This window comes from Parabacteroides sp. AF48-14, from assembly GCF_003477465.1.
In the GTDB taxonomy this organism is placed as follows: Bacteria; Bacteroidota; Bacteroidia; order Bacteroidales; family Tannerellaceae; genus Parabacteroides; species Parabacteroides acidifaciens.
In genome coordinates this window covers 1-47,000 of record NZ_QUDI01000041.1, presented here as the reverse complement: position 1 = coordinate 47,000, position 47,000 = coordinate 1, and the positions used below count along the sequence as shown (strand labels likewise).

At 45.4% G+C, this 47,000-nt stretch carries 45 protein-coding genes; 16 read left to right on the top strand and 29 right to left on the bottom strand.

The genetic code is table 11. The features are described 5' to 3' along the window. Nucleotides 1–117 precede the first annotated feature (117 nt). From DW083_RS17305 to DW083_RS17235, 13 genes are all read right to left on the bottom strand, one after another. On the bottom strand, nt 118–363 hold the full coding sequence (locus DW083_RS17305; RefSeq protein ID WP_122333247.1) for a hypothetical protein: 246 nt from the start codon (nt 361–363) through the stop codon (nt 118–120). Between the two features lie 165 nt (nt 364–528). Beyond that, on the bottom strand, nt 529–801 hold the full coding sequence (locus DW083_RS17300; RefSeq protein ID WP_122333246.1) for a hypothetical protein: 273 nt from the start codon (nt 799–801) through the stop codon (nt 529–531). A 16-nt stretch (nt 802–817) separates the two neighbouring features. Beyond that, the gene (locus tag DW083_RS17295; protein WP_122333245.1) at nt 818–1,090 is read right to left on the bottom strand and encodes a hypothetical protein; all 273 of its coding nucleotides are present in this window, start codon (nt 1,088–1,090) and stop codon (nt 818–820) included. A gap of 285 nt (nt 1,091–1,375) precedes the next feature. Continuing rightward, nucleotides 1,376–2,761: an ATP-dependent RecD-like DNA helicase gene (locus DW083_RS17285; protein WP_122333243.1), complete on the bottom strand. Its 1,386-nt coding sequence runs from the start codon at nt 2,759–2,761 to the stop codon at nt 1,376–1,378. Between the two features lie 3 nt (nt 2,762–2,764). Continuing rightward, entirely contained in the window at nt 2,765–5,857 is a 3,093-nt protein-coding gene (locus tag DW083_RS17280) for a DNA polymerase (protein ID WP_199659190.1), read from the bottom strand. 173 nt (nt 5,858–6,030) lie between these two features. Then, nucleotides 6,031–6,621 carry a DUF2815 family protein gene (locus DW083_RS17275; RefSeq protein ID WP_122333242.1) on the bottom strand — a complete coding sequence of 197 codons (591 nt, stop codon included), beginning with the start codon at nt 6,619–6,621 and terminating at the stop codon, nt 6,031–6,033. A gap of 15 nt (nt 6,622–6,636) precedes the next feature. Further along, a complete protein-coding gene (locus DW083_RS17270) occupies nt 6,637–7,797 on the bottom strand; it encodes a DUF2800 domain-containing protein (RefSeq protein WP_122333241.1) in 1,161 nt (386 codons plus the stop codon). Further along, a complete protein-coding gene (locus DW083_RS17265; RefSeq protein WP_122333240.1) occupies nt 7,794–8,039 on the bottom strand; it encodes a hypothetical protein in 246 nt (81 codons plus the stop codon). The genes DW083_RS17270 and DW083_RS17265 overlap by 4 nt, the downstream gene beginning before the upstream one ends. Nucleotides 8,040–8,056: 17 nt before the next feature. Continuing rightward, nucleotides 8,057–8,251: a hypothetical protein gene (locus DW083_RS17260; protein WP_122333239.1), complete on the bottom strand. Its 195-nt coding sequence runs from the start codon at nt 8,249–8,251 to the stop codon at nt 8,057–8,059. 775 nt (nt 8,252–9,026) lie between these two features. Beyond that, nucleotides 9,027–9,260, bottom strand: a complete 234-nt coding sequence (locus DW083_RS17250) for a hypothetical protein (protein WP_147382154.1) — start codon at nt 9,258–9,260, stop codon at nt 9,027–9,029. Between the two features lie 12 nt (nt 9,261–9,272). Continuing rightward, nucleotides 9,273–9,491 (bottom strand): hypothetical protein, encoded by a 219-nt coding sequence (locus DW083_RS17245; protein ID WP_122333236.1) that lies wholly within the window; start codon nt 9,489–9,491, stop codon nt 9,273–9,275. A 46-nt stretch (nt 9,492–9,537) separates the two neighbouring features. After that, complete coding sequence (locus DW083_RS17240; RefSeq protein ID WP_122333235.1) at nt 9,538–9,930, bottom strand: hypothetical protein; 393 nt, start codon at nt 9,928–9,930, stop codon at nt 9,538–9,540. A gap of 9 nt (nt 9,931–9,939) precedes the next feature. Further along, nucleotides 9,940–10,677 (bottom strand): antA/AntB antirepressor family protein, encoded by a 738-nt coding sequence (locus DW083_RS17235; protein WP_122333234.1) that lies wholly within the window; start codon nt 10,675–10,677, stop codon nt 9,940–9,942. 344 nt (nt 10,678–11,021) lie between these two features. Between DW083_RS17235 and DW083_RS17230 the strand changes: the two genes are divergently transcribed. From DW083_RS17230 to DW083_RS17215, 4 genes are all read left to right on the top strand, one after another. Beyond that, nucleotides 11,022–11,744 (top strand): hypothetical protein, encoded by a 723-nt coding sequence (locus DW083_RS17230; RefSeq protein ID WP_122333233.1) that lies wholly within the window; start codon nt 11,022–11,024, stop codon nt 11,742–11,744. Nucleotides 11,745–11,762: 18 nt separating this feature from the next. Then, nucleotides 11,763–12,170, top strand: coding sequence for a hypothetical protein (locus tag DW083_RS17225; protein WP_122333232.1), 408 nt, complete (start codon nt 11,763–11,765; stop codon nt 12,168–12,170). A gap of 247 nt (nt 12,171–12,417) precedes the next feature. Next, nucleotides 12,418–13,395 carry an AbiH family protein gene (locus DW083_RS17220; RefSeq protein WP_122333231.1) on the top strand — a complete coding sequence of 326 codons (978 nt, stop codon included), beginning with the start codon at nt 12,418–12,420 and terminating at the stop codon, nt 13,393–13,395. A gap of 400 nt (nt 13,396–13,795) precedes the next feature. Beyond that, nucleotides 13,796–14,773 (top strand): hypothetical protein, encoded by a 978-nt coding sequence (locus DW083_RS17215; protein WP_122333230.1) that lies wholly within the window; start codon nt 13,796–13,798, stop codon nt 14,771–14,773. A gap of 670 nt (nt 14,774–15,443) precedes the next feature. Here the strand turns inward: DW083_RS17215 and DW083_RS17205 are convergent. Continuing rightward, complete coding sequence (locus DW083_RS17205) at nt 15,444–16,700, bottom strand: phage integrase SAM-like domain-containing protein (protein WP_122333228.1); 1,257 nt, start codon at nt 16,698–16,700, stop codon at nt 15,444–15,446. A gap of 241 nt (nt 16,701–16,941) precedes the next feature. On the opposite strand from DW083_RS17205, the gene DW083_RS22320 reads away from it, so the two are divergent. From DW083_RS22320 to cls, 3 genes are read left to right on the top strand one after another with little or no spacing between them, the layout of a single operon-like run. Further along, nucleotides 16,942–17,097, top strand: a complete 156-nt coding sequence (locus DW083_RS22320) for a hypothetical protein (RefSeq protein WP_199659189.1) — start codon at nt 16,942–16,944, stop codon at nt 17,095–17,097. Further along, nucleotides 17,094–17,600 carry a DUF6169 family protein gene (locus DW083_RS17200; protein ID WP_233547733.1) on the top strand — a complete coding sequence of 169 codons (507 nt, stop codon included), beginning with the start codon at nt 17,094–17,096 and terminating at the stop codon, nt 17,598–17,600. Before DW083_RS22320 ends, DW083_RS17200 begins: the two co-directional genes overlap by 4 nt. Nucleotides 17,601–17,637: 37 nt before the next feature. Further along, on the top strand, nt 17,638–19,083 hold the full coding sequence (gene cls, locus DW083_RS17195) for a cardiolipin synthase (RefSeq protein ID WP_122333227.1): 1,446 nt from the start codon (nt 17,638–17,640) through the stop codon (nt 19,081–19,083). Here the strand turns inward: cls and DW083_RS17190 are convergent. Genes DW083_RS17190 through DW083_RS17180 form a run of 3 tightly spaced genes read right to left on the bottom strand, consistent with a single transcriptional unit; the run spans nt 19,055 to nt 21,066 of the window. After that, on the bottom strand, nt 19,055–19,612 hold the full coding sequence (locus DW083_RS17190; RefSeq protein WP_122333226.1) for an RsmD family RNA methyltransferase: 558 nt from the start codon (nt 19,610–19,612) through the stop codon (nt 19,055–19,057). The genes cls and DW083_RS17190 overlap by 29 nt on opposite strands. Beyond that, nucleotides 19,600–20,427: a DUF3822 family protein gene (locus DW083_RS17185; protein WP_122333225.1), complete on the bottom strand. Its 828-nt coding sequence runs from the start codon at nt 20,425–20,427 to the stop codon at nt 19,600–19,602. The genes DW083_RS17190 and DW083_RS17185 overlap by 13 nt, the downstream gene beginning before the upstream one ends. Before the next feature lie 9 nt (nt 20,428–20,436). Then, nucleotides 20,437–21,066 carry a hypothetical protein gene (locus DW083_RS17180; protein ID WP_115499659.1) on the bottom strand — a complete coding sequence of 210 codons (630 nt, stop codon included), beginning with the start codon at nt 21,064–21,066 and terminating at the stop codon, nt 20,437–20,439. Between the two features lie 93 nt (nt 21,067–21,159). Between DW083_RS17180 and DW083_RS17175 the strand changes: the two genes are divergently transcribed. The 5 genes from DW083_RS17175 (at nt 21,160) to DW083_RS17155 (ending at nt 26,217) form a co-directional block, all read left to right on the top strand. After that, entirely contained in the window at nt 21,160–22,575 is a 1,416-nt protein-coding gene (locus DW083_RS17175; RefSeq protein WP_122333224.1) for an ATP-dependent RecD-like DNA helicase, read from the top strand. A 582-nt stretch (nt 22,576–23,157) separates the two neighbouring features. Further along, nucleotides 23,158–23,916, top strand: a complete 759-nt coding sequence (locus tag DW083_RS17170; RefSeq protein ID WP_122333223.1) for a hypothetical protein — start codon at nt 23,158–23,160, stop codon at nt 23,914–23,916. A 13-nt stretch (nt 23,917–23,929) separates the two neighbouring features. Beyond that, on the top strand, nt 23,930–24,634 hold the full coding sequence (rsmI, locus tag DW083_RS17165; RefSeq protein WP_115499656.1) for a 16S rRNA (cytidine(1402)-2'-O)-methyltransferase: 705 nt from the start codon (nt 23,930–23,932) through the stop codon (nt 24,632–24,634). Between the two features lie 18 nt (nt 24,635–24,652). Continuing rightward, entirely contained in the window at nt 24,653–25,525 is an 873-nt protein-coding gene (locus DW083_RS17160) for a hypothetical protein (RefSeq protein WP_122333222.1), read from the top strand. Beyond that, a complete protein-coding gene (locus tag DW083_RS17155; RefSeq protein WP_122333221.1) occupies nt 25,522–26,217 on the top strand; it encodes a YjjG family noncanonical pyrimidine nucleotidase in 696 nt (231 codons plus the stop codon). Before DW083_RS17160 ends, DW083_RS17155 begins: the two co-directional genes overlap by 4 nt. A 14-nt stretch (nt 26,218–26,231) precedes the next feature. Here the strand turns inward: DW083_RS17155 and DW083_RS17150 are convergent, their stop codons facing one another. From DW083_RS17150 to DW083_RS17130, 5 genes are all read right to left on the bottom strand, one after another. Further along, nucleotides 26,232–27,374, bottom strand: a complete 1,143-nt coding sequence (locus DW083_RS17150) for a 6-bladed beta-propeller (RefSeq protein WP_122333248.1) — start codon at nt 27,372–27,374, stop codon at nt 26,232–26,234. Between the two features lie 135 nt (nt 27,375–27,509). Continuing rightward, the gene (locus tag DW083_RS17145; RefSeq protein ID WP_122333220.1) at nt 27,510–29,090 is read right to left on the bottom strand and encodes a peptide chain release factor 3; all 1,581 of its coding nucleotides are present in this window, start codon (nt 29,088–29,090) and stop codon (nt 27,510–27,512) included. A gap of 28 nt (nt 29,091–29,118) precedes the next feature. Further along, nucleotides 29,119–29,985 (bottom strand): dTDP-4-dehydrorhamnose reductase, encoded by an 867-nt coding sequence (gene rfbD / locus DW083_RS17140; RefSeq protein WP_122333219.1) that lies wholly within the window; start codon nt 29,983–29,985, stop codon nt 29,119–29,121. A 7-nt stretch (nt 29,986–29,992) separates the two neighbouring features. Beyond that, nucleotides 29,993–30,541, bottom strand: coding sequence for a DUF4924 family protein (locus DW083_RS17135; RefSeq protein WP_122333218.1), 549 nt, complete (start codon nt 30,539–30,541; stop codon nt 29,993–29,995). After that, nucleotides 30,538–31,464 (bottom strand): Mur ligase family protein, encoded by a 927-nt coding sequence (locus tag DW083_RS17130; protein ID WP_122333217.1) that lies wholly within the window; start codon nt 31,462–31,464, stop codon nt 30,538–30,540. The genes DW083_RS17135 and DW083_RS17130 overlap by 4 nt, the downstream gene beginning before the upstream one ends. A gap of 98 nt (nt 31,465–31,562) precedes the next feature. On the opposite strand from DW083_RS17130, the gene DW083_RS17125 reads away from it, so the two are divergent. Further along, nucleotides 31,563–32,390 (top strand): MBL fold metallo-hydrolase, encoded by an 828-nt coding sequence (locus DW083_RS17125; protein WP_122333216.1) that lies wholly within the window; start codon nt 31,563–31,565, stop codon nt 32,388–32,390. A 24-nt stretch (nt 32,391–32,414) separates the two neighbouring features. On the opposite strand, the gene DW083_RS17120 is transcribed toward DW083_RS17125, so the two are convergent. Continuing rightward, the gene (locus tag DW083_RS17120; RefSeq protein WP_122333215.1) at nt 32,415–34,148 is read right to left on the bottom strand and encodes a helix-turn-helix domain-containing protein; all 1,734 of its coding nucleotides are present in this window, start codon (nt 34,146–34,148) and stop codon (nt 32,415–32,417) included. Between the two features lie 196 nt (nt 34,149–34,344). Between DW083_RS17120 and DW083_RS17115 the strand changes: the two genes are divergently transcribed. Together DW083_RS17115 and DW083_RS17110 are read left to right on the top strand one after the other, a co-directional pair. After that, nucleotides 34,345–36,663: a glycoside hydrolase family 20 protein gene (locus DW083_RS17115; protein WP_122333214.1), complete on the top strand. Its 2,319-nt coding sequence runs from the start codon at nt 34,345–34,347 to the stop codon at nt 36,661–36,663. Nucleotides 36,664–36,676: 13 nt separating this feature from the next. After that, nucleotides 36,677–39,145, top strand: a complete 2,469-nt coding sequence (locus DW083_RS17110; RefSeq protein WP_122333213.1) for a prolyl oligopeptidase family serine peptidase — start codon at nt 36,677–36,679, stop codon at nt 39,143–39,145. Between the two features lie 97 nt (nt 39,146–39,242). On the opposite strand, the gene ahpF is transcribed toward DW083_RS17110, so the two are convergent. The 5 genes from ahpF to pflB all read right to left on the bottom strand — a co-directional run bounded on the left by ahpF (nt 39,243) and on the right by pflB (nt 45,606). Beyond that, a complete protein-coding gene (gene ahpF / locus DW083_RS17105; RefSeq protein ID WP_122333212.1) occupies nt 39,243–40,829 on the bottom strand; it encodes an alkyl hydroperoxide reductase subunit F in 1,587 nt (528 codons plus the stop codon). A gap of 4 nt (nt 40,830–40,833) precedes the next feature. Next, complete coding sequence (gene ahpC, locus DW083_RS17100) at nt 40,834–41,400, bottom strand: alkyl hydroperoxide reductase subunit C (protein WP_115499644.1); 567 nt, start codon at nt 41,398–41,400, stop codon at nt 40,834–40,836. A 232-nt stretch (nt 41,401–41,632) separates the two neighbouring features. Then, nucleotides 41,633–42,538, bottom strand: a complete 906-nt coding sequence (locus DW083_RS17095) for a cation diffusion facilitator family transporter (RefSeq protein WP_122333211.1) — start codon at nt 42,536–42,538, stop codon at nt 41,633–41,635. 90 nt (nt 42,539–42,628) lie between these two features. After that, the gene (gene pflA, locus DW083_RS17090) at nt 42,629–43,369 is read right to left on the bottom strand and encodes a pyruvate formate-lyase-activating protein (RefSeq protein WP_233552264.1); all 741 of its coding nucleotides are present in this window, start codon (nt 43,367–43,369) and stop codon (nt 42,629–42,631) included. Next, complete coding sequence (pflB, locus tag DW083_RS17085) at nt 43,366–45,606, bottom strand: formate C-acetyltransferase (protein ID WP_122333209.1); 2,241 nt, start codon at nt 45,604–45,606, stop codon at nt 43,366–43,368. The genes pflA and pflB overlap by 4 nt, the downstream gene beginning before the upstream one ends. A 321-nt stretch (nt 45,607–45,927) precedes the next feature. On the opposite strand from pflB, the gene DW083_RS17080 reads away from it, so the two are divergent. Further along, nucleotides 45,928–46,173: a hypothetical protein gene (locus DW083_RS17080; protein ID WP_122333208.1), complete on the top strand. Its 246-nt coding sequence runs from the start codon at nt 45,928–45,930 to the stop codon at nt 46,171–46,173. A gap of 276 nt (nt 46,174–46,449) precedes the next feature. Here the strand turns inward: DW083_RS17080 and DW083_RS22140 are convergent. Next, nucleotides 46,450–47,000, bottom strand: a 551-nt coding sequence (locus DW083_RS22140) for a DUF6383 domain-containing protein (protein ID WP_233552263.1), incomplete at its 5' end; no start/stop codon positions are given.

The following is a 47,000-nucleotide window of genomic DNA, read 5'->3' as shown; positions in this document are numbered from 1 at the left end:
GTTGGTAGCAAATCGCAAGACCAAGCGTCCCACCCTAATTCTGAGAAAGCATCTCTAACAACTCCGCTATATTCACATGCTACTAATATTCTCATTTGATTCAGTATTTATTAATTGTTAGTTCTTGAATTTTATGATAGATCGGTCAACAATTGCTTCCTCTCCATCTTCGTAATGTTCTCCACCGGAAAACTCTTCATAAGCTTTTTCCTCTATCTTCCAGCGGGGATCATATAGTTCATTGAAGTCCGAATCAGATTTGATTTCACCAAGTCTCTTAAACTCATCGTTTAGTTCTTTATCTTTGATATCGACAATTACGGAGACCTCTCTTTGTAAGGTATATGTGACTTTGTACTTCATTACTTTTTAAATTTGAAGTTTTCTCTCTATATAATTTATGAAATAAAATATCTGATCTTCCCCGCCATATAGAATCCATCGTATTACACCGATAATTATAGATAAGAATGAAAGCGGTACAACTAAAATTGTAAATACAAGCCTTTTTAGCATACTCGATTTTATTTATAATCTTTTTATTAATCTATAAGTCTGAACAGGGTGCTTTAACAATCCCCTGAGTAATGCACCCAATTCCTTTTTTAATATTACAATTTCTTGCATAGTGTACCATTTGTTCCAAAACTTTCGGTATTTTTTCCAAATAGCCGCGCGTTCTTCATTATCCGTCAAAATATGCCGATGAATAATTATACCCCCATGGACGAAAAAGATTTCAACTTCGTGATAATCTCCGTCATCATATTGTTGCCTAATTTGTATGTGTGCTTTAGCCATATTTAGAACTTATCCGTTATTTGTTTACCATTTTCTTTAGCTCATTGAAAGAAGGAACCCAGTTCAATGGAATAATTTCACAGCATCTAAGTTTGTTGATGCTATTCTCATATTCCAACTCCGCTTTTTGCTCAATTTCCCAAGCTACATTCTTGTTGTAATCCGGGTTATTCTTTGTTGGCCCTTCCTTGGTTTCTTTTGCGAGCTGGAGAATGCCTATAACATTTTGCAAGCCCTTGATTGCATTTACCGATACCATAAGGTTGTATTTGTAATCTGATATTTCCATGACTTTTTAAACTAAAGTTGATTCCGCTTAATAAAATTCGCTATTTCTTTTGATTTTAGAGGTTTCCTTTTACTTCCTGTATCAACTTCACAACAACGTATAAGACGTAATTTTGGAGCGAGGATAGTAAAGGAAAATGACCGTTCAGAGTTCTGTATAACTTCCGGTGTTTCTGTTCCGATCGAAAAGGTACTATCAGATAATGTTCCTACCGGAAAAAGTGTTTTACCATCACCCATAAACAGGTTTTTAATACCTATGCATAACAATTTGTCGTTCATAATCCTATTTTTCTTTTTTAGGTATAAATTGAATAGGGCCGTCAGTTACAAACGTTGCATTTTCGGCTTTACCGTAATACATAGCACCTTTATACGATCGGATAAAAGCGAGTAATTGTTCGTTTACCATAATCGTGTTAGATGTGATCGGCGAAAGCAAATGAATTTTATCCATCTGCCGGCATCGGCTAAGGGCAACATACACCTGCCCGGAAGTAAATGCCCGTCCAGCGTCGATAATGGCACCCTCAAATGTTAGCCCCTGGCTCTTATGGATCGTTATCGCCCAGGCAAGGCGCAAGGGTAATTGCATACAACTTCCTGTTTCATCGCTTCGCATCATACCTGCATCTTTATCATAGCGATATTTATTATTAGTCCATTTATGCTGAGAGACCTCAACTTCCAGCCCCTCATCAGTCTTAATAATAGCTTTATCCGGATAAACTTTTAGAACATCTCCGCGGGTACCGTTACAGTACCGTTTAGCGGTATTATCATTAACGAGGAACATAACTCGGGCACCGGGTTTCAGGGATAGGCGGTTATCGCAGGGGATAGCACTCAACGGGAAATCACCATCGATCCGGCTCTTATAAATCACGCCGTCACCATCTAAAGCGAACAAACGGTTAGCATTGATCGCCTCAGCATCGGCTTTATGCGTGCAGAGCTGTATTTCTTTTCCTGTCGGATCTTCATAATCCGGATCATAAAGGGAAAAGAGTTTATCCATATCGGCCTCCGTTGTTTTATACTCTCGAATACGATTTAGCAGTTTGGTAAACACCGGATCTTTTTGGCGAAAAACCTTATTAAGTTCAACTACCCGGAAACCGGTCAACCCGAACACTTTTGCATCAAAGAAATAGGGAGAGTCATACAAATCCTTGATAGCGTCCCAATCTTCACCTTTTGCAACGGGCGGAAGTTGGAGGAGGTCACCAAACATCACAATCTGGACACCCCCAAAGGGTTTATTTCTCCCCCGGTAATGGCATAATACGTCATTTACGGCGTCCAGCATATCACAGCGGACCATGCTTACCTCATCGATAATGAGCAAATCCAGATGCCAGAGAACTGATATCTTATCCGGTCCTAATTTATATTTATCCATAGCGTCCCGGGTTACCCCGTTTTCTATACGGGGACGGTATGGATGGAAAGGAAGACAAAACATGCTGTGCATCGTCACCCCTCCGGCATTTACCGCTGCGATCCCGGTAGGCGCCACAACCGCGCAGCGCTTTCCGGTGTGTTCGACTAAGTACTTCAGGAAAGTAGTTTTACCCGTTCCCGCCTTTCCTGTGATATACACGTTATCGCTTGTTCCTTCGATGATCCTAAATGCATCCTGCATTTCAGGAGTCAGAATTTCATTTTTCATATATCAATCCTTTTTATAATAGTTAGTTACATATCCATCACCTTTAAGGGGTAAGCCCTCAGCCCAAACAATCGGCTTTTTAAAGACCTCACAGACCTCGGCTAACGTTTTGGTACCGTCGTCCGGAACCTCCAGTATCACCTCGTCGTGCACATGAAAGACGATCGGATAAGCCATCTTTTCCAGTCGAACCATTGTCACAGCCAGGCAATCCCGGGCAATACCTTGTACAATATTCTCGACCAATTTGCCGCCATAGGTTTCCAGGTCCTCCCATTTCTTCGTTGTCTGGTTCTGGCCTTCGTATATGATTGTCTTTGATTTTCTACCGAATTTTTCTCTCGATTCGATACGGGCACGTGGGTAAAATAACTTTCGACCCGACGGAAGTTCAATTGTTAAAGCACCAAGTTCTGTCCGGAATTTCACTCCCTTTCGTATTGATGCGTCTCGGCCGGATATTGCTTGCATGGCGGCTGCCTGCACTTCATCCCATAGCCCCACGATAGCAGGATTCGCACTCCGCCAATGAGTGACAATTTCTTTCATCTCTTCTTCAGATAGCCCCATTTTCTCACCGCCCATTGTCTTCATTGCACCGACACCGCCTTGATAACCACAGTTGTGAACTAAAACGCCATTTACGGTGTATCGATGCCGGGGACCACAATTGAGGAGGTCATATACCTTCGCTGATTGGCACAATTCTGTTGATGTGTTACCCATCTCATGTTTCCCGGTTCGTAGTTTCCATTTACATCTATCCGATCTAATTCCATCGAACGATCCGGCAACCCGCAATGCTCTATCATCCAAAGACCGGCTTCCAATACGGAAGAGAAACAGAATTTTATACCTCTGGCTCCGTAATTTTGGTAATTTCCATCTTTGGGGTTTTCGCATCTTTGTTTTGCGGCCGTAAACCTTCGATCCAACCATCTGGGTATTTGTCTGGGTTTTGAACACATTTGGCAACCTTTTGATTTCCCTTGCATAAGATTGCTTAGATACGTCCATTGTATTCGACCGCAACCCAAGCACTTTGTTAGTACATATACTTGGCTCCAACCCTTTGTGTATCGACGCTCTGGACTGACGATTTCTACATTCCCATAGATCTTTCCTACTTGGGATAGATTTTTGCAGATGTGCTCTGCGATTGGCGGATTCTCCAAATTGTATTGGCCGATTTTCCCCTTTGACCCATACGATGTGGTCGGGGGTTGCTGTAAGTCCTTCATAAGTTATTACCTCCTTAATACCTTTATATATTACACCTTCATGTTTTACAAACTCTTCGCCATCCCAAACAAGCATGTCTGTTGTTACACATTCAATTGGAACATAGCCCTGGTCAGTTAATACTAATTGACCTTTAGCGATACAAGCTAATTCTGCAATCTTACCTTTTTGCCGGCGCGGATCAGTTTTCGTTATTTCTTCTTGTGGCACACGGTACATGAGTGCCGCTGTAGCCTCGTATATCTTGCCATGCGTGCGGAATACTTCTAAGCGCCAAGCCTCACCTGCCAACCAAGCAATCACACGCGCTTCGATTGCTGAAAAGTCGGATACAATAAATGTGTGTCCAGGTTTTGCAATGAAAGCTGTACGTATAAGCTGGGAAAGAGTGTCCGGGACATTCCCGTAACACAACTCCAACATGTCAAGGTCTCCTCTGAACACAAGAGAGCGTGCAAAGTCCAAATCCTCAATATGGTTTTGTGGCAGATTTTGTACCTGTACGAGCCTACCGGCCCACCTGCCCGTTCGCGAAGCTCCGTAAAATTGCAGTAATCCACGTACCCTGTCATCCTCGCATACCGCTTTACTCATCGCCTCATATTTCTTTACAGAAGTCTTTCCAAGCTCTTGCCGGATAGACAGAAGTCGTTGGACGTGTTCGGCATCAGCAGACTTTATAATGTCTGGCATATCCTTCTTATTGAGCGATTTTACCTCGTTTCCTGTTTCCTGCTCCAGCCATCCCTTTAATTGCGCGACACTGTTAGGATTATCCAGCCCGGTAAGTTCAGCCGCTTCCGCCGTTAAACGGCCACTGTAGATAAGGCTCATCCTGATCGCATTATTAACCATCTGCATGTCAAGCATCACACCCCGGTCATTGATTCGCTGATCAATGTCATACAATTCCTTCTCTGCCGGGAGGATCCTAAACGCCGCTGTTTTCTGCCGGATGGCATTCTCAACCTCGACATCACGTTTACAATATTTCTTGAATACATCCCACTTATCCGGGGCGTGCTCCGGCAAATTGCGGATCCGCATTCCGTTAGTCTTGGTCGGCTTACAGGGTACCGAGAAATAACGGATCAACGCCTTTCCCTCGTCCATCTTCTGATCCTCCAAATTAAGGACCTTCCCGACAGCCGCAAGGGATAAAGGTAGCCCCAGCATAGCGCTACGGACCATCGTGCACTCCCACTGATCGGAAGTAAGGTAAAGACCAAAATACTTCGACAGGCATATACGTTCAAATGTCGCATTGAAAGCCGTTTTTAAAATCTTTGGATCAGATAAGGCTTTGTATATGTGATCGGGAAGCTTTTCTCCGGAAGCAAGATCGATAATCTCTACAGGTCCGTAATCGCAAGAATAAGCGAAAAGTAGGATTGCAAAATCTTCTGCCTCGGCGTATTTATACACACCACAGCCAGAAATATCATTACTACTATACGTCTCTATATCAATAGACAAAATCTTAAAAGCTGTCACCGTTTCCCGGCGTTCTTTCGACGCTTCGTTTATCATGTCATTCCACATACGCGCAAAGTTTTTGTGAAACGATATCCCGTATTCCGTGAAAGGATCCAGCCTGTCCCCCCCCCCATCAAAAAACGATTTCCGGGTTCCGAAGACGTCAAAGCAATAGGAGCTTAAAGCAACCTGCCGGAGTTCTTCGTATCGATCTTCGGAGATGTCTTTCAAGATAATCCGCGCTTCTTCCTCAACCGTATCGAAGATAAATTCTGATAGGATCTCAATCCCCCGAACATATCCCGCGATAATGCGTTCGTCTTGTGGCGGAAAATACCGTATGATAAAGTCTAATGGAATTGTTTTAAACTGTTTCATGACTATGAATTTTAATTAGTGGGCGGTAAGGGAATCGAACCCTAACTATGCGGAGTACTCGGTACACATAGCAAACCGATCCGCCCGGTTGCCGGGACTTTCACCCGGCTGTTGTTTGAATTTTCGAGTTGGATTTTAATACCCTGATAACGCTTTACCAGGTGCGGGTCTGGTTAATCAAAAATGCTTGTGCTTGATTCAGCATCATCTCCTACGGGGAATGGGGCATCTGACATGTCCACATCCGCAAAGTCAGCGTCAGCCGAAGAGCGGCCGCCCAATGATTCACCGTCTTTACCCTTCATTACGTTATTAAGGCCGGCGGCAACACCGACGTTTCCTTTAGCGTTGAATGGGTAAAAGTTTACTGATACCCAACCGTAGCAACCAGAATAGAACTCATCTTGATCGGTAATCGGCTGCCGGGCCTTATCAACCACCCCGGGGCGGGTTTTACATGATGCATTCACAAAAAAGGCATTCTGATAGGCTTCATCATCCATTCGGTCCGTATCACCGTCCCGAAGCGGATTTTTCCAATTCGCGGGTTTTTTACCGTTAAACTTCGCTGTTATGCCCGCTTCGTAAGCAGCCTTAATTGCTACTTTAATAGCCTCAATAGTCTTCTTGTCAGACTTCGGGATAATGCAGGAAACACTGAATTTTTTCTCCCCATCATCACCGATGGATGATGCTTCCCAAACATGCTCATATGAGAATCTGCACGGAAATACAACTTTCGTTGATACATTTTCATTCGCCATAATCGTCAAATCGTTTTAATCGTTAATATTAATGTTTGCAAAATCATTTACTGCCGAATTATATTCCGGACGCAGATCGCTGTCTGGCACAAGGGTCGGCTTGCCTTCCGGTTTAATCACATAAGGGCCACAGAGAGCATTAAATGTCGGTTTCGAAACAAGTTTCTCCATTGCCGTTATTGTCTTTAGCTTTCGATCATATATCAAGTTCTCACCGAACCCGTTTTCGACCAATACGGAAGCGATCTTTGCCTCGTCAGAATACTTTCTATTGCTTCTACCTTCTACAAGTTTGAAGCCCGGGAATCGCTTGCCATCAAGCGCAGACTGCAGGGCGTATTCCTCTACGGATGAGATCCAGGACTTGAATTGATCAGCGCGTAAGAGAATGTCAGCGATATCCGCCTCGGCCAACAACTCCGCCTGTAGGAAATCATACTTTGCAAGCGAGAGGTTATATTCCGCCAAGGCCTTACATTGCGCTTTTGCTTTACAGAATTTGCAATGCTTCCCGGCGATAAACTCGCCATCACCTTTAAAGGCCATTGCCGCACGAGGTTTAAGTTCTTTCTCACCCCAAAGAAGCAGATCCGATATCGGCATCTCCCAATCTGAGATATTATCCAATCGCGGCTGAAAGATCGTCATTCGTACCGCACGGATATCGTACATGAAACCAAACATATCCAGAGCACCGAGGGCATACAACATCATCTGTTTGTTTTCTTCGGCTGACACCCGTACGCCTTTACCATATTTGAGGTCTATGACCTCCATCGTACCGTCGGCAATAATAACAGCATCCCCCGTTCCAAAACCTTCCGGGGCATAGGCCGTCAGGTCAATTTTCTCCTCCACTCTCAGAGCGGCAAATCGATCCGCTTTTTTTGCTGCCTGGAATTTCTCCCAGACAAAAGCCGCATAATTTTCGGCATGTGCCTGAAGCTCGTTCGTATAATACTTGCTGTCGGCCAACTCCACGAGTTTTTTAGTGTATGCACGCATTTTCAAATCTTTTAAGAAGTGGCGCAGGATCGTTTCTCCAAACTCATGGGCTAATGTACCCTCTTCTGCAAATTCGCTGGTACTCTCAGGAAATTGCGCTTCCAGCCGTGCCGATGGCGTACATGACAGCCAGCGGCTTGCTGCGGACGGAGATAATATAGCGTGACTCATAGGGCTGAAATTTGTTGGATAAACTCTCCGTATTTTTCTTCCGATAACTTGCCGATGCTCGCGGCTCCCAAAGAGAGCAGGATATCCCGCATCTTCTTTGTTACTGCTCTTTTCTCGTCATCACTTGACATTCTTTCTTGTACGTCGGCCATCACTTTACGCACTTGTATGAGGGTGTATTTTGTCCCTAAAGATTCACCCGTTTCTGCTGGCGTTTCTTCTGAGGGCACCGCTGCTTCCACTTTTTCAACGGGAGCAGCTACCGTTTGCGCGAGAGCGGACTTGACCGGCGCTTCAGCCTTGTTTCGATATGACCTGTCAGTGTTCCGGCCTCTGTAAATACGGGTTTCGTAAAATTCCGTACAGGACTGGCAGATAAAACATCTGCAATACGGTTAATCGCGGCAAGCAATGCCGGGCTTGCATCTAATAAAATGGTTCCTTTAAAATCCATATCCTTAATTATTTATAGTAAAATATTCCGTTTTGTTAAATTCGAACGATTGTCCATTTCTTTCAAACGTTGATGCTTTAAATAGAGATCAAGCAATGTTTTCGTCATGTCAACAAGGCAATAAACTTGATTTGATAATTCGAAAACCCCTTTCTTTGTAAAGCAATATTCTTCTTCGTCTGAGATCCCTAAAAAGCTGTCGACGTAGGTATAAATAGAATCGATAGACGTCTTTATCACATCCTCGCCCATACCGTCAAACAGAGACTTTACAGACTCGACAACCGCCGCTTTTATCTCTGCGATGTCTTTGTTTATGTAAGCTGCCTGAGAGTACAGATCGGGATATATCTCGCCTATTACAGCCGCGGGTTTACCCCCCCCCCCTTAAAACTATCCGGATTTACCTCTGAGTTATTACTCGGCTGCTGTTTCTTCGCAATCTTTTTCAGATATTCCTCAAAAGGAACATGCATTGCTGTTCTTGAATAATTTTCCATATCTTTGTTGTGCTTCTATGGGTGCTTTGCGTGCCGGGTATGGCCGTCAAACTATTCCGGCGCACTTAGCATCCCTGTTTATTTATCCATTTCTACAAATTTCACTGACCTTTTATCAGCCCGATTACGCCCAAAACAGAAAGCGCTAAACAAGCATTCGGACGCGCCTTGGTCGTGATCAAAATAGCATCCTACGCAACCGTTTGATGTTAGCGATATCCGCAAGGTAATCTCGCCTATTTTCACGGTATCACCTACAGGAACCTGATTCAACTTTAATCCCATATGGCCTCCAATGAATCATAATACTCCCGGTTCGTTTTATATTCACGAACGATATCGCTGTTACTACACTCCTGTCCGAGTTTTTGCACGATCTCGTAATATGCCTCATCGGGCATGGAGTCAATCACCTCCTGGTTGTAATCTTCTGCTCCCGCTATTCCGTATGCGATGAAAAGCGAGAAAAAGAGGATTCCGATAATTAGTTTTTCACTTAGCTTATTCATACTCATACATTTTTAGGATTGGAAGACGGGGTCGTTTCTTTCGATGACATCGTTATCAACAAATTCAATATCGGCTTCCTCAGTCCAATATTCTTCTGGACTTTTACAGTCTTTACTTTTAGCCGTGAGGCATACTCTCGCCGGAGCATACAAGTATTCACACCGAGCGGTTACTACACCTTCAAAACCACTTACTTTTGATTTAGCTTCTTTCCCTAATGCTTTTTCCATGATTCAATTCTTTTTTGTTTTCTATTGTTATTACATTCACCACTTTTTATTTTGTTCTTATTCTGCGTGTACCTTTCAATACATTCCCTTCTTCGATTGCTTTTTCTATTTCAATGATCCGGTAATAGACTACCCCTTTAGCTTTCTTTATCAGGGTTCCATTTTCATCATACGCTTCACGAAGATCAAACTTGTACTGTTGAAGATATCCCCTACGAACCAAAGCTGTAATGACAGATTTACCATATCGGATATGCGCTTCGTTCTGCGTAAGAAGTACTTTTGGATCAGATGCGATTCTTTCCCTTTCCTCCCTGGAGGCTTTAATTGCAGCTCGTGTTATCGCTTCATAATCCACTACTACTGGTATTCCCGCGGACTTCTCTGCGATAGACAATGCTTGTTGTAGTAATGGGGTTATTGGATTGCCTGTTTCCATGATTCAATTCTATTTATGTATGTCCAACAGATTCAATAATTCATCGAATTTGCCATCGTAATAATTAGGCTGGGTCTCACGTGGGTTCTTTGGCGATATCTGGTTATTGCCATATATGAGTCCATCACCTATCAGCACCGGCCATGTAACGGTCTCCCCTTTGCTCCGAGAATAACGGGACTCCCGTTTCATCATCCCGGCATCCACCATTTTCTGATTAAACTTCACGGCTGACAGCTTGATCCCTCTTTGCCTCAGTCGGTCGGTAGCGGAATGGATTGTATCTTTAGCAGGAACGTAAGCCGGTGTTGGTAATCCTAACGGGAAAACCACAGCCGCCGCCAATTCCAAGCGAGATACGTCATTCAAGTTCAAGAAAGAAGCAAGCCAATTAGCTGCATATATTTTGTCCTGGACAGATGCCTGCACCGGCGCAAGTCTTAATTGTTTCTCGCATTCAATAAAATACCGTCGAGCCTGTTTGCCTTTTTCATTCCCTTCCACCATTGACAACTCCTTGGCCGCGTCGATGGTCAAGGCATATTCAATTTGCGGTCTGCCACCGTTAGGGTTTTCCATATATTTGTGGAAAACCACATAATCCACATTTTCAGCCAAATCGTACTTGTCTATACGATTCTTAATCCATGTAGAGAAATCCTGTTTGCTTTCCAAAAACACGTGTAAGTCACGCGCATTAACGGCTCTCTGTCCGTTTCGATCGGTAATAGGGATAAGTTCTTCCATTTTAAACCTCCTTATAAAATTAAAGCCCCACTCTTTCACAGATACCTAAAGTGGCTGCTTGTATCTGTTACTCGAATAGAGCTTTTTTAATTTCTTGCCTCAGACAGCAGCCACGCGATCTGATAGTTTGTGTCGAAAAACATCGACTTTTAATTGCGGGATAAAATGGAAGTCACTACTTTTGCCATTGAAGGTATGTGCATTGCGGCGTTTAGTCGTGACAGCCATTTTTATACCCGTTATTGTTGTATCACGATGCAAAGATAGCGACTATATTTCGTCACTTCAAATAATTTAGACGATATTTAGTCACTATTTTGCTATTTAGAATAATTCTAAATTATATGGAAAGCTATTCAACTGTACAAGAGCGAATTAAACTAATTGCCGAAAAGTTTTTTAAAGGCAATATAACGGCAATGGCAAAGTCTACGTTCATAAGTCGTACGACAATAAACAGTATTATAGGGGAAAAAGAGGTTTCCCCAGGATATGAAGTTATACGAAAGATCGTCGATAATTCGTCACTAAATATTAATCCAGAATGGCTTTTAACCGGAAAAGGTGAAATGCTTAATCGCCCGACAGGACAAGCAAATGCGACAATTGTAGAAAATCCTCAATATATGAAGGTGCCGGTAGTCCACATACACGCCAAATGTGGGTATCTGGCTGGATACGGAGATTTAGAATACATTAAACAACTTCCTACGATGCCGGTCATCGTAGACAAAACTTATTTAGGCAAATATATGATTTTTGAAGCTGCAGGAGATAGCATGGATGACGATAGCCGCCGTTCTATCTGTGATGGCGATAAAGTACTCGGTAGAGAGGTTATGCGAGATTTATGGCGATCCAAGCTGCATATTAACGATTGGTATTTTATCATTGTACACAAAACTGACGGTATCTCTATCAAAAAGATAATTGATCACGACGTAGAGAAAGGCATTATTACTTGCCATTCCCTCAACCCTCTATTTAAAGACTACAAAATCCATTTAGATGACGTGGCCGAACTATATAACGTCATTAAAATTGTCGAACGAAGTGCAAGACTATAATATTTAAAACAACAGATCATGAAAAAATTAATCACGTCTGTCTTTCTTTTTACACTGTCCATTTTTAGTGCTAAATCACAAATGCTAACAGATGGAGAACACAGAATTGGTTTATATGCCTCTATCCATAATGGAAAAGTTATAGGCAGTGCTAAACCGGCAAGTTCTAAAAGTTACATCTATGTAAAAAACGAAAATAACGTAATCGCTATTTTCCTTGATGGCATTTTAATCGAAAGTATCACTTACGATAAGCAAAATGTAAAAAAAGATGGCGGGTCCTATACATTTCAAGCTAAAAGTATAAATGATCTAATTGATCGAAACTGCGCTATCGACACGAATGTAGAAGAGACCCCAGGATTTGCCAATTTTGCGTTAGGCAGAGGGAATGGTTCATATGATGTATATTCGATCGAAAAATAATTTATGAAAAAGGCATTAGTATATCTATCTGCAATCATCTTTGTATCCTGTTCTGCGATATTCATGACATAATGTAATATGGCTCCTTACGTAAAGTCAGTAGGATATATAGATTACGCGATGTATGACAACGGTTTTTCATTACAGAATCGAACTCTGTATATTTAAAAACATATAACCAACAGCAATATAAAGCTATCACACTCAATTTTTAAACAACTTAATAAGTCATATATTAAATACCACTATGGCAAATTCATCAGATCCTAAAAACAAAGAAATATTAATCATTATTGGTAATGGATTCGACTTAGATTTAGGATTAAAAACGAGTTATCCCCATTTTATAAACAGTAATTATTTTGATCGTGGAACGTATCTTAATCAATACCTAATTAGAAAATATCAAATAAATAATTGGATAGATTTAGAAAATGAGTTGAAAACATACACTCATTCTCTTTTAGATCAAGTAAAGAGCGGCTCCAGTAGAAAACTTCACAACTCTATGGATGAATACAAAAAATTTATACAAGATAAGACAAAGTCCATATCGACTAAGGATCATCAAATTCTATGCAATAATTTAGTTTCATATCTAAAAGAAGCATCAAACAAGGGTATAGATATTAACAGTTATGCATATCAACTTAATTCTATTATCAAAAGATTAAAAGAGAAATTAAGCCAAGTCATAATTACTTATATAAATTTCAATTATACAGAAATTCCCCAATTATCAGAAACACTTCATGTACACGGCTCAATATCTCAAAACAACATCATTTTAGGTTTCGAAGATAATGTCGAAATAAACGATATTTTCTGTTTTATGATTAAATCTCACAGTCCACATTTCCGTTCATTCAATATTCGTGAAAAATTAAGGAATGCAAATGAAGTTATATTTTTTGGTCATTCACTTGGAATAACAGATTATCATTACTTCTCGGATTTTTTTAAAGTCCAGTCAGGATTAAACGGTTCTGAAAAAATAGAGAAAAAACGAATTCGAATTTTCACTTTTGATGAAAATGCAAGACAGGATATCCTGATTCAACTACGAAATATGAATCAAAAGCGAATTAATGAATTATACGATTTGAACGATTTTGAAATCTATAGAACAAAAGATAAGATGGATGACTTAAAAATTCAAGAATACTTTGACTGCTTAAGAGATTATGAATACACTTACAAACATCCAGCAATAACTATTATTTAAGATGCTAAATGTAATCAAATTAGTTACTTCGCAATTAATTTAAACCGTTGAGTAATTTAACGATATCGACAACACTACCCGCTTTTGATTTGTTAAAAACCGAATGGTCATTCAAGTTAGAAGATATCATATCTACAATACGTATAATTGCTTTTGTTAGTCTATTTTGTATTAGACCTATTATACGTTGTCTTATTCTCTGTTAGTTCTTTTATTGATTACATACAGGGATGGCAATAAAGAAAGAATAAGAAAACCGTAAGAGATCACACAACCACCGTATAAAAATATCACGTACGCTTTGATAATTACAGCCCCTTTTCTTGTTTATGATCTTTTTATGTGCTTAATTTGTAAAGTGACTTTGATAGCTATAAATTAACAACTAAAAAACTCAATTATGCCGTTAGAACCAGTACTTGATATTTTTAATATACGTATCTCCAGAAGGAAAAACAAAAAAAATTCCTGTTTTAGAGAATTACTTAGACTTAAGTTCAATAAACCAGAAACATTTTCAGACGAAGAGCTATTTACTTTATTTACTCAAGAATTCATATATAACTTTGATACTGAAAATTGTTATCAGGTGAAAGGATCAAAAAAGGTTTTAACGATAAAACCTTGCGATATTGACGGAAATCAAAAAAAATTTGATCCACGATTTAAGCCTGAAATAAATTCATTTACTTTCTCAGGTGTATTACACGCTGGAAAATTCGGAGAAAAAACCTATATTACACCTATAAAAGACAAGGATAAGCAGGAAGAGATACCTGAAGATGTAGCTCTTACAAAGGAATTGTTCTTTTTTATCACCATACCGATGGATTCACACAAGGGCATATTAATGATACAATCGTATTCAGGAATATCGTATTATGAACATCTAACGAATTACCTAAATAGTTATTTTTTCTCTAATGCTGAATATTGCATCACTAAATACATTCCTATTTACTTAGATAGTTTACGTGATGAAATAAAAAATAAAATATCAACCAAATCAATAACATATTTATCTAAAACCGAGAAATCAAGTACAATTGGGGATAACGGAGAGAAAATCGTATTAGGAGAATATGAAATATCAATAAACATCCGTCCTATCAGAGAGACTGTCAATAGTATAGAAAGTATAGATGAACAATTTGAAACAATCGTTCAAGATAAAGACAGCAGGCCTTGGTATAGAAGAGTATCTGCGAAAAATAATGAAACAGGAAAGCGCTGTTCCTATCTTCTTGATAAGGCAGATTCCCTAAAACCAAGAATATTATTAAGTAGTGAAATTAACGTTAACGCCGATGGTACATTTAAATCAAATGACCTATATTTGTATTGTAACAAAATATTACCAGAGGTAAAAACATCATAGAAAGAACGAGATGATCTCTATACCTATAAAAGAATACATATATAAACTGATAAAGGAATCGCATAGATATCAATATACAAATATATCTACTGGACAAATTTCTTTACCGAAATATTGGTTTGGTTTATTAAAATGGATCTTTATAGGAATAAGTGTGTGTGTCTCGCTAAGCACCTCAAATTTTAAAGCTGATATTCTAAACTCTTTGATTACTGCTTTCTCTATTTTAGTAGGACTATTAGCCAATTTGTTGATGACTGTGTATTCCATGTCTGGAAAATTAAGCGAAGAGCCACAATATACAGATATACAGAAAGCTATTTTCAAAAAAAAAGTAAACTTCTTTAAACAGTTCGGATATTTAACTACATACGCTATATTATTAAGTATTATTTGCATAATACTATCTATACTGAACCAGTATCCAACTTCTGACGTAACTTCTATATTCGAATTGTTTAAATATGAGTGGTCATTTAAGCCCCAAGACGTGTTAACCACATCCTGCACCATATTTTATGGATTAACAAAAGTTCTCCTTGTATACTTTGTATTAGATTCATTATATATCGTCTTGTTTTCTGTATGCTCCTTCATTGATTATTTAAATGGGGAGATAAAAGATATTGAAGAATCATCCGAGCAATAAATCACCTCTCGGGGCCTTTTTTCAATGAAACACATAATCCAACACCTTCCGAATCACCTTATCCACCCGGCTAAAATCAGGCTTAACATAGGTATCGGTCATCCTAAAACCGGACGCATGTGTTAAACATAAAGCTATATCCTCCATGCTGACATTGCAATCGTTGCGGGCAATCGTGGCAAAGCTATGGCGCGCTGCATAGAACGTGATAGGTTCAATTTTCAGATCTTTACATAGCGACTTCATTCCAGAAGCCACAATTTGCCGGAAGCTGCATATATCAGTAAAAAGAGTATAAAGATTAAACACCCGTCTGCCAGTTGTATCTCTATACCGTTCAAAGGTATCTCGAATTTCAGGAGAAATTGGAACAGATATAAAGGCCTTATCTTTTTTCTTCCCCTTCGTCTTAGTTCTAAAATATTCAATCCGCCCTGCATTAAAAGACTCACAAGTAAACAAGTCGATTAAATTTATACCGGCCAGACAGAAAGAAAGCATAAATATATCCTTTGCTATAGCTCTGGAAAAATGCCTTTTTTGATTAGGTACATACTCTGATATTTTTCTGATGATATCCACATCAGTAGCTTTCTGTTTAAACGACACATCCTGCTTGGTTTTATAGACTTTGAAAGGATCACCGGGTATAACGATATCTCCAATTTCATAATTATTGTACTGCAACAGCATTCTACCATAAACACTTTTCAATTTTTCCATGTAGGTTTGCACTGATGAGTTTGCCATCGGCTTTCTTTTATATTCTTTATCCCCGATTTTAACCACACGTTCAGATTTCATCCAGCCCTCAAAACGTAATAAAAAAGCAGATGTGATTTTTCTCACCGGAAGATAGTCAGCTCCCAGAAAAGAACATAAATTATTTATCATACAATTCGTTATTGATTTGGATCCATTATCTTTTAATCCGCCCACATACAATCGGGCAAACTCGATAAAGTTCAGATTCTTATCAGTATTCATTTTCTTATCGATAAAATCTGCTACTGCCTTTGCATCATCGCAGTTATCTATCACGTCGTCGTGAGTGTTCAAAATGTTCCTTATCTCTTTTACCCGACTATTAAGAGCATCCACTATATTCCCATCCGTAATAGCACCCATTGATTCGCCTTTTTTAAATCTTACCAACGATGTGTATATCTGGGTTGGCAAATATACCGTAGTACCATTGTGATATACTTTGATCTTTGGATTATATGTTCCGTCCGTTTTTTTGTGGTGTTTAAAAACAACCCATGCTAATGTCGCCATACTGATTTATTTTTATAGTTTTGTCCCTACTATATGTTTTACAAGGGATTCATCTACATATATTTTGTAACAATATTGTAAAAACAAAGGTCTGAAATAAACAACATCGATTATTTCAGAAGCATATTAAAAAAACGACAAAGCATTGAGATTCAGAAAAAAGTAGTAATTTTGTATAACTTCATTTGCATAAACACGGTGTTTGTGCATTTGGAGTACAAAGGATAAAAAAAACAAGTGTATGACGAAAAGAAAGATAACAAGAGAAGAGGCCCTTGCCAAATTTCAAGCAGCAAAGGAAAAGAAACAAGAATGTCTCACCCTATTGGAGAAATCCATGAAAGAGACATATAAAGAACGCACAGGCAAAGATGCTGAAAAATTCTTTGCTCTATGATAGAGCCTTTATCGATTGAACGTATCAACGCTGATGCCCCTTATCTGGTGGAGTCGATCGGCAAAGCAGGATTCTATCAGTTCTTCACAGATGGCGGTGCGCATTATTCCATCGGCTTCATGGAGGATGATATTTTGCTTACAAGAGATTCATTCCAATTGATTATTGCCAATATCAATAATCACAAATCTCCTCGTGACCGGAAAGTCCGCGACACAATCATCTCGATCGTTGACGAGTTCTTCTATTGTAATAATTCCACACTCCTCTACATTTGTGAAACAGGAGACAACAAGCAACGTATGCGCAGCCGCCTGTTCGAATATTGGTTTTCCACCTATAATCGAAAGGCTCTTTTCACAATGTTGTCATCGTCAATAGTAGATGCTGACGGTATTGTAAACTTTGCAACAATCATTTTACGCAACAATAATCCGCATCTGTCTGAAATTATTGCGGAGTTTACCGAATCGATTCAACTACTCAGCCAAAAACCTGAATAACAGTAAGCGGCTGAAAAAAGAAACAGAAACATCCGGAATGCTGGCACTTATACACATACATATACAATGGATAGTGGGGATAATATTTATCATATTATATTGCGTCACTATTCTGGGACTGGTGCTGGTTATCATCACTGAAAACCGGAACCCGCTGAAAACGATTCCCTGGGTAGTCGTACTGTTACTTGCCCCCGGTGTCGGGATCATCTTCTATTTCTTCTTCGGACAGGACAACCGGAAACAGCGTATCATCTCGCGCCGCACCTACAAGCGCATCATGAAACGGCCGCAGGGAGGGAAACTCCCACAGGACAGCTGCTCTGTCCCCGCTCCCTACCAGCCATTAGTCACGCTATTGACAAACAGCAACCAGTCGTCCCTGCTCTACGGCAGCAACATCACGATCTATACGAACGGGACGGACAAGTTTCGCGACTTGCTGGAAGAGCTTGCCAAGGCAACACATCACATCCATATCCAATACTACATTTTCTGCGATGATGAAATCGGGAACAAAGTAAAGACGTTGTTAATGGAAAAGGCACGGGAGGGCGTCGAAGTACGTCTCCTCTACGACGATGTGGGCTGCTGGAAAGTAAAAGATAAGTTCTTCAATGAGATGAAGGATGCAGGTATCGAGGTTAACGCCTTCCTGAAAGTAGCGTTCCCGGTCCTGACCAGCAAGGTGAACTACCGGAACCACCGGAAGATTGTCGTCATAGACGGCAAAGTAGGCTTTATGGGTGGCATGAACATTGCAGACCGCTATACGAAAGGAACGGATTGGGGAACATGGCGGGACACACATTTCAAGATCACAGGAAGAGGCGTACACGGATTGCAGGCGGCTTTCCTGATCGACTGGTACGTAGTAAGCAAGAAACTTCTGAACGATAAGATATATTACCCGCTCGTCCCGGTCTATTCGGATGACAACATCATGCAGATATGCACCAGCGGCCCCGTCGGGCAATGGCGCACATTGCTACAGGCCGCCATCTTCACGATTGCCAACGCCAAGAAGTATGTATTTATCCAAACGCCCTATTTCTTGCCGACCGAAGGACTCAACCAGGCTTTGCAGATAGCAGCCTTAGGTGGTGTGGACGTACGCCTGATGCTCCCCAAACGCTCGGACACGCGCACGGCAAACATGGCAACACATTCTTTTATCGATGAAATGGTAAAGGCAGGCGTAAAGGTTTATTTCTATAAACCGGGATTCCTGCATTCAAAGTTGTTAGTGACGGACGATGCGCTCACTTGCATCGGTTCCGCCAACATGGACTTCCGCAGCTTTGAACACAATTTCGAAATCAATGCATTTGTCTACCAGCCCTCCTTTGCGCGGCAGATGAAAAAGGTATTCCTGCACGACATGCACAGTTGTGAAAGGCTGGTCCCGTCACGCTGGCTCAAACGCCCGCGCAAGCAACGTTTAGCCGAGTCGTTTATGCGTCTCTTTTCTCCTCTTCTTTGATAAATATGGAAAAGTTCACCGAACCGTAGACACGGTGCTGGTAGAAGTAAGGCAAACCGGAGAAGTCGTTTGTCTTCGGATGCTCCATCACGAAGATTCCTCCGTCACGCAACAAGTCACGTTCAAAAACCAGTCCCGGCACTTCCGGCAATTCTTTTAAAGCATAAGGTGGATCGGCAAAAATAAAATCAAAACTCTTTGCCGGGGCGGAATGCAGATAACGGAAGACATCGCCCCGAATCAGGTGCAACGATTCCGTTTTCAATTCCTTGGCTACTTTGGCGATAAAAGAGGCATGCGCATTGTTCTTCTCGACAGCCGTCACGCTGCGACATTCACGTGAAAGCAGCTCAAACGAGATACTCCCCGTTCCGGCAAACAGGTCGAGCGCATCCAACCCTTCAAAGTCGATATGGTTGGAAATAACATTGAAGATATTCTCTTTGGCAAAGTCCGTCGTCGGACGTGCACTGAACGTAGACGGGACATCAAAACGACGCCGTCCGTATATTCCACTTATAATTCGCATAATGATAAGGCAATTAGATCCAACGGAGCCTGTATCACCTCCGGCCCCATAAGATAGGCTTCGGAAGGAATCTCCAGCGGATCAATATATTGTAAATAATTCCGCAACGTATTCGTGATATTACTGCGCAAGGCTGCTTCACCGAAAAGGCGCAACTGATCTTTTTGCTGATCCATTCCGGTCTGCTTCCATACATATAATATATAATATAAAATATCGTCCGGATGTTCATACTCGAACGAGTTGACGAAAAGCAGGTTCCCTTGTGCATAGCATGCCACATCCATCCTCCGGCGATGCAACACGGCATACAACTGGCGTGGCAGGCGCGTACGGCTCTGCTTCTTCCACAAAGAAAGCAGCGGGGTGACATGATGAACGAAACGGGGATTGATCAACGAGCGGGAACAAAACTCATAGACTTCCTCATCTACTCCGAATATCAGTTCGGCCTGCTCGTCTTTCAGTTCATTACTCAGACAATACCCTTCCGGCGAGGAAAAAGTAAACGCCAACAACTCCGCTTTCTGCTTTTCCTGAAAGACTTCTTTCGGAACAAGTGTATATTGGGGAGATGCACAAAGCACATTGACCTGCTTATAAGACCAGGTCAGGAAATCATTCTCGAAGAAACATTCCTTCAGGGAAGAGAAATACGGTTTAGCCCGGTCAAACTCCATATCCCTATACAGGAAACTTTCGCTCACCGAAGGACTGTATGCGGAAAAAGAAAGTCCACCCGACCGAAGCCGGATGGACATTATATAACTTTCCGAATAATCTGCTGTTAACTTATCAGATACGTCGATAGCCATAGGCTGTCATTAATCTTCCCAGTTACCTGCGTTGTTATTGATTTCTTCAATAGAACCGACACGCAGACCCGGATATTTGTTCATCTTTTCGGCTTTATCCTTCAAGTTGTAAACCAACTGTTTGTCCAGATCGCCCAGATAGTCGTCATACAGAACACCGCACTGGAATACTTTCACTGTATATCCGGAACCGGAAGTCAGTGTAGCCGTATCCATTGAGAACTGCACGCTTGTTCCCGGCACGTTACGCATGTCGTCTACGTTATAACTGCTACCAAACAATGTATCCACTGCAGTTACCCAGTTGGTATCACGTCTGATCAAACCTTTCTTCACGGCTTCTTTTTCTGTCATACCTTTCTCGAGCTGTTCGTCAGTCAATACACCTTCCTTAATCAAGAACGGTATTTTCTCGTTTTTTAAGAACTTACTCAGTTCATCGAAATTTGCTGCGTGCACCTTGTGAAGGTTCTTATACTCGATCTGAGCCTTACGGATATCGATCAGGCGCGCCTTGATTAAAGTTTCACGACGATCCCTTTCTTCTTTAAACTCGATCGGACCCATAATACTTCTGTAACACATGTACACAAGCAGTAATACTGCCACAGCCAATAAAATCTTTAATGTAACTTTCATGGTTTATATTGTTTTTTGAATTTATTTCGTTCGGCAAATTTAAAAAAGAATATTTAATACACTACCTTTATCGCGAAAATTATTGCGATCAAAATGATAAATAGTTATTTAAGCCGCCAAATTACACAAAATTTCCCATATAATCCGACCGAAGACCAGTTTTTAGCATTAAATAGGCTGACTGATTTCCTGCTTTCGGAAGAGACGGATTCGCTGCTATTGCTAAAAGGATATGCAGGAACGGGAAAAACTTCGCTGGTCGGCGCACTGGTGAAGACGATGGCGGAACTCAAGCAAAAAAGTATTCTTCTGGCTCCGACCGGGCGGGCGGCAAAGGTCTTTTCCGGTTATGCCGGACAGAAAGCCTACACGATCCATAAAAAAATATACCGCCAGAAAGCGTTCTCCAACGAACCGACAGGCTTCCATCCGGCTGACAACCTGCACAAAGACACGTTATTCATCGTTGACGAAGCCTCCATGATCGCCAACGACGGGTTGGACTCGTTCGTCTTCGGAACGGGACGTCTGTTGGACGACCTGATCCAATATGTCTATTCCGGCGAGAACTGCCGGCTTATCCTGATGGGCGACGTGGCGCAGCTACCTCCTGTCATGCAGTCCGAAAGCCCCGCTCTCAGCCGGCAAGTCCTGCAGGGATACAATCTGAAAGTAGAGGAAATCACGCTTACCCAGGTGGTCCGCCAAAGTGAAGACTCCGGAATCCTGTTCAATGCCACCCGTCTCAGGGACGCCTTACGGAATGATGCGGTGGAAATATTTCCCAAGCTCCGGCTGAAAGGCTTTACCGACTTCAGGAAGGTGAACGGAGACGAACTGATCGAAGAGATATCTTCCGCCTACAGCCGGGACGGGATCGAGGAAACCATGATCATCTCCCGCTCCAATAAGAGGGCTACCATATATAATAACGGCATCCGTAACCGTATTCTCTACCGCGAGGAGGAACTTTCGTCCGGCGACCGCCTGATGGTGGCCAAAAACAACTATTTCTGGACGGCGGATTGCAAAGAGATGGACTTTATCGCGAACGGCGAGATCGTGCAGGTGCTCCGTGTACGAAGGACGTACGAACTTTACGGTTTCCGCTTCGCAGACGTACTGGTCCGTTTTCAGGACTACGACCTCGAGATTGATGTCAAAATCCTGCTCGACACGTTGCAGACAGACGCGCCTGCACTACCGAAAGAGATGAGCGACAAACTGTTTTACACCATCCTTGAAGATTACGACGACATACCGACAAAGGCGGGCAAGATGAAAAAGATGAAGGCCGACCCGCACTACAACGTCCTGCAAGTCAAGTTTGCCTATGCCGTCACCTGCCACAAGGCACAGGGCGGACAATGGATGAACGTTTTCCTGGACATCGGCTACATCACCGAGGAGATGCTGGGCGAAGATTTTTATCGCTGGCTCTACACTGCTTTTACACGTGCGACCCACCGGCTCTATCTGGTCAACCTGCCGAAAGAGTTCGAAGAATAATAAACGACGAAGCCCCGGAAGTGTTTCCACCTTCGGGGCTTGTTTTTGTTTCGGCAGAGTCTGTTTGGTATTTCCGTGTGCATCGAAGAACACCCCGTTAAATCATCATTTGTTTCACATCTGGCAAAAAGTGAATCAATAACGGGTAAACATCGGTCCTCTATTGCATGTCACAGCTGTATTCTTTTCATGTCACAACTGCCTTCCTTCTATGTTACAGTTGGATTTCTTTTGTTTCACGGCTGTAACATGAATAGCGGGTAGGTCTGGAGGGGGCACACATCCCGCATCGTTCATTCTATCTGCCGGGTTATTCATTCCTTTACGGCACTATAAACCTATGAAGTACTGCAATACCATTTCGCAGGCGATCTTGACGAGTCAGGACCTTCACGCTTGTTTAAGTTTTAAGAATATTTGAACCGATAAAAGATGATTTGTCGATGTGCATACACAGAAAGGACCGTGAAGGAATAACAATATTTCATACAATAAACGCGTTACATATATAAGAAATACCTATTTTTGTTGCAATATAAACGAAAGCCGGCTTATTGGTTTTCATGAATGGTAAAAAAAGGAATGGCAAATAAAGAAAAAATAGATTATCTGCTTCTGGATATTCGGGAGCTTGAAACGTTGGTTGCCGGAATGCGGGATGCAGAAGTGTACCCGGTGTCTTTCTTCAGCCAGACTTTCGACCTCACGCATAAGATTCTGAAAGACCTCCACTCGCTGGAAGCTGCTCAGATCGAGATGTTGCGCAAACAGATGGAAGAGCATCAGGCTTTGATCCAGTCCATCCCTCCATCGGTTGCCGCCCCGGCAGAAACGGTACAGGAGCCAAAAATTATAGCTCCCGAGCCAAAAAATATCGCTCCTGAGCCAATTTCCGCAGTAGCCGACCCGGTTATTGCCGAACAGCCGGAGAAAGTAGAAGCCACTCCGGAAGAGGTTGTAACGGAAGCACCCCGCGAAGAAATTCCGGTGAAAGAGCCGGTGGCCGTCAAGCCCGAACCGCTCGTCGAACCGGCTCCGCCCGCAGTGGAAGTACCGAATAAGGCGACGACGGCAGAGCGTGGAGGATTATTCCTGAACGATATCCTGGAAAAGAAAAACCTTTCCGACTTCAGGAAAGCTTTCAGCCTGAACGACCGTTTCCGTTTCCGCCGCGAACTGTTCGGAGGTGACGAAGCACGGATGAACAAGGCTATCAACGACCTGAACGAGATTCATTCTTATGAAGACTCGATCACATATTTGAATAACGAATTAAAATGGAACATAGAAGACGAAGCGGTAGCCGATTTTATCAAGCTACTCGAAAAACGCTTCCTCTAAAGAATAAAGGATTATGGCAAAATTAACAGTAGTACCCACTCCCGTCGGAAACCTGGAGGACATGACTTTCCGGGCGATTCGCGTGCTGAAAGAGGCCGACCTCATTTTAGCGGAGGACACCCGTACTACCGGCATTCTGCTCAAGCATTTCGAGATACAGAACAGGATGCAGTCGCACCACAAGTTCAACGAGCATAAGACCGTGGAACAGGTGGCAGCCCGTATCAAGGCGGGCGAAAACATCGCATTGGTGTCCGACGCCGGAACCCCCGCGATATCCGATCCCGGTTTCATGCTCGTGCGCGAGTGTGTACGCCAAGGTGTGGAGGTGGAATGCCTGCCGGGAGCAACCGCTTTCGTGCCGGCACTCGTCGCATCGGGACTTCCCAACGAGAAGTTCTGCTTCGAAGGTTTCCTGCCCCAGAAAAAGGGACGGCAGACCCGATTGAAAGAACTTTCGACGGAACCTCGCACCATCATCTTTTACGAATCCCCTTTCCGGCTGGTCAAAACGCTGACACAGCTTACCGAGTTTTTCGGGAATGACCGCCCCGTTTCCGTATCGCGTGAAATATCCAAGATACACGAAGAAACAGTGCGCGGCACGCTCGAAGAGGTAATCGCCCACTTTACCGTGAACGAACCGAAAGGAGAAATTGTTATAGTTTTAGCAGGCTTAAAAGATAAAAAGGACAAAGAGACAGGAACAGAAGTTTAACGTAACAACAAAAAGAAAATGAAAAAGGTATTAATTGCAACAACGATTTGCGCAGCCATGCTGTCTTCCTGCGGACAAAATTCAGCGGAATACAAGAAGCTGAAAGCAGAAAACGACTCTCTGAGAATTGAAAACACGAAAGCAAACTCCGAGATGGACGAGATACTCGGCACACTCAACGATGTAGAGGCTGACATCCAGTCGATCCGCGATGCTGAAAACTATCTCAATATCCAACAGCAAAAAGGCGATCTGAACAAGAGTAACCGCGAACAGATCAAAGAGAATATGCAGTTGATCAGCGAAACGCTGAAAAAGAATAAACAGCAGATCAGCGAACTGGAAGAGAAGCTGAAAAAGAGCGGAATCCAGTCGGCAGCCCTGCGCAAGACAATTAGCCGCCTTTCTTCCGAACTGGATCAGAAGGCAAACATGATCGTCACCTTGCAGGAAGACTTGGCTAAGAAGAACGTACGCATCCAGGAACTGGACGAAATGGTTGCTTCGCTGAACGAAGATGTGGAAGGCTTGGCAACAACAACCGCCGCACAGTCTGAAAAGCTACAGGAACAGGACAAGGCTCTTAACACAGCTTACTACTGCTTCGGTACATCCAAAGAGCTGAAAGACCAGAAGATTCTTTCGGGTGGCGGCCTGTTCTCCAAGTCCAAAGTGCTGCAGAGCGGCTTCAACAAGGACTATTTCATCTCTATCGACATCCGCGAAGTGAAAGAGATTCCTCTGTTCGCCGGCAAAGCGAAACTGAAATCCAACCATCCGGAAGGTTCTTATGAGTTTGTAAAAGATGAAGACGGCAACATCACGCTGAAGATTACAGACGAAAAAGCGTTCTGGAGCTTAGGTAAATATCTGGTGATAGAAGTAGGATGATAAGATATAAAAGTCTTTTTATAGATTTGGACGACACCCTTTGGGATACGTACCACAACAATAAAGAATGCCTCGAAGAACTATATGCCGCTCACCACTTTGACCGGTATTATGCCTCCTTCGAGGCTTTCTTCGACATCTATTGGCCACACAACAACCTGCTATGGGAACAATACCGCAACAATGAGATAGACCGCATGACACTGATCGTCGAACGGTTCCGCTACATGCTCCGTCCGATGGGGATAGAAGACAAGGATGCGGTATTGGCAATCAACAACGACTTCCTGCAACGCACCACCCGCAAGACACGCCTCGTGCCGGGCGCAATCGAGCTGTTGGAATACCTGCGTCCCTCCTACCGCCTGTATATCCTGTCCAACGGTTTCCGGGAAGTACAATTCAAGAAACTCAGCAATTCCGGCCTCGCGCCTTACTTCGAAAAGATGATTCTTTCCGAAGATGCCTGCATCCAGAAACCGCATAAGGGGATATTCGACTTCGCCCTCAAAAACACCAATTCCCGCCGCAGCGAAACCCTGATGATCGGCGACAGCTGGGAAGCCGATATCGTTGGTGCCCACAACTCCAGGATAGACCAGCTATGGCTTAACCCGGAAGGGCTGCCGGCAAAAGGATTTACGCCGACCTATACAGTACGCAGTCTGGAAGAAATAAAGAGTATTTTATAAGGTTCGCAAATTGATCATTTTTTGTATTCCACCAACATAACCACCGGATTGTCATCTTCATTCAATCTCCCTGCGATCTCTTTCAATTTACCATTCAGTTTGCTATCTTTATTGGCCTCTATCAAAGAAGAAGCATCCATTACCGTTTGATATGCGATCTTATTACTCAGATTACGTAAGAACATATCCTCCTTTCTATCTTTGAAATCATTGTTAAGAAGAGAGTATTGGTATATCTTCTTTTCTTGCCTATCATACATCAGATCGGTAGAAGGGAATCCTTCATCTTTCCCAAAATCATATTCTTTTTTTACCGTCTGCATAAAATAATAACGGTCTGTAAGAACACCGGGGAAAAGAAAGACCTCCGGCTCCATGACTTGCACAGAAGGGACTCTTGCCATAAAAGGACGAACATCATTATCCGGTTGATACAAATATATAGTATCAGCGGAAGGTTCTGTCAATACCCAGCCGTTTTGAAAAGGAACAATAAACCCGTTTGGGGGAAAATTTACAAGACCGTCTTTCGCAATCACCACTGATTTTCTTTTCCCGTAAGCAATCTCAATATCCTTTATACTCCCATCCTGTTTGGATAATAAGAAAAACGAATTTGCTGGCCCCTCGTTTCCAGGTACGCCAATCTCCTCTGATAAAAAATAGTCTTCATTATAATCATAAAAAACAAATGCGCCCTGCTTATTATATGAAACGGTTCTTTTATAATTACCTTCCAAATCATAGACTTGTATCCTACTGGAAAAAGGGTCGTTCACAAACAACTCGTTCTTATCCTCGTTTAAAAGGACACTAAAAGGTAAAACATACTCTTCTGGACCCTGCCCCCTATGGTTAATATTCTTCACTCCCTTACCGGTCGCTCTGTCAAAAAGCAAGACTTCTCCCTCCTTTGTATTCACCACAGTTATAAGATCCTTACCAACATCCATCACTCTGCCTTTCACAAGAAATTCGTCAGTAGTTTCCAAAGGAACATATTCCACATCCATGAAGTCCTGAAGAATCAATTCCTTTTTCGGATAATTTGCCGTAACATCAACCGTGATGAGATCATCTACCGGTTGTCTATTAGCTTCTCCACATCCAATCAACAGAAATGAGAGCAGTATTGAAATTGTAATTCGTCCTTTCATATGAATATTATTATGGGTTAAGCCATAAATGTACATCTATTTCAGGACAATAAAAAGTAATCATATCTTTTTTCAAAGATATGGATACAAAAAAAGGCGATCCGAGAACCGCCTTTCACATGATATATCGATTTATTAAAACTCCGATGTAAAATGGAACTTAATATCCGGGAAATCTTGCTGAGCCATCGTCAGGACATATCCCGAATCGGCCAGGTAGACATCGCGTCCTTCTTTGTCGAGTGCCATATACTGGGCTTTGCGCCGTTTGAAGTTTTCGAGAGCGACGGCATTGTCGCTTTCGATCCAGCAGGCTTTATAAAGGCTGATCGGTTCCCACTTACACTGCGCGCCATATTCATGCAGCAAGCGGTACTGGATAACCTCGAACTGCAACTGTCCGACCGTACCGATAATCTTGCGACCGTTGAACTGGTTCGTGAAAAGCTGTGCGACACCTTCGTCCATCAGCTGCTCAATACCCTTGTTCAGCTGCTTTGCTTTCATCGGATCGGCATTCTCGATATATTTGAACATCTCGGGGGAGAAGCTCGGCAAACCCTTAAAGTGAAGATCTTCGCCGGAAGTCAGCGTATCGCCGATCTTGAAGTTTCCGGTATCCGGCAGACCGATGATATCGCCGGCAAAGGCCTCATCCACCACTTCTTTCTTTTGCGCCATGAAAGCCGTCGGGCTGCTGAAACGCATCATCTTGCCGAAACGGACATGCTTATAGTTCGCATTACGCTCGAAGCGGCCGGAACAAATCTTGACGAAAGCAATGCAACTGCGGTGGTTCGGGTCCATATTGGCATGAATCTTGAAAATGAAGCCGGAGAAGGTATCCTCTTCCGGATCGACCACACGCTCCACTGCTGCAACGGGACGGGGGGAAGGGGCGATGTTGATAAAACAATCCAGCAATTCCTTCACCCCGAAGTTATTCAAGGCAGAACCGAAGAACACCGGCGCGATATCACCCTTCAGATAGGTAGCGACGTCAAATTCCGGATAAACGCCTTCTATCAGTTCGATATCGGAACGCAGCTTTTCGGCCTGTTCCGGTTCGATATAAGTTTCCAGTTCCGGGCTGCTGATATCCTTAAACTCTACGTTCTCCGTCACATATTGCTTGCTCGGCGTGTAGAGGTTCAGTTTCTGTTCGTATATATTATAGACACCCCGGAAGCGCTGTCCCATGTCGATCGGCCAGCTGAGCGGGCGGACGTTGATATGCAGTTCTTCCTCGATCTCGTCTAACAGGTCGAACGGGTCTTTACCGTCACGGTCCATCTTGTTGACGAAAACAATCACGGGGGTCTTACGCATACGGCAGACTTCCATCAGTTTGCGGGTCTGCGCTTCCACACCCTTTGCAGTATCGATCACGATGATAACGCTGTCCACAGCCGTCAGCGTACGGAACGTATCTTCGGCGAAATCCTGGTGACCGGGAGTATCGAGGATGTTGATTTTATGACCGGAATAGTCAAAAGCCATCACGGAGGTTGCGACAGAGATACCACGCTGCTTTTCAATCTCCATCCAGTCGGAAGTTGCCGTCTTCTTGATCTTGTTGGACTTTACGGCACCTGCCACGTGAATGGCACCACCAAAGAGCAATAGTTTTTCGGTAAGAGTCGTCTTACCGGCATCCGGGTGGCTGATAATAGCAAACGTTCTTCTTCTCTCAATCTCTTCTGAATACTGACTCATTGTTATTTATCTTATTTCGTTTTGTTACTTATTTGGAAAGCGTATTTATACACCTACGCAAACTCGCTTCCCAATGAGGAATACTGATGTGATATGTCGCTTTAATCTTCGCTTTGTTCAGGACGCTGAAATGCGGGCGGGCTGCCTTTGCCGGATAATCTTTCGATTCGATCGGAAGGACATGGCAGGAAGCATTCCCCAACTCCATGATCTTGACCGCAAAATCGTACCAGCTGCAAACGCCTTCATTGGAGAAATGATAGATACCCGGAACGAAAGCGCCTTCCTCAGCCTGCACCAACACAGTTAGGATAGCCGCCGCCAAATCACCTGCATACGTCGGTGAACCGACCTGATCGAAGACAACCGACAGCTGTTCACGTTCACCACCTAACCGCAACATCGTCTTGACAAAGTTATTCCCGAACTCGGAATACAACCATGCCGTACGGATAATCACCGCATCCGGACAAACCGCTAACAACGCCTCTTCCCCCGCTAACTTCGTACGCCCGTAGACAGAAGCCGGACAAGTCGCATCCGTTTCCACATACGGAAGATGGTTCGTACCGTCGAACACATAATCCGTAGAGACATGTATCACCCTCGCCCCTACGGCACGGGCCGCTTCGCCCAGGTTCTTCACCGCATCGCGGTTGATGCGGAGGCAAAGTGCTTCGTCATCCTCAGCCCTGTCGACAGCCGTATAAGCGGCACAGTTCAGGATATAGTCCGCTTTCTTTTCCCGCACGAACGCATCCACCGCCGGAGCGTCGCAGATATCGAGCGTGTCCACATCCGTAAACACGAATGCAAACTGCGGATAGCCGGCAGCCAGCAGACGGATCGAGTTGCCTAATTGCCCGTTAGCCCCTGTTACTAATATCGTCTTCATCTTGTTTTTATTCTTCTAATTTCAGTTCCCCATTCATATCTTCACGATACTTCTCGGCCAGAAGCGCCAGGAACGAACTGATTTGTTTGATACCCTCCATCGTCTCGGGACTGATCTCCTTGCCCTGCATCTTCAGCATCAGGAAACCGTAAATGGCATTAAAGCAAGTTTCCAGTTCAGGCAATTCTTCGCCGCCCGATTTGGCACGGAGCTGGACGATATAAGGGAGTGTTTTATAATAAGCCGCGCCGTAGACCATCTCTTTCGGCGATTTCAGAAGCCGCAGGTGCAGGTCGGTCAGGGCGATAATCACATTCCGGTTCAACTGGATGTGTCCCTTCTCCTTCACCCCTTCGGAACGCATCATCTCGATCAGCTCCTCATACCAACGGGCAATCTCTTCCTTCACCTCTTCCGGCTGGTCGTAGCGGTCTACCACCGTGCGGCGGATAGAATCCATATCGAAGTTGTTGGCACGTATCAGGTCTTCCACCTGCCACATGTACAACAGATACTCGGCAATGTTTTCTTTTCTTTTTTGTCTCGCAATAATCATGGTTGCAAAGATACACTATATTCGGATAATGCCTGATAAAAATCCGCATCTTTTACACCTAACTGGCGGCAGGCCAGGCGGGCAGCATTCAAATTAATCAGGAAAAAGCGGTCCGGAATATAGACGGGGAAATCTCCGTAGCGAGTTTGCAGGAAGGTCTTTCCCTCTTTCTCGATCACGACATGCTCGTCATAGGGCATGGCCGTAATATCTTCGCGTACCTCCTGCGCAAGCTGTTTCACGACCGGGTCACCGTCGAAATAGATCAGCTTGCCTTCGCGCTCGATCGACGAGGCAAACGTACGGAAAGTCGTATGATAGGCTTCCGGCGTGGCATGGTCGGTGGCGGAAGTCCACATCAGGTTTGTCAGGATTGCAATGTGAGGGCGATAGAACTCGAGCTGGAAGCGTTTCTCTAAAGCAGACGTGACATGCTCATCGCCCTCGATAATCGCGATCCGGGCTTCATAGCTCAGATGTACACGGTTAGGCAACAAAGGCACTTCGCTGGTCAACGCATAATCGAACGCAAGTTTTTGCCGCTTCAGGGCGCAGACAATCATCGAAATGATTGTTTTCTTTCCCCGGCTGCCGGCAACAACGACCCGCGTCTTCTCTTTCGTCCGTTGAAAAATAAATTCAGGAATCGAAAGCACTAATAATCCCAGTTCCTTTGCACGTATCAGTTCGGGATTGTCCTGCCGGACCGTAGCCCCCAATACGACAAATTGTATATCTTTAGTTAATCTCTCCGGAAACCATCCGTCTCCATGGCAGGTACAACCTTCTTTATCCAGTCTGGCAAGCGTCGCATCGGCCAGCCCGTCACCGGATACACTGACTTCGTACCCTTTTTGGTGAATAGCCAAGGCCAAATCAAACAACAGAGGCTCGGTTACGGAGATTAAATGAACTTTTCGCATCACTCAGATTTTGCTGGCAAAGGTAAACAATTTCATTTACCCGTTGTATGGGAACGGAAGAAAAAACTTCCCTATATTTGTATCAAAAAGTATAATTTATGGATATTCAACTAATAGACACAGGGTTTTTCTACGCTGACGGCGGTGCCATGTTCGGCGCCATACCCAAGACAGCCTGGAGCCGGCGTTATCCAAGCAACGAGCAGAACGGCTGTGTCCTGGCGATGCGCAGTGTCCTGGTCCGCGACGACAACGGGCGCATCATAGTGATCGACAACGGAGCGGGCGACAAACACCTGAAACAGCTCAGCTATTACAACTTCTTCGACCTTGCCGATCTGGGTGAAGAGCTTCAAAAGCGGGGAGTCGCATGCGAGGAAGTTACGGATGTCATCCTTACCCACCTCCATTTCGACCATTGCGGCTACACCACCCGAAAAACACAACAGCCAGGCTACGCGCTCTCCTTTCCCAACGCCACGCATTGGGTGAGCCGGCGGCAATGGGAAAATTTTCTCCACCCGAATGCGCTTGAAAAGGATTCTTATTTCATTGAAAATATGCAAGCTGTCGAGGAAAGCGGCAAACTATGTTTAATAGATGGAGAAACACAGCTTTGCTCCGCCGTCAACCTACGTCTTTTCGACGGACATACGCCCGGACAGATCGCGCCTTACATCACGACACCCGAACGCACCTACGTCTTTGCCGGCGACGTCATCCCGCTCGCCGCCAGCGTGTCGCCCGAATGGATTTCGGCCTACGACACCTACCCTGTCCTCTCCTACCGCGAAAAAATCCGTATGCTGGAAGAGGCTGCCCGCGAGAAACAGGCGCTTATTTATTGCCACGACGCCTATACGCGTTGCAGCACGGTGAAAAAGGTTAACGATTTCTACAGGAAAGAGGATGTAATTAAGATATGAAGCCCTATATTGGGATAGCAGTTATCAGTTCTGTTCCGACAAGGCAATCTTCCGGTATTCCGCAGGAGTGATACCATAATGTTTGCGGAAAAGGCGATAAAATGTTTCGACCACATTGAAACCGCAGTTCAACGCAACGGCTTCGACAGTCAGTTCAGGGTGTTTCTCCAACAACCTGCGAGCCTCATCGAGTTGCATCGTCCGGACATATTCCATCGGAGTTTTTCCAATAACGGTCTTTACTGCTTCGTTCAGTGCGTTTTTGTTCGTACCGAGAGCCGAAGCGATCTCGTCACGGGCGAGATTCGCGTTAAAAAGGTTATTGTCCTTAAGCAGATACTCCCGCAATTGCGCAACCAGTTTACGCTGCTGGCTGCTGCCGGGCAGTTCTTCGGCAGCAGCCAAACTCGTATCCTCCACCGGTGGAGGCGTGACGGACAGCAATGATAATTCGTTCGCCATCCGGTCTTGCTCTTTGATTTGCCTGTACAGGTTACGGTTCTTAGCGGCAATGATACGGTTATAGTAGACAACCCCGGCAAGCAGCAGGACGAGGAAGAGACAGAGACCAAGCGCGAAAAGGAAATAAATCCGGTTGCGTTCTTTCTCGGCAACATATTTGTCCACCTCATACTGTGTACGGATCTCATCGAGCTTGGCGTTATAGTCCCTATTAAAATCCGCATTCCGCTCCTCAATAAATTTGTAAAACAGTTCAACCGCTTTCTCCGGCTCATCCATCTGGATAAGAGTCATCAGTTTCAATCCTTTCGCTTCGAGCCTGTTAGGATATTGTTCTATTGCTTTGTCTAACATTTCGAGCGCTTCGTGATAGCGCTTTTTCCCGTAAAGGACATGTCCACGTTCCTTGTATAGTTTGACACTACCTTTCGTAGCACTGTCTACTTTATTAATGTAGAGCTGCGCCTTGTCGAATTCATTCATTTGGCGGTATAAATCGATGTAACTGAACCAGAGGTTGCACCAGGCTGACAGTTGCGGAGACTTTGCTGCAGCTTCGAAACGGCGGTTCACCTCCTCGGTTTCGCAGGCAGCCTTCAGGGCATCGTCATAGCGCTCCTGGGCGATGAGATTCGTCACAAGATGGTAAGAAACGGTTGCCAGCATATTTAGATAGGATGTTTGATCTTGCAGCATGTCGATACTCTCGCGCAGGCACTTCTCTTCCTCGGGATACCGCCTCTGAAAGGTATATATCCTGGAGATGTCGTGCAGTATTACTCCCATTCCGGCACGGTTGTTCTGTGCTTTTGCGTAGTTATAAATACTGTCGGCCTTAACAAGGGCTTTTTCATACTCTCCCTGTCGACTATAGGCATTGATAAACTGACTACACACCAAGTAATAGTTTTTCCACAATTCATTCTTTGCGAGGAAATCGAGAGTGGCAGGGGCCTGACGGATCACTTCGTCATAAAGGCCTTTGCTACTGATTGCCGCCAGACGGTTGTGGAGGATAACTCCTTGCTCCTTCAGGTCTCCAAGCTTCCGGGCATCGGCATTCATGGCATCGTAAATGGTAAGGATCGTATCAAGCACCTGGTCTTTATTTACTTCCAACTGATAAAGGCCAACCAGCTTCCTATTGGCTGCCAGCCGCTCGGCTCCTTCTGTTTTTGAAACGACAAGCCGCAGAGAATCTTTTGCCCGCTGACGGGAATTTTGCGCCGAAAGGGACGAAAAAAGGAACAGGAACAGGGTTCCCCATAGAACAACCGGGCTGACGATGTTTTTCATAATGTCACTTATTTACTTTGTTCTCTACAAATATACTGCTTTATTCCATTAGAACAATCAAAAACAAGAATTTGCTTCTCCCTGAATTGACAAATCGCCATATTGCATAAAGAGAAGAAATATGAACTTGGTCAAGGATGGTTTGCCGGTTTTTCACTATCTTTGGCAACATCATTCAACTTAATTTTTTAAACGCATGAACAAACTAACGAAGTACGCATGTATCCTGACAGCTATTGCCGGAGCAGTAGCCTGTTCGGATGGTCAGAAAGCACAAGGCGATTACGCCGTCATTCCGCTGCCGCAAGAGGTGGCTGTACAGGGCAGTGCCCCGTTCCTGTTGAAACCCTCCACGCCTATCACCTATCAGGAAGGCGATGCGGAAATGGAACAGACCGCACGTTTCCTCGCCTCCTATATCAAAGAGGTAACCGGTTATGAACCGAAAGTAACGGCGGGAGATGCCGGCAAGGGTATCCACCTGTCTATCGCTTCTGACATCCAAAACAAGGAAGGCTACCGCCTACTGGTGAGCGAGAACGGTGTCGAGATTGCAGGCGCTTCCAACGCCGGTATTTTCTATGGCGTACAGACGTTGCGCAAATCGATCCCTGTGGCGGCAGACGGCATGCAGGTCGAACTGCCGGCAGTCAGCATCAACGACTATCCGCGTTTTCCGTATCGCGGGATGCATCTCGATGTTTCACGCCATTTCTTCCCGACGGATTCGGTCAAGAAGTTTATCGACATTCTTGCCTTGCACAATATGAACTCCTTTCACTGGCATCTGACCGACGACCAGGGCTGGCGCATTGAGATCAAGAAATATCCGGAACTAACACAAATCGGCTCCAAACGCAAAGAGACGGTGATCGGACGCAACTCCGGGAAGTATGACGGACAGCCTTACGACGGCTTCTATACGCAGGACGAGATACGCGACGTCATCGCCTACGCAAAGGAACGTTTCATCACGATCATTCCCGAAATCGACCTGCCGGGCCACCAGTTGGCAGCCCTTGCCACTTATCCCGAGTTAGGATGTACGGGAGGTCCGTATGAGGTATGGACGCAGTGGGGCGTGTCGGACGATGTGATCTGCGCCGGAAACGAGAAGTCCATGCAATTCCTGGAAGACGTGCTCGCCGAAGTGATCGACCTCTTCCCCTCCGAATATATCCATATCGGCGGTGACGAATGCCCGAAAGTACGTTGGCAGAAATGCCCGAAATGCCAGGCGCGCATCAAGGCGGAAGGTATCAAGGGAGACAGCAAGCACAGTGCCGAAGAGTATCTGCAAAGCTATGTGATCTCACGCATGGAAAAGTTTGTCGAAAGCAAAGGACGCCATATCATCGGCTGGGACGAGATACTGGAAGGCGGACTGGCTCCGAATGCAACGGTGATGAGCTGGCGCGGTGTCGGCGGCGGTATCGAGGCAGCCAAGCAACAGCACAACGTGATTATGACTCCGAACTCTTACCTCTATTTCGACTACTACCAGTCGACTGACACGGAACACGACCCGCTGGCGATCGGCGGCTACCTGCCTCTCGAACGTGTCTACTCGTTTGAGCCGACAGACGGAATACCGGAAGAATACCGGAAGTATGTGATCGGTGCACAGGCAAACCTCTGGACGGAATATATCCCGACGTTCAGCCAGGTGGAATATATGATCATGCCGCGTATGGATGCCTTGGCGGACGTACAATGGTCGAACGCCCCGAAAGCTTATAAAGCGTTCTTGCCCCGCCTCGTCCGCATGACGAAACTGTATGACCGCCTGGGCTACAACTATGCCAAACATATCTTCGACATCCGCGCTTCCTTCGCCACCGACGGCGACAAAGGCGAAGTGGTTGTCACACTCGAAACGGAAGGCGATGCCGATATCCATTATACGCTCGACGGTAGCGAACCGAACACGGCCAGCCCGAAATACGAAGCGCCTCTCCGCATCAAGGAGAACGTAGAGATCAAAGCGGTCGCCATCCGTCCGACCGGCTACAGCCGCATCTTCTCCGAAAAGATCGACTTCAACAAGGCAACGGCCAAACCGGTCACCTTGCGGGTAACTCCCAGCAAAGGCTACGACTTCAACGGCGGTCCGGAACTGACCGACGGCCTGAGCGGTAACGATAACTACAAGACCGGACGCTGGCTCGGCTTCCAAGGCAAAGACGTGGATGCTGTCATCGACCTGAAAGAGCCGACCGAATTCAGCCGGGTCGCTTTCAACACGAATGTCGTGAAAGGCGACTGGATCATGGGCGCTGCCGGCATAACCGTAAAAGTATCTGACGACGGCCAGACCTTCAAAGAGGTAGCCGCCAAGACAATCCCGTCTTTAGGCAAGGACGACAAAGACGGACTTTACCCGCAGGAAATCACTTTCACCCCGGTCAAAGCCCGCTACGTCGAAGTCATCATCAAGAGCGACAAACTCCCGGCATGGCACGGCGGTGCAGGCAATCCGGCGTTCTTGTTTGTGGATGAGATCAATATTCAGTAATAACACATATTCCATGAAAAGAAATATTCTTATCCTATCTGCACTTTGCGCCTGTTGCAGTCTGTTTGCTGAGGAGGTGACGGTGAAACAATTCAGGTATGCAGGGCCATACGAAATAAAGAAACCCTTCCTTGCCGACAGCCTCGACGTGAACAGTAAGAAATTCACAGAGAAAGAGCTGCTAAAAACTGCTGTCCCGTTCGACAACGTGCGGGAAAGCGCACAAACGTTGGATGCCGGAACAGCGGCAGGACAAGCAGATGCCTACTCCGTCAGCCTTGTTTCGTTCTATTTGAACAGTGACCGCTATACCGACGGAACTTTGCTGATCAGCGGACCGGAGACATACGAAGTCTATCTCGACAATGCGAAACAGACACCCGCCAACGGCGAAATCAAACTGACACTCGAACCCCGCCGCTACGAAGTCGTTATCAAATATCTCGCGATTCCGGGCAAAACGAACGACGCACCGAAAGCTACCTTTAAAACAGATAGCAAAGCAGTCGTCACGGCTACAACCAGTCCCGAAAAGCGATATACCCTGAACGACGTTTTCGACGGGACACGTCTTCGCTCCGTCAGCCTCTCACCTAACGGGAAATACCTGTTGACGGCCTACCAGACGACCTTCACCGGTGGCGAAACCGAATCGTTCCAGCAAGTGACCGACCGCGCCACCGGACAAGTTCTGATGGAAAGCGGCAGCAACCATTATAGCTGGATGCCCCGCAGCAACCGCCTCTACTACACCCGTAAAGGGATGCAGGGAAAAGAGCTGGTCACCGTCGACCCGGCAACAAAGGCGGAAACCGTCCTTGCCTCTAACCTTCCCGACGGTTGGTTCAGCTTTGCCCCGACAGAAGACTTCCTGCTCTTCAACGTGTCCGAAGAAGGGCCGAAAAAAGGAGAAGACCTGCAGGAGATCCTTGTACCCGACGACCGTCAGCCGGGCTGGCGCACCCGCTCGTTTATCCATAAATACGACCTGGCTACCGGCCTGTTCCAGCGCCTTACCTACGGACACACATCCACTTCGATCAACGACATTTCGGAGGACGGGCGCTACATGCTCTTTACATGTAGCGAACGGGATTTAACAAAACGTCCCTTCGCCACCACCCTGCTCTACCGGATGGATTTGCAGACACTTGAGACGGAATTGCTGCTGAAAGATCCGTTCATCAGCTATGCCCAATTCTCGCCCGACGGCAAGCAGCTCGCAATAGCGGGTTCCGGCGAAGCGTTCAACCAGATCGGTTTGAATATCGCTCCGGGACAGACCTCCAATATGGGCGACGGGCAGCTTTTCCTCTACGATCCCGCAAGCAAACAGGCAACAGCTGTCACCAAAAACTTCGACCCGGCTGTCCAGCGCTTCGTCTGGAGCAGAGCCGACAAACAGATCTACCTGCAGGGAGAAGATAAGGATTGCGTGCGCCTTTATGTCTTGAATCCGGCAAACGGGTCGATCAGCCCCGTACCGTTGAAAGAAGATATCCTCTCGGATTTCACACTGGCCAACACGGCGCCCGAACTGGTCTACTTCGGTGAAAGTGCCTCCAACTCGCAACGTCTCTACTCCGTCAATCTGAAGAAGAACACTTCCGTTTGCCTGAAAGACCTCTCTGCCGGCATCCTGAAAGATGTGACACTGGGAGAAGTGCACGACTGGAATTTCCAGGCGGCTGCGGGCGATACGATCTACGGGCGTTATTACCTGCCTCCTCATTTCGATGCAAACAAGAAGTATCCGATGATCGTCAACTACTACGGCGGCACCAGCCCGACGGAGCGTTCACTCGAAAACCGGTACCCGTCGCACGTATATGCCGCATTGGGATATATCGTTTACATCATCCAGCCCAGTGGGGCAACCGGTTTCGGACAGGAATTTGCCGCCCGCCACGTGAATGCGTGGGGTAAACGCACGGGAGACGAAATCATTGAAGGAACAAAGAAATTCTGTGCGGAACATCCGTTTGTCGATGCCGGAAAGATCGGCTGTATCGGCGCTTCCTACGGTGGTTTCATGACGCAGTACCTACAAACGAAGACGGATATCTTCGCCGCCGCTATCTCGCACGCCGGGATCAGCGACATCACCAGCTATTGGGGCGAAGGCTACTGGGGATATTCCTACAGCGCCTTGGCAAGTGCCAACAGCTATCCCTGGAATGCACGGGATATGTACACACTGCAAAGTCCTTTGTTCAATGCAGACAAAATCAACACGCCGATTCTGTTCCTGCACGGTTCAGTCGACACCAACGTGCCTATCGGCGAAAGTATCCAGATGTTTACAGCGCTGAAACTGTTGGGCAAACCGACCGCTTTCGTCCAGGTCATGGGGCAGAACCACCAGATATTCGACTATAAGAAACGGGCCGAATGGAATAAAACAATCTACGCCTGGTTTGCCAAATGGTTGAAAGACCAGCCGGAATGGTGGGAGGCGATGTATCCGGAGAAGGCGCTTTGAGAATTAAGAATTAAAAATTAAGAATTATAAAAGAGGGTATGGCAGAAGTCCTGTAAGGACAACGGTCACACCCTCTTAATCTTAGCAAGAACTAATACTAACTTAACAAACCTCTCATTCTATCTTCAAAAGCAGACAAAGCCGCTTTTGCCCCTTCGCCCATTGCTATGATAATCTGTTTATAAGGAACGGTCGAGACGTCGCCGGCGGCATAGATGCCGGGAACATTTGTCCGGCAATGTGCGTCGATCACAATCTCTCCCGGTTTATTCGTTTCGACAACATCACGGAAGGCGCCACTGTTGGCTGCCAAACCGATCTGCACGAAGATTCCGTCCAGGTCGATCACCCGTTCCGCTTCCGTTTTACGGTCTTTTACACGAAGGCCGATTACTTTATCACCGTTACCGATCACTTCCAGAGATTGGGAGTGCAGGAATACTTCCACATTCGGCAGGCTTTTCAGTTTTTCCTGCAATACCTGATCCGCTTTCAGTTCGTCCATAAATTCCAGCACCGTCACTTTGGAACAGATACCGGCCAGGTCGATCGCAGCTTCGATACCGGAGTTGCCTCCACCGACTACCGCGACATGCTTGCCTTTATAGAACGGGCCGTCGCAATGCGGACAGAAAGCGACACCCCGCCCGATATATTCCGCCTCACCGGGAACATTCAGTTTGCGCCAGCTTGCCCCCGTAGCAACAATAACGGCAGAAGCCGAAAAGCGTTCACCGGTAGAAGTTGTCAATATCGTTGATCGCGATGGAGACAGACGGCCGTCTGTCTCTACGGACACGGAAACAATGCGCCGGTGTTCCAGTATGTCGATCGGATAATCGTTGATATGCGTGCGGAGGTCATTCGCCAACTGTTCGCCTGTCGTATGGGGAACAGAGACGAGGTTCTCGATGCCGACCGTCTCCTTGACCTGTCCACCGACACGTTCGGCTACGACAGCGACACTCAGGCCCTTACGCGCCGAATAGATAGCAGACGCCGCACCGGCAGGACCGCCTCCCACTACTATCACATCATAGTTCTTAACAGGTTTTTCAACAGAGTTATCAACAGTCTCTTCATTAATCCCATACTGGGCTTCGAGTTTGGAAAGCAGTTCGCCGAAATCGCTACGGCCTACGTGAATCAGTTTTCCGTCGGCAAAGACAGAAGGGACGCCTTGCACCTTCATCGCCTCTACCTCTTTCTGGTTGATAGCGCCGTCTACCGTTTCATGTGTAATCTGGCTGTTGAGCGTCGTCATGACGTTCAATGCCTGCACTACATCCGGGCAGTTGGTACAAGTCAGCGACACATAAGTGGTCAGCTTGATCGGGCCGTTCAAGGCGCTAACACGGGCGCGGATGCTTTCATCCGGTATATTTTTACCCTTTCCGTCACTATTCAGGATAGCTAATAGCAGGGATGTAAATTCATGTCCATTGGGCACTGCACGAAACCGGATACCGGTGGGCGCACCATCTTTTACGATTGTAAACTGAAGCCCCTCACCATCTGAGATATGGCATGACAGATGATCCGAACAAGACGCCACATCACCTAACAGTTCGATCAGCTCCTGGCGGCTTTCGTGATTGGGAGATACTTCTATCTCAAATACATATTGGGAAGCCAGCCCGGAAAATATTCCGGAAAGCTGGCTTTTCATTGCAGAATCTAACATAGCTTTAGATCTTACCAACCAAGTCGATGCTCGGTTTCAGAGTTGCTTCACCTTTCTTCCATTTTGCAGGACAAACTTCATTCGGGTGGGAAGCTACAAACTGGGCAGCTTCAACCTTACGAAGCAGTTCGTCTGCGTTACGGCCGATGCCGTTATCGTGTATTTCGGCAATCTTGATCTTACCTTCCGGATTCACCAGGAATGTACCGCGGTATGCCATACCTTCCTCTTCGATCATCACACCGAATGCGCGACTCAAAGCGCCTGTCGGGTCTGCCAACATCGGGTATTTGATCTTACGGATCGTTTCGGAAGCATCATGCCATGCTTTGTGTACGAAGTGGGAGTCTGTGCTTACGGAATATACTTCAACACCCATTGCCTGGAATTTATCGTACTTGTCGGCCATGTCCACCAATTCGGTCGGACAAACAAAGGTAAAATCGGCAGGATAAAAGAAGAATATGGCCCATTTGCCTTTGATATCTTCGCTGCTTACAGTCTTGAAATTACCATTCTGAAATGCCTGTACTTTAAACTCGGGTGCTTGTGAATTAATAATCGGTTCCATGATTTTTACTATTTAAATTTGTTACTACTATTTTTTGATTACAGCACAAAGGTAAATCGTAAGCCCCTGATTGAAAGAATTTTTCAAATTGATAATTTTTATCCGCCGATAGATGAGTTTCCTTCTCCCCGCGCTCGACGCGGGGCCGCAAAAGAGCAGGAAGTATCAAAATCAAGTGTTTCTGCAGCCTGTATCTTTGCGATCCCGCGTCGAGCGCGGGAACGAGTGGTTCCTATTCGCAACAGGGTTCAGAACAGCAGGCGCCTGTAGTTTCAAACTCTAACGTAGCATGTTGCACCCCGACGTGTTCGAGTTCGTGTTTGATTTCATGTTTGACCGTCTCCATTTGGTTTGTATCCTTGATGACGATATGAGCCGTAAGGGCTGTCTCGGTCGTACTGATTGCCCAAATGTGCAGGTGATGGACATCCTGTACACCGGGAACTTCCCGGATTGCATTTTCCACCTTCCCGATATCCGTTCCCATCGGGACGCCATCTAAGGAAAGACGCAGACTGTCCCGCAACAGTCCCCAAGTCGAATAGATGATAATCAGAGCAATCAACAGCCCGATAACCGGGTCGATCACATACCACCCCGTCCGGGCAATCACCAACCCCGACACAACAACACCCACCGACACCAGCGCATCGGCAGCCATATGCAGATAAGCCCCTTTCACATTCAGGTCTTTGTCTTTATCCTTCATAAACAGCCAGGCGGTTACGGCATTGATCACCACCCCGATTCCGGCAACCCACGCGATCGCATCGCCTTCCACCGGCTGCGGATGAAACAACTTGCCGACACTCTCGCCGATAATAATCCCGACAGCGACCAACAGGATCACCGCATTGAGCAAAGAGACCAACACCGTACTCTTCTTATATCCGTATGTATAGCGGGAAGTGGGTTGTACCTTCGCCAGCCGGAAAGCCAGCATCGCAAGCACCAGGCTCGCCACATCGCCCAAATTATGTCCGGCATCAGACAGCAAACCAAGCGAATTATACCAGAACCCGGCCAGAAACTCGGCTACGACAAATACTAAATTCAAAGAAATACCAATGATAAAGGCTTTATTCAAAGAAGTTATTTCGTGATGATGATCATGATGATGTTCGTGTTGATGTCCCATATTCGTATGCTTTTTAATTGATAACAATACGGTACAAAGCTATGTTTTTTCAAGTCACGTTGTTATACCCATTTATAGGTATTTCGCAATCTAAAGGCCATATTTCTTGAAGATCGCCTTGGCATTAGCCAAACGTTCGGCGGAAAGAGGCTCGACACCTTTTAAGGGGTATTCCATACCCTGCGCCTCATATTTATAAGCGCCCATCGTATGGTAAGAAAGGAGTTCCGCTTTCTGTACCATCTTATAACAGCTGATATAGCGGGCAAGCGCCTCGAGCGAAGCGTCATCATCGGTCAGGCCGGGAACAACGACATGGCGAATCCAGACCGGAATCTGCCGGCGTTCAAGTTCATCCAGGAAATGCAGAGTGTTCTCCCCTCCGACTCCGGTCAGGCGGGGATGCAGTTCGGCATCTATCGTTTTGATATCCAGTAAAACCAGGTCCACATATTCGAGTACCTCCAACGCTTTCGCTGAACAGATATAGCCGGACGTATCCAACGCCGTATGGATGCCGTTCTCACGGCAAAGACGGAAAAACTCTTTCAGGAAAGCCGGCTGCAACAGAGGTTCGCCACCGGTTACGGTAACACCGCCTTTGGCTATGAAATTCTTATAACGCAACACCTCGGCAAACAGGTCACCAGGTTCACGAAAATGGGACGTGTCCCGATTTTTTTCGCTCCCGTCCCGTTTTTTTTCCCACGTGTCCGGATTATGGCAATACAGGCAGCGAAGCGGACAGCCCTGCATAAAGACGACAAAGCGAATTCCGGGACCGTCGACGGTCCCGAAACTCTCTATTGAATGTATTCTTCCTAACACTATAAGGCGCTGTTGATTGTTCGTGAGATGACGTCGAGCTGCTGTTCGCGGGTCAGTTTCACAAAGTTTACGGCATAACCGGAGACGCGGATCGTGAGTTGCGGATATTTTTCCGGGTGTTCCATTGCGTCCAACAGCAAGTCTTTGTCGAAGACGTTCACGTTCAGATGTTGTCCGCCGTCGGGTGTGAAATAACCGTCCAGCAGACTCACCAGATTGTTCACCTGTACGGCACGTTCCTTCCCTAAGGTTGCAGGGGAAACGGCGAACGTATAGGAGATACCGTCGTGCGCATGTTGGAAAGGCAGTTTGGCTACGGAGGCCAAAGCAGCAATCGCCCCTTTCCTGTCGCGTCCGTTCATCGGGTTTGCACCCGGAGCGAACGGCGTACCACCCGGACGGCCGTCGGGAGTCGCACCGGTTTTCTTTCCGTAAACCACGTTCGAGGTGATTGTCAGGATAGACTGTGTCGGCGTAGCCTTACGGTAGGTCTGGTGCTGGCGCAGGTATTCCATGAACTTCTCGGTGATCTCGACAGCGATACTGTCGGTACGATCGTCATTGTTTCCGAAAGGCACATATTCACCTTCACGTTCGAAGTCGACAGCCAGACCGCGTTCATCGCGGATCACCTTCACTTTCGTGTCGCGGATAGCGGCCAGCGAGTCGGCAACAATGGAAAGGCCGGCGATACCGGTTGCACGGATGCGCTGCACATCCCCGTCATGGAGGCCCATCTCGAACGCTTCATACGCATATTTGTCGTGCATATAATGGATTATCTTCAACGCATTGACATACACTTTGGCAAGCCAGCGCATCATCTGCTCGTATTTCTCCATCACTTCGTCGTAGTCCAGGTATTCACCGGTAATCGGCTCGAAGCGAGGAGCCACCTGCACGCCCGATTTCTCGTCACGCCCGCCATTGATGGCATACAGCAGACACTTGGCGAGGTTCGCACGTGCGCCGAAATACTGCATCTGCTTACCGATCTTCATCGGAGAGACACAACAGGCAATGCCGTAGTCGTCACCATAGTCCGGACGCATCAGGTCGTCGTTCTCATACTGGATAGCCGAGGTGTCGATCGAGACTTTCGCACAGAACTGTTTCCAGTTCTCCGGCGCATTATTGAACCAAAGCACTGTCAGGTTAGGTTCGGGTGCCGGACCCAAGTTGTACAAGGTATGCAAGTAACGGTAAGAGGTCTTTGTCACTAACGAACGCCCGTCGACGCCCTGCCCGCCCAGCGATTCGGTCACCCAAACAGGGTCGCCCGAGAACAGGTCGTTGTATTCCGGTGTACGCAGGAAACGGACAATACGCAGTTTGATAATAAACTGGTCGATCAGCTCCTGTGCTTCTTCTTCCGTCAGCTTACCTTCACGTATATCTCTTTCGATATAGATATCAAGGAAAGTCGATGTACGTCCTAAAGACATGGCAGCCCCGTCCTGATCTTTCACCGCAGCCAGGTAAGCTAAATACAGGAACTGCACGGCTTCGCGGGCATCCTGTGCCGGACGTGTCACATCGAAACCATAGGCGGCACACATCCGTTCGAACGCTTTCAGCGCATTGATCTGTTCGGTTATCTCCTCACGGCTCTGTATGATTTCTTCAGTCAGTTCCTGAATGTCGAGACGTTTCTGGAAACGTTTCTTTTCTTCGATCAGGATCCGGGTTCCGTAGAGAGGCACACGGCGGTAGTCACCGATAATACGTCCGCGTCCGTAAGCATCAGGCAAACCTGTGATGATAGCCGAACGGCGTGCAGCAACCATTTCGTCCGTATAAGCGGAGAAAACGCCTTCGTTGTGCGTCTTTCTATATTTGGTGAAGATTTCTTTTGTCATCGGGTCCAGATGATATCCGTACGCTTCCAAGCTGTTTTCAACCATGCGGATACCACCTTTCGGAAAGATTCCGCGTTTCAGCGGAGCATCTGTCTGTAGGCCCACAATCACCTCGTTTTCCTTATCGATATAACCGGGACCATAGGTATCGATCCCTTGAGGAAGTTTTGTTTCGGCGTCATATACTCCTTTTTCCCTCTCAACCTTAAACATTTCGGTCAGTTTGTTCCACACTTTCTTCGTCTTCTCCGAAGAGGGTACAAGGAAACTGTCATCTCCGTCGTAAGGTTTGTAATTGTTCTGGATAAAGTCTCTTACATTGATCTCCTTTTTCCAGGTTTCTCCTTTGAACTGCGCCCAGTTCTCGTTTTCAAACTTCATAAGCTTATCTTGTCTAATTCGGTTTAGGCGTGCAAAGATACGCTTTTTCCTGCTATCAGGGAAACACTCTCCTGGCAGATCAGTGTTAAAAGGGGGAAAATACCTATAAATGGGGATAAGAGGGAATAAAAGAATAACTATCTTTGTCGCATTGACTTTCAAAGAAGTAAAACGAGAAAGTCTTTTGTTAGTGACAAGGACTAATATATAAAACAAAAACCCTGAAGTTTGTCTTGCGACAGGGACGACAGGGTATTACATTGCAAATGTAGATATAAGTTAGCATATTTGCAAGTATTTAGATGCAATTTTATTAAACAAATGAAATACAACGAAAGTGTCCGGTTATTATCCGCGTCACGAATAAACAAATATAAAAGCGCTTGTGGTGGAGATAAAGCCAAAACCATACAACTCTATCAGTATAATATAAAATTATGCCAACGATTTTATGGAATCATGAGTATGTTTGAGATTATGCTACGCAATCTAATCAATGAGCATTATCTGACACAATTCCAAGATGCAAACTGGATTATCAATCAAGCCACAGTTGGTAAGTTATAATAAAAAATCAACGAAGCCCCGGCAGCATCTAACTGTCGGGGCTTGTTTTTTGTCTGCATTCGGTCTTCACAGAGGGAAAAGCAGATGAACTTTTAATTTCATTACTTTAGTATTATTAATATTAAATCTGACCGCTTGTTCACCTGTCGCAGGGTAATTGGCGTTGGTATGGGATAAACGGATATTCATCCGTAATGTAGAGACGGACGGCCGTCCGTCTCTACGCGCATCCCGCACAAAACCACGCGGTCGAATTATTTGATTATAATTTCATTCTTATTTCACGATTGCTTTTACAGCTTCTTCGCCTTCGATAGCAACTACGACTACACCGGCAGGAGCAGCGATTGTTGCGTTGTCAGAAGAGATGACTGTGTTAGCAACTGTCTGGCCTAAGATGTTAGTGATAACAACTTTCTTGCCGGCAGCTCCGATGATCTGAACATTACCTTCAGCAGCGATCACTGTTACCTCTGTTACAGAAGGAGCAGATTCGTTGGCTGTCGGAGCTTCTGCTGTTTCTACAGCGACCTTCAAAGCATCAGCCTGGTTGCTGGTAACAACCAATACACCGTTTACATTCTGAACATATTTATTACCGTTCAGGATGTTGTAGTAACCTTCGTTATCTTTGTCTACCAAGAAGTTGAAGCGGTAGATATTTGTCTTAGCTTCCTTCAATGTATCTGCCTTTGCAATATTATTGACGATCAAAGAGTCTGCACCGTAGCGAACAACGTTGCGGAACTGGATTCTTGTCTTATTGTCATAAGAATATTGTTCAGGATTAACCTTAGCAGCACTTGCAGAGTCAGAAGCAACACACA

Coding starts and splice junctions, on each gene's coding strand:
- DW083_RS17180 (WP_115499659.1), bottom strand. CDS start 21,066: ATGAAAGTTACATTAAAGATTTTATTGGCTGTGGCAGTATTACTGCTT.
- DW083_RS17205 (WP_122333228.1), bottom strand. CDS start 16,700: ATGGCGACATTAGCATGGGTTGTTTTTAAACACCACAAAAAAACGGAC.
- DW083_RS17230 (WP_122333233.1), top strand. CDS start 11,022: ATGGAAAGCTATTCAACTGTACAAGAGCGAATTAAACTAATTGCCGAA.
- DW083_RS17135 (WP_122333218.1), bottom strand. CDS start 30,541: ATGATTATTGCGAGACAAAAAAGAAAAGAAAACATTGCCGAGTATCTG.
- ahpC (WP_115499644.1), bottom strand. CDS start 41,400: ATGGAACCGATTATTAATTCACAAGCACCCGAGTTTAAAGTACAGGCA.
- DW083_RS17190 (WP_122333226.1), bottom strand. CDS start 19,612: ATGCGAATTATAAGTGGAATATACGGACGGCGTCGTTTTGATGTCCCG.
- DW083_RS17160 (WP_122333222.1), top strand. CDS start 24,653: ATGAAAAAGGTATTAATTGCAACAACGATTTGCGCAGCCATGCTGTCT.
- DW083_RS17150 (WP_122333248.1), bottom strand. CDS start 27,374: ATGAAAGGACGAATTACAATTTCAATACTGCTCTCATTTCTGTTGATT.
- DW083_RS17220 (WP_122333231.1), top strand. CDS start 12,418: ATGGCAAATTCATCAGATCCTAAAAACAAAGAAATATTAATCATTATT.
- ahpF (WP_122333212.1), bottom strand. CDS start 40,829: ATGTTAGATTCTGCAATGAAAAGCCAGCTTTCCGGAATATTTTCCGGG.
- DW083_RS17300 (WP_122333246.1), bottom strand. CDS start 801: ATGGCTAAAGCACACATACAAATTAGGCAACAATATGATGACGGAGAT.
- DW083_RS17145 (WP_122333220.1), bottom strand. CDS start 29,090: ATGAGTCAGTATTCAGAAGAGATTGAGAGAAGAAGAACGTTTGCTATT.
- DW083_RS17295 (WP_122333245.1), bottom strand. CDS start 1,090: ATGGAAATATCAGATTACAAATACAACCTTATGGTATCGGTAAATGCA.
- DW083_RS17080 (WP_122333208.1), top strand. CDS start 45,928: ATGAAATACAACGAAAGTGTCCGGTTATTATCCGCGTCACGAATAAAC.
- DW083_RS22320 (WP_199659189.1), top strand. CDS start 16,942: ATGACGAAAAGAAAGATAACAAGAGAAGAGGCCCTTGCCAAATTTCAA.
- DW083_RS17215 (WP_122333230.1), top strand. CDS start 13,796: ATGCCGTTAGAACCAGTACTTGATATTTTTAATATACGTATCTCCAGA.
- DW083_RS17175 (WP_122333224.1), top strand. CDS start 21,160: ATGATAAATAGTTATTTAAGCCGCCAAATTACACAAAATTTCCCATAT.
- pflB (WP_122333209.1), bottom strand. CDS start 45,606: ATGAAGTTTGAAAACGAGAACTGGGCGCAGTTCAAAGGAGAAACCTGG.
- DW083_RS17260 (WP_122333239.1), bottom strand. CDS start 8,251: ATGGATTTTAAAGGAACCATTTTATTAGATGCAAGCCCGGCATTGCTT.
- DW083_RS17285 (WP_122333243.1), bottom strand. CDS start 2,761: ATGAAAAATGAAATTCTGACTCCTGAAATGCAGGATGCATTTAGGATC.
- DW083_RS17110 (WP_122333213.1), top strand. CDS start 36,677: ATGAAAAGAAATATTCTTATCCTATCTGCACTTTGCGCCTGTTGCAGT.
- DW083_RS17225 (WP_122333232.1), top strand. CDS start 11,763: ATGAAAAAATTAATCACGTCTGTCTTTCTTTTTACACTGTCCATTTTT.
- DW083_RS17170 (WP_122333223.1), top strand. CDS start 23,158: ATGGCAAATAAAGAAAAAATAGATTATCTGCTTCTGGATATTCGGGAG.
- DW083_RS17280 (WP_199659190.1), bottom strand. CDS start 5,857: ATGAAACAGTTTAAAACAATTCCATTAGACTTTATCATACGGTATTTT.
- DW083_RS17250 (WP_147382154.1), bottom strand. CDS start 9,260: ATGAATAAGCTAAGTGAAAAACTAATTATCGGAATCCTCTTTTTCTCG.
- DW083_RS17305 (WP_122333247.1), bottom strand. CDS start 363: ATGAAGTACAAAGTCACATATACCTTACAAAGAGAGGTCTCCGTAATT.
- DW083_RS17120 (WP_122333215.1), bottom strand. CDS start 34,148: ATGAAAAACATCGTCAGCCCGGTTGTTCTATGGGGAACCCTGTTCCTG.
- DW083_RS17235 (WP_122333234.1), bottom strand. CDS start 10,677: ATGGAAGAACTTATCCCTATTACCGATCGAAACGGACAGAGAGCCGTT.
- DW083_RS17200 (WP_233547733.1), top strand. CDS start 17,094: ATGATAGAGCCTTTATCGATTGAACGTATCAACGCTGATGCCCCTTAT.
- DW083_RS17095 (WP_122333211.1), bottom strand. CDS start 42,538: ATGGGACATCAACACGAACATCATCATGATCATCATCACGAAATAACT.
- DW083_RS17270 (WP_122333241.1), bottom strand. CDS start 7,797: ATGAGTCACGCTATATTATCTCCGTCCGCAGCAAGCCGCTGGCTGTCA.
- DW083_RS17130 (WP_122333217.1), bottom strand. CDS start 31,464: ATGCGAAAAGTTCATTTAATCTCCGTAACCGAGCCTCTGTTGTTTGAT.
- DW083_RS17245 (WP_122333236.1), bottom strand. CDS start 9,491: ATGGAAAAAGCATTAGGGAAAGAAGCTAAATCAAAAGTAAGTGGTTTT.
- cls (WP_122333227.1), top strand. CDS start 17,638: ATGCTGGCACTTATACACATACATATACAATGGATAGTGGGGATAATA.
- DW083_RS17125 (WP_122333216.1), top strand. CDS start 31,563: ATGGATATTCAACTAATAGACACAGGGTTTTTCTACGCTGACGGCGGT.
- DW083_RS17185 (WP_122333225.1), bottom strand. CDS start 20,427: ATGGCTATCGACGTATCTGATAAGTTAACAGCAGATTATTCGGAAAGT.
- DW083_RS17240 (WP_122333235.1), bottom strand. CDS start 9,930: ATGGAAACAGGCAATCCAATAACCCCATTACTACAACAAGCATTGTCT.
- DW083_RS17155 (WP_122333221.1), top strand. CDS start 25,522: ATGATAAGATATAAAAGTCTTTTTATAGATTTGGACGACACCCTTTGG.
- rfbD (WP_122333219.1), bottom strand. CDS start 29,985: ATGAAGACGATATTAGTAACAGGGGCTAACGGGCAATTAGGCAACTCG.
- DW083_RS17275 (WP_122333242.1), bottom strand. CDS start 6,621: ATGGCGAATGAAAATGTATCAACGAAAGTTGTATTTCCGTGCAGATTC.
- rsmI (WP_115499656.1), top strand. CDS start 23,930: ATGGCAAAATTAACAGTAGTACCCACTCCCGTCGGAAACCTGGAGGAC.
- DW083_RS17115 (WP_122333214.1), top strand. CDS start 34,345: ATGAACAAACTAACGAAGTACGCATGTATCCTGACAGCTATTGCCGGA.